Source organism: Bacteroides salyersiae WAL 10018 = DSM 18765 = JCM 12988, assembly GCF_000381365.1.
Taxonomy (GTDB): Bacteria; Bacteroidota; Bacteroidia; order Bacteroidales; family Bacteroidaceae; genus Bacteroides; species Bacteroides salyersiae.
In genome coordinates, this window is the sequence record NZ_KB905467.1 from 1,288,292 (window position 1) to 1,345,962 (window position 57,671).

A 57,671-nucleotide genomic window follows, 5' to 3' on the forward strand; every position below is an offset into this window, starting at 1 on the left:
TACTTGTTTCAAAGTTCCTGCGCTCGCCTTTGCATTGGGTATGTTCATTCCGCTTGAATTGAATGTTCCTTTGGTAGTGGGTGGAGCTGTCAATTGGTATGTGACAAGCCGCAGCAAAGATGCTTCATTAAATACCGAACGCGGAGAAAAGGGTACTTTGCTTGCTTCCGGTTTCATTGCCGGCGGCGCTTTGATGGGTGTGATCAGTGCAGCCATGCGTTTCGGAGGAGTCAATCTCGTAAACGATACCTGGCTAAACAACACTTGGTCGCAGGTATTGGCCCTCGGTGCCTATGCTTTGCTGATTCTTTACTTTATCAAGGCTTCGATGAAAGTAAAATGATAAATAATGCGGCAATGTGCCAATATGCCAATGTGCCGATTGGCTGCGTTATCCTGCCGGATGGCAATCATGTATTGGTGTATTGACACGTTGGAATGTGGATGCATTTACGTATCGATATTGACATATCAACCATTGTTCTAACTTAATAAAACCCGTCTTCATGAAAAACCTATTAACGGTTGCATGTCTTGTAATACTCCCTCTGACTTCTATCGCTCAGGGGGAGCGTTATAAACAGATAACCGATCCCCAACTGACAAGTATACGCAAAGAAGCCCCCTGCAGTAGCTTTACATCGTATACGAACGAGAAAGATGCTGCCGTAAACAACCGGAAAGACGGAACTTTCCGCCTCTCGTTAAACGGCAAATGGAAATTCAACTATGTAGACAGTTTCTCAACCCGCCCGACGGACTTCATGCTTCCGGAAAAGAATGTAAGTGACTGGGCAGACATCCAGGTACCCGGAAACTGGGAGCGGCAAGGCTTCGGAATTCCTATCTATGTGAACACGTCTTATGAATTCTGCTCACCGGGATATGCCCCGTATTGGGATCGGCCCAATCCTCCGTATGTACCCGAGGAATGGAATCCGACAGGAACCTACCGGCGTGATTTTACGCTTCCTGCCGATTGGAATGGAAAAGAGATTTTTCTCAGTGCCGACGGAACTAAAGGAGCTGCATTTTTTTATCTGAACGGACAGTTCGCAGGAATGAGTAAAGATGCCAAGACTCCTGCCCGCTTCAATATCACCCAATTTGTGAAACCGGGTAAAAACGTGATTGCCGTGCAAGTTCATCGTTTCTCGGATGCCAATTATCTGGAATGCCAGGACTTCTGGCGTTTGAGCGGATTCGAAAGGGAGGTTTATCTTTATGCACAACCCAAGCTCCGGATTGCAGATTTCAAAGTAGAGAGCCCACTGGATGCCGATTATAAAGACGGCATACTGAAACTCAAGGTGAAGGTGGCCGATAGCGGCAAGCCGGTATCGACTTCTTACGTCCTTTCTTATAAGCTTCTCGACAAAGACGGAAAGCAGGTAGCGACTTCGGATTATGCAGTGGAAGCAATGCCGGTTTCCGCTCCTTCTCAAAGTACAAATGAATTTATTTTTGATGACAATATCATCAGGAACCCGAAACAATGGACTGCCGAAACTCCTTATCTGTATACTCTCATTATCAGTTTAAGAGAACCGGAAAACGGAGAAGTACTCGAAGCCACCAGTGTAAAAGTAGGATTCCGTACTGTAGAAATGAAGAATCATCAGCTATGCGTCAACGGCAAGCCTATTCTGGTAAAAGGTGTCAACGTACATGAGCACAATGAGTACACCGGACATTATGTTACGGAAGAACTGATGCTGAAAGATTTCGAACTTTGGAAAAAATACAATGTAAATACTGTGCGTACTTGCCATTACCCTCAACAGGAACGCTTCTATGAGCTATGTGATGAATACGGTATGTATGTGATCGATGAAGCCAATATCGAATCTCACGGAATGGGATATAACCGTGAAGTAGGCGGTACACTTGCCAACAATCCGTTATTCATGGATGCACACGTGGCGCGCACTGTCAACATGTACGAGCGCGATAAGAACCATCCCTCCGTCATCGTATGGTCATTAGGGAATGAGGCCGGAAACGGAGTGAACTTCTACAAGACTTACAGCTTGCTGAAAGAGCTGGACAGCCGCCCCGTACAGTACGAACAAGCCCACTTGGAATGGAATACGGATATTTGTTGCCCGATGTACTCCCGCCCTGCCGATATCGAAAAGTACGCAAAGAATCCCAAACATACCCGTCCGCTTATTCTGTGCGAATATGCACACGCAATGGGTAACAGTTTAGGCAATTTCCAGGAATACTGGGATATTATCGAGAAATACCCTCTTCTGCAAGGTGGTTGCATCTGGGATTGGGTGGATCAGGGATTTGCCGAGAAAACGGCAGATGGCCGCAAGTATTGGACGTATGGCGGCGATTACGGTGCAACCGGTACTCCATCCGACGGTGATTTCTGCATCAACGGCGTTGTCTATCCCGACCGTTCGGTAAAACCGCAAACCACGGAAATGGGCAAGGTATATCAGAATATCAAGTTCGTCAATTTCAAGAAAGAAGCCGGAACGGTAGATGTGCGCAATGATTTTAGTTTTACCAATCTGGATAAATACGATTACCACTACATCATCCGCGATCATGGAAAAGAAATCTATACCGACAAGTTCCGTGCAAGCGGTGCTCCGGGCGAAACCGTCACGGTACAACTGAAAGGTATTCCGCAAGAACAGACGAATACCGGAGATGTACGCATTGAGTTCTACGCTACTGTGCGTACGCCCGAACCCTTCCTTCCGGCAGGCACTGTGATAGCCCGCGAACAGAACTACATCTACACTTTCCATAAGGACAATGCTGCTTTGCAAGCAGCTGCCCCCGTGAAGGAAACAGAGACGCAAGCCATTTATTCCGGCAAAAACTTCAAAGCGGTATTCGACAAGAAGAGCGGCATGCTGGTTTCTTACAAATATAACGGAATGGAGTATATACTCAGCGGACAAGGATTGCATCCTAACTTCTGGCGTGCACCGATCGACAATGATTATGGTGCCGGATTACCACATAAATTAGGAGTGTGGAAAGAAGTCAGCTATGGAGAAGTGACGGCTGCTGTCTTTAATGCCCGAAACGGTGAAGTAACCTGTTCTTACAAATTCCCGAAAGCGGATGCAAGTTGGGACATCACCTACAAGATATATGCCGACGGAGTGATCAAAGTAAACAACCGGTTTGTGGCAGCGAATGAAAAGACTCCGATGATACCGCGTATCGGTTTACGTATGCAAATGCCGGAAACATTCACAACATTGACTTACTACGGACGTGGTCCGGAAGAAAACTATCGCGACCGTCGCACTTCTCAGTTCTTCGGAGAATATTCGCTACCGATCAAAGACATGTATGAACCTTACATCCGTCCGCAGGAAAACAATCACCGTACAGACATCTATTGGTGTGCTTTCACCAACAAATCCGGTGCCGGTCTGTTACTCGTTGCCGACCGTACGTTCGAATTGAACGCTTCGAACCATCCGCTCGAAACTCTTGACAGTGGAGATGACCTGCACAACGCAGCACCGCGCACAGCCGAAACAGACCATCGCCACCTCACCGATCCGAAACCGGAAAAGGTGGTAGATGTATTTGTGGACTACCGGATGATGGGTATTGGCGGAGACAATAGCTGGGGTGCCCTGCCACACGAACCTTATCTGATACGTACCGGTAGCGGGAATGCCATAGAATATGGTTTCACGCTGGTTCCATTTGGGCGCAAGGTTGATTTTAGAAACTTAATTTATCAATATTAATAATGAAAACGATCCCAACCTTTTTGCTGGCTGCCTGTTTTATAGGCAGCCAGGCAAAAGCACAACAGGAAGCAAATCCGATGTTGGCTAATGCCCAAACTTTTATAGATGTTCCTTATGTAGCTCATACTCTTGAAACGGATGGTGAAGAAGATTTAGTCATCAATTGTGATGAAGTGGATTGTACTACTTTCGTAGAATATGTCCTTGCCCTGTCTCTTCCTTCGGCATCGGGAAACAAGATGAGCGAAAGTGATTTTGCGGCTAATCTGCAACGTATCCGCTATCGTGAAGGAAAAATAGACGGGTATACTTCCCGTCTGCACTACACTTCCGATTGGATCAACAACGGGGTACGCGGCGGATTCATGGAAGATGTTACGGCAGCCAATAGTCCGTATACCCAGAAATTATCGCTTTCGTACATGTCTTCCCATCCGGAATTATACAAACATCTGAGCAATTCTCCGGAAAATGTGACGAAAATGGCAGAGTATGAGAAGGCATTGTCGGGACAGGAAATACATTGGCTGCCCAAAGATAAACTGCCCGTAAACGGACTCCCCTGGATAAAGAGTGGAGACATCATCGTTCTGACTACAAACATACCGGGATTGGATACAGCGCATATGGGGATTGCCATCTATGTGAAAGACACTTTGTGCCTGCTTCATGCCTCTTCTTCAAGAGGGAAAGTATTAGTAGATAAACTTGCATTAAGCCGCTTGCTCGACCGTAATAAAAAATGGACGGGAATACGGGTAATAAGAATGAAAAGATGAAAGAAAGAATGAATTAAAGAGTGAATGGAAAAATGAAAACGACAAAAAAAATGGAAGCAACAAAAACAATGGAAACGACAAAAGTGATGAGGACTATTTATCTTTTATTTATCAGCCTGTTCTTACTGGCCGGCAATCTGCCTGCGCAGGATTGGGCCAATTTAAAACAATTTCAAAATGACAACGCAGCATTGGGCGCTCCTGCCAAAGGAGAAAAGCGCGTAGTATTTATGGGTAATTCCATCACCATCGGGTGGTTGAACAATTGTCCGGAATTCTTCAAGGATCGTCCCTATATCAACCGGGGCATCAGCGGGCAGACAACTCCACAGATGTTGCTGCGTTTCCGTCAGGATGTGATCGATCTGCAACCCAAAGCAGTAGTGATTCTTGCCGGTACCAATGATATCGCCGGAAATACAGGCCCCTCTACGCTCGAAATGATAGAAGACAATCTGGCATCTATGGCCCAGTTGGCAAAGGCAAACGGTATCAAAGTAATCCTCTGTTCTGTGTTGCCTGCTTTCGATTATCCATGGCGGCCGGGTATGGAACCCAACGTCAAGATTCCGGAACTGAACAAATGGATCAAGGCCTATGCCGAAAAGAACAAGTTCATTTATGTGGATTATTTCTCCGCAATGGCTGACGACAGGAACGGACTTCCCTCCGATCTGTCAAAAGACGGGGTGCATCCCAATAAAAAAGGGTACGAAATCATGCAACCGATGGTTGAGAAAGCGATTGCAAAAGCACTGAAATAGTCAGCTTATTTTCGCGTAAGCAACCTGCTTAATTCAAGTTCAAGGCGTTGCTTCACTTCGGACATCGGGAGTTCTCCTCCCAGTTCCTGACGCAGTGAAGTGACGCCTTTGTCTATAAATCCGCAGGGATGGATGTAACTGAAATAACGTAAGTCGGTATTCACATTCAAGGCAAGGCCATGCATCGTGACATAATGGCTGCTCCTTACTCCGATCGCACAAATCTTGCGTGCCCGGGCAGTATCTCCTTCCAACCACACACCGGTGGCTTTTGCCAGCCTTCCCGTCTTGATCTCATAAGAGGCACACACACGGATAACCGCCTCTTCCAGCAGATGCACGTACTCTTTCAGGCCGAGACCGAACTCTTCAAGATTAAGAATGGGATAACAGACCAATTGTCCCGGACCGTGATAGGTAATATCTCCTCCCCGATCAATATGATAAAGCGTCGCCCCTATTTTTTCCAATTGCGCTTCGCTCAATAACATATTATTCTCCTTTCCGCTACGTCCTAACGTATACACATGCGGATGTTCACAAAAGACAATATGGTTTTCATATACGTCGTTATTCTGCTTGGCTTGAATCAGAGAATCAAACCATTCAGTCTGTCGTTGCCAGGCTTCGGCATACGGAATAAGTCCCCAATCGGAAAAGAACATTTGAATGATGATTTATGAATTATAATTTATGCCCTGCAATTTACAAATTATACTGCAAAAAAGCAGCATGCCGGGAAAATAATTCATAAATCATCATTCATAAGTCATTTCTTTCTTCCTAAGCTAAGTGAGTTCAGAACGACACTCACACTTGAAAATGCCATAGCCGCACTTGCCAGCATTGGATTCAAGAGTAGCCCGTTCAGAGGAAAAAGTATGCCTGCTGCAATGGGAATTCCTATGAGATTATAGATAAACGCCCAAAACAGGTTCTGATGAATGAGCTTTACGGTCTGTTTGGACAGATCGAATGCTTTCGGTAACAATAGAAGATCGGAAGTCATCAGTGTAACCATAGCTACATCCATGGCAATATCGGTACCTTTCCCCATAGCGATGCTGACATCGGCCAGTGCCAATGCCTGCGAATCATTGATGCCATCCCCCACCATTGCCACAGTCTTTCCCTGCAACTGCAATTCGCGGATAAAGTCTTCTTTGTCATCCGGCAACGCATCGGCTACAAAACGGTCGATACCCAATTTCCCTGCCACAGCCAAGGCTGTACGTTGCCCGTCGCCGGTCAGCATGCAAATGTCGATTCCTTGCCGTCTCAGCTCTTTCACAGCTTCGGCAGAGGTGGACTTGACAGGATCGGTGACAGCAATGATAGCTAATAGTTGATTCCGGCGGCCAAAATAAATGATGCCGTTTCCTTCGGATTCATATTGCACCAACATATCGGCCATAACATCCGTTACGACAGCATCGAAATCCTTCAACAGCTTATGACTGCCTACCCAGAACAGATCACCTTCATAGACAACCTTAATTCCTTTTCCGGTGATGCTTTCAAAGCTTTCGAGCGGTGCCGGCACTACCTTCTCTTCGTCTTTCAAAGATGCAACGATTGCTCCGGCAAGAGGATGTTCCGACTTCAGCTCGGCAGCGAGAAGTACATTCTTGAAACACTCTTCCTGAGTTTGCGCCCATAGCCAACCACTGACAGTAGGATGGCCTTCGGTCAATGTTCCGGTTTTATCGAGTACCACGACATTTACTTTCCGCATCTGTTCCAGAGCGACGGCATCTTTTATCAAGATATGCTGGCTGGCCGCTTTGCCGATACCTACCATCAGGGCAGTAGGTGTGGCCAGTCCCAAAGCGCACGGACAAGCAATCACCAATACGGAAACGGCAGACAGCATGGCATATGAGAAATATTCCGTTCCGCCTATTACCATCCAAAGTACGAAAGTCAGTACGGCGATGCCAAGCACCACCGGAACGAAGATACCCGTCACACGGTCGACAATACGCTGTACGGGGGCTTTACTTCCCTGTGCTTCCTGCACCATGCGGATGATGCGGGCAAGAACCGTTTCACTGCCTACCTGTGATGCCTTGATGATAAACGAGCCACGTTGATTGATGGTACCGGCAAGCACTTTATCTCCCTTCTTCTTATCTACCGGAATCGGTTCACCGCTAATCATGCTTTCATCCACAAAAGAATCTCCTTCGGCAAGAACCCCATCTACCGGAATCTGTTCGCCGGGGCGGACAACTACCAGATCGTCAACCTGTAACTGGTCGATTAAGATTTCTTCCTCAATTCCATTGCGTAATACGCGTGCAACTTTCGGCTGCAACCCCATGAGCTTTTTAATCGCAGCAGTTGTGTTGCCTTTTGCACGCTCTTCCATTAATTTGCCGGTCAGCACGAAAGCAATAATAACTACGGAAGCCTCGTAATAGACATGCGGCTCCAAACCGCGACTATACCAGAACTCCGGAAAGAAAGTATTGAATGCACTGAACAGAAATGCGATGGACGTGCTAAGGGCTACTAACGTATCCATGTTACTACGTCCTAACTTCGCCTGCTTCCATGCGCCCGTGTAAAACGAACCGCCGAAAAGAATCATCACCGCAAGGGTCAGTAACAACTGTATCTCGCTTGAATATGGCACATGCATGAAGACCATAGACAAAAGCAACATCGGAACAGCGAATACCCAAGCACCGATGACCTGCATTTTCAGCTTGCGATAGTGCTGGTGTTGTGCTTCCTCGCGTCGTTCCTCTTTCAGGTTTTCTTCTTCTATGATAAGGTCGTACCCTCCGGAAAGCACAGCCGCCCGGATCTCTCCGGGAGCCAGTTTGTCGGCTTCATACGAGACGGAGAGTGTATTGGTGGCAAGGTTTACTGAAGCATCTACAATGCCCGGCAGCTTGCGAACTGTTTTTTCAACATTATTGGCACATCCCGCACAGTGCATGTTCAGTACGGGAAATGCCTTCTTTGTAATAGTACCCATAATTTATTTAGTGATTAGTGGTTAGTGATGAGTGATAAGCATTGGCTGCTATTCACTCATTACTAAATAAACAACATTTACGGGCCGTTTGTTCAAATTACTTCTTTTCCGCCTGCTTTGTTTCTTCTACAAATTCCGCTTCGTAATTGAATTTCTTGAAACCGGCCTTGAGTTTCTCTACATTTGTTTTGTCAGCATCGTAGGTAATGGACACCGTCCTTGTTTTCAAGTCCGTAGAGAACTCCTTTACTCCTTTCTCAAACTTGATATTATTCTTCACTTTCCGTTCACAATTTTCACAATGCATCTGTGATACTTTGAATACTGCTGTACGGATGTCTTTGGCCATAACGGCTGTTACGCTCAATAATGTTATCACCAAGGCTGTCAACATTCTTTTTGTTTTCATATTTTTTCCTCCAATTTATAATTAATAATATTACTTTTTAATTTCATTCACTGTTTCTTGCCAGATTAAATCTGATGCCGATATAGGCTTTTGCACCATGCATCGGCCCCCATATCATAGTAGAATCAAAATTATCTCCCCAAGGATTTGCCGCATCTATGATCGGATTCTTCTGCTTAAAATTAGTAAGGTTCTCTCCTCCTACGTAGATGGACCAACGGCGGAAATAACGGGTCACCTGCGCACTCAATTGTTCAAAGCTGCCATACCGTTTTTCCCATGACAGTCCGCCATCTGTCAGGGTATACGGATTCGGCATTCTTCCGCCGCCGTTCAGTTGGAGTGTTGCATCAAACTGCCATAATCCCAACGGCGTCTGATAAGAAGCTGTCAGAAGCCCTTTATATTTTCCGGTCAAAGGTTTCTCCAGCAATTCTCCGTTATAAGTTGTCTTCGCATCCGTCAGGCGGTAAGCCGCAGTCAGAGTAAAACCTTTGAAGAGCGGATAATTCGCCTCTACCTGCAATACTTGTGAATAAGAACGCCCATTCAGGTTGTAAAACGACACTTCATGAGGATTCGTATCCATATCCACTACCACTTGTTTCTGAAAATCAGTATAATAATATTCTGCGTTGATATTCAGCGTCTTGCCAAAAAGGGGAATGTAAGTTGAAACACTTGCTCCATAATTCCAGGCTTCTTCCTGATCGAGATGACCGGCTATTTTCACTTTACGGCTACTGGCAAGCAGATAATTATTTTCTGCAAGTACATGATTGGTCCGGTAGCCTTTTCCGGCCGAGAGACGCATGTGCAGATACTCATTCGGATTGTACTTGATATGTGCACGGGGAGTGATAAAGAACCCGTGCTCGCTACTGTGGTCGCCGCGTATTCCTCCCATCAGCATCAGTTTATCGTTCAAATTGAAAGTATACTGAATGTATGCCCCCGGAACAGATTCTTTTACGAATGCGTTTGTTAATCCCGACTCCGTATTGTTGGTCAGGCGATAATGCTGGTCGTATCCATCGTAATTGAAACTCAATCCGGTAGAAAGGCTGTGCTGCTTACTGAATTCGGTCTCAAACAATAAAGATGCGTACACATTGCTCTGATCCACATCGTAAAGTTTATGCCCGTATACGGCATCCTGATTATGAATCGTCCCTTGCAGGATAAGGGCGAGATTGGTATTCTTCTCCTTATCAAATATGTAGGCGTTCTTAGTGAAGGCTTCGTAACGGTTGGTTTTGATACCTATCTCATAGAGATCGTGTGCCGGTTGGTCATTATGTCCGGCCTGTCCGCTGTTACGCTGTTCCGACATACCCTTGATACCTGCCTGAAACACATAACGGTCGCCCATATATGCCCAACGATTCCACAAATTATACTGCTCCACACGGGGAATATCGACAAAGCCATCGTCATTGCTGTCATGTGTTTTGGTTTCATTCTCATAATGTGCAAGCAATGAGGTGCTCCATCGTCTGGAAAGTTTTACCGTAGCGTCGGCATTCGCTTCATAACGGGCGGTACTGCTGGCAAAAAGATTGGCTGATACCCAGTCGGCATCCGGAAGTTGAGGTTTTTTGAACTCTACGTTTATCTGCCCTGTGATCGATTCGTACCCGTTCTTAACCGATGAGCTGCCTTTGCTAACCTGAATACTTTGCATCCAGGGTCCTGGTACATATCCGAGACCATACGGTGCCGCAGCTCCTCTGTAATTAGGGATGTTTTCCGTCATCATCTGTACATACGTACCCGAAAGCCCCAATAACTTAATCTGCTTGGCTCCCGTTGCCGCATCGGAATAACTGACGTCTACCGAGGGGTTGGTAACGAAGCTCTCGCCAAGATTACAGCAAGCCGCACGGGTGAGTTCGGCGCTACTGATGATATCTTCGTTCATAACACTGTTCCGCAATTTCATCGTTCCGAGTTTTCTGCTTACGATATTGACTTCATTCAACTCCACCCCCTCGCGGAGCACAATATCAAGTTCCTGATTTTTATCACTGACGTGGATCGTATCATTTTCGAAACCGATAAAGCTGACCACAAGCATATGGCTCTTTGCCGGTTTAGATATCGAGAACCGGCCGTCTTCAGCAGTTGTTACGCCATTCGTGGTATTCATCCAAAACACATTGGCACCGGGGATAGGTTCTCCGGTATTGTCTTTTACAATTCCTTTTACTTGTGCCTGCGCAGTATAGAAAGTAAAGAAAGCAAGAAATAAGAATATATATTTTATATACATAAATTGTTTCATGATGCAAAATTACACGATAACCAGTGCAACAGGGTTGCACAATGGTATATTACTTATCTATGGATTAATATTACTCTTCATATCTCAGATATAAATATCCCGACTCTTCAGAGTATAAGATATAATCAGAAAACATGGGGATGTTCTCATGTACAACATCCGGATGTTCTTGTACACAACATGGGGATGTTCTTAATGAAAACATGGGGATGTTTTGAATCTTAAGATATAAAGAAATAGGTATTAGAAATAATGAAAACAGTATCATTGAATACTATTCTCATGCATTCCTTTCTTAGCACACTTGGAGTCTAAATAAGCAGGACAGAATATAAAGCCAGATAATGTCGCGAACTGACAGGATGTGGAGGAACGTTGTAGGATGTCTCCTGCCACTCTCCCATAAACAATATACTGCGAAATTGAGGTAATAACTCACAGAATAATTGCATGACAGGAACGCTGACGGAAGCTTCACATGAATGCTTCATCAGATCTACCTTATAGATCGTGGCTGTGCATCCCTCTTCTTTACATGATTTATCTGACTGTTGATGAGACTTACGGCATTTGGGACAACCATTACTGCAACAGTTTTGTGCGGTTTCGCATGCAGCGCAGCAATAATCAATAACAGAAACTCCTGCCCCGACATATATGATTGTCAGGGAAAGTATTACAGCAAATATGTAACGGAATCTCTTCATATCGGTTGCAAAGATAGAAATAAAAGATGAAATTCGAATCAAAATGAAGATAAAAGGTTATGCAGCTCTCATGAGGTTAATAAAAATTATATGATTATTATGAAATGTTTTGGCATATCCTATCTGTTTATTTGCAAAAAGAAATGGAAATATATAAAATTCAAAACAGAGGCTAATGGATAGCAATGCTTTTTCTTCTCCGATAAATTCTTCGGTTCAGGAGAACTTAATCAAAGTCATAGGTATCGGAAGCGGCGGTTGTGACATCGTGCGTTTCATACGGCAGGCAAGACTGGGAAATATTTCGTTTGCCACATACGATGCAAATGTTATTGCTTTGGACAAGTATGAGGATATTTCTATAGAGATACAATTTTCAAAAATCTTATTCATCATAGCATATATGGATGAAGTAATTGGAATGGAGACGATTCCGGTTATAGCACGTGTTGCAAAGGACCTTAATGTTACAACAGTCGGAATTTTAATTATTCCTCCTTCGTATGATACCACAGACGGGAAAATCTTAGAACAGAATAAATCCATAAAAAACGTAATGCAGTATACCGATTCTCTACAAATAATTCATGGCAAATCTATCGTATCTTCTTTAGGAGCCGATTTTAATATTCAGAACATAATTAACCAACACGTATTGACAATCATAGGTGATATAGTGAATATCATCACAAGAAACAACATGGTTGCTATGGATTTTGCAGATATAAACTGGGCTTTGAAAGGAGGAGGATTAGGCTTTGTAAGTTCAGGGATAGGTAAAGGGAGAAAACGGATAGAAAATGCTATTCAAGATGCATTAAAATTACCCCTGTGCGATGGCCTTGATATATCGGAAGCAAAGCGTTTATTACTCAACTTTATTTATGGCAAGGAGGAAAATGTTTCCTTGTCAAAAGATATGGATACGATAAAACATTTCATAGAAACGATGCCTCTAGTGGAGACAACTTCCGGATTTGAACGTGGTTCGAACAACATATCAGAGAATGCGGTTAAAGTAACCGTTGTGGCTTCCGGATTTGAAAAAAATGAGAAATAAAATAATAATTTTATAGCTTATGTGATATTTTAGCACATTAAATTATTTCCTTTGCTTTTAAAGGAAAGGAGGAAAAGGAAAATGCTGCATCTTTTTCTTTTATATTAGCAGCCGGAAAGCCTAACCCCGTAAGAATAGGCAAGTTCTAAAATTTTTTCTTTAACTGTTTGCCGATTATTTTTCCGGCAGTAACATTGCTTCTATTTATTAATCTCTATTTTAATTTCAGTATTAAATTTCCTGACATAAATAAAATCGGTAAGGGCAAAGTTTGTATGATCAAAGAGATTATGAAATGCATTGATTAGCTGCAAGTCCTTTGTTAGTTCACGATCAAGTCCTTCATTCCAGTTGGGTGGTGTACAATTCATACCGATGAAAGATTCAAAAGATTCCTCTAAATCAAATGGTAAAACCAAAGCTTGAGTCACTCCGGATTTATATAATGAATTCCATCCGGAATCACAAATAGCTTCCCACAACCTTTGGCGGTCTTCACCCTGCACGGGATGTGATTGGGGATAGTCATCACTCAAATAGCATTCTGCAGTCAATCTAACAAATTCACCGTAATCATTTCTGTCTTTTATGTCATTCCAAATGTGGTGAGCACGTTCGTACATCTCTTGCAAAGCACTTCTTAGGGTATCATTGAACTCAACGATTGTTGGTAACAATTCTGCTTGGCATCGCAAGGCATAATGGTTGAGGATATCCTTGCGCAACTCAAGTAGACATGCTTCATCTGTATAGTTATGATGCTTTTTAAATGGGCTGTTATAACTAAGAAGAATAGCATCTTCGAGCTTCTTTATGGGATATTCGTTGTACTTCATCATATTTTCAATTCTGTTATACCATTAATACTACTACTCTTTTCTTATTTTACAAAACTACCATAACAGTATGAAAAATTGTAGCATAGTCCTGACCTTTTTTACAGTATTCTCTAAATTACTTGATCGGTGAAATACGATAAAGGCAGGTTGGTCATATTCTCTATAATCATATAACACCAACTATGTTTACAGAAACACGGTACATACCCATATAAATTGCATTATTCTCTTTTGGTAATAATATGTTTCATTATTATTTTCTAATATTAATAGTTTTTGTAGCTTTGCAAATAAACGTAGTAAATTTATATTCTCACATTGTCAATCAAGAACTATTAAAATAATACTTATGAAAAAATTACATCTTCTATTTCTTTTTATTGGAATTTTATTTTCATGTCAAAACGAGGACGATCCGGATATTATAATCAATATACCTAAGAAGGAATATACAGTAGAAAGTACAGGCGCGATTGTCGATATCATTCTGCAATCCAGCATGGAACCAAGCATTGATATTGAAAAAAAAGAATGGTTGCATTCTGTAAATACAAGATCGGAACAGTTTAATATAAAAAGTTTTATATGCGACCCAAATCCTCTATCCCAAGAAAGAACTTCCAAAATAATCTTTACCATACCGGGGTCAGAAATTATACAGACTATTTTAATCACCCAAAAGGCATCTGTAAGTAGTGAGCCCTGTATCACGTCATTTGTTTTCGAAGCGGATAAAAATCCTCAGTTATTAATTTCCGATATTGTTGCAACAATTAATAAAGACGGAACTATCTCCGCACATGTTCCATATGTGTTACCTCACAAACAATTAATTCCTACCATAAAATTGGACAATGAAAAGACATGGGTAAAAGTACCGGAAAACATGGAAGGACTTAACTTTTCTTCGCCTTTGAACATCACAATAGAAAACACTGAAGGAAAAACGAAAGAATACAAAGTTTTAGTATACGCTTTCACGGGATTGCCTGTGATGTATATCAATACGGAAAATGATACAGAAATTACTTCCAAAGAAGAATATGTCAACGCACATCTACGAATTGTAGAGGATATCTATACCCGCTCGGGAGAAATATTCGAGAGCGATGTAACAATTAAAGGAAGAGGAAATTCTACCTGGTCGCTGCCTAAGAAACCATATGCGTTGAAATTTGATAAAAAGACTTCGCTGTTGGGTGAACCAAAAGATAAATCATGGGTGTTATTGGCCAATTACACGGATAAAACCAATCTGCGAAATGAAGCAAGTTTCTTTATGGGAAGAATCAGTAATTTGGAATGGACACCAAGGACTCACTTTGTAGAATTATTCATGAATGAAGTATATTGTGGTACTTACCAATTGTGTGAGAAAATAAAAATAGCAGATTCGAGAGTCAACATTACAGACGATGGATACTTAATGGAAATAGATCAACCTGACAGGATCGGCCCGGAAGACATATCATTCAAAACGAAGAATTTGACGTTTTGTGTCAAAGATCCCGATATAGAAAAAAATGGAGAGCGTCATAAATGGATATCTGATTATGTAAATAAAGCGGAAGAAGCATTATTGGGAAGTAATTTTTTAGATGAAACTGAAGGGTATGCCAATTACTTTGATAAAGTGAGCTTTGTCGATTGGTATTTGATTAATGAAATAACGAAGAATAATGATGCATGTTTCTTCAGTAGTTGTTATTTAAACATTACTCCGGGAGGAAAGCTAAAAATGGGACCATTATGGGATTATGATATTGCATTAGGCAATGTTAACTATAATGACAATCAAAGCTACGAAGGGTTTTGGATAAAGAAGAAAGTAACTTGGTTTTCCCGAATGTTCGAAGATCCTTCTTTTGTGGCATTGGTAAAAGAACGGTTTGCATACTTCAAATCCAAAGAAAATGATATGCTGACTAATATTAACGAAAATGCAACTTATTTGAAGTTTTCTGTTATTGAAAACAATGCGAAATGGAATACGCTATACGAACAGACGTGGCCTAACTATGCGGTTTGGGGATCTTATAATAATGAAGTGCAGTATCTGAAGCAATGGTTGAGTAAACGTTTGGCATGGCTCGAAAGTGCTTTCTCGGAATTGTGATAATCGAATCTATATATTCTTTATTCAAACCATTGTTATGAACTTTCCAACGCCCTCCGCAAGTTCCATCATCTCTCTGCTGTGAATGAGAGATTTTACTTTCAGAGGGCGTTATTTTTTTCTTTTTTATTCGTTGTATTCGTTAATATGTTCTATATTTGTCGATAGGGAATAACGATACAAATGTTGAATTTAAAGAAGAAACCCTTATGAAAAAACAATATGTCAGCCTACTTGCAATAATGGTAGCTGTAAGTGGCTTTTTATTTTCTTGTGGTGACAAGATGAACAAGAATACCGGTTCGTTAGAGTTCGATAGCATACAAGTGAATGAAACTGCGCATCTCTTTAGTGATACAGCCAAGCCGGCCTGTAACCTCGTGATCGATTTTACCTATCCGGTCAAAGCATCGGATGAATTGCTGAAAGATACCCTGAATAAATATTTTATATCTGCCTGCTTCGGTGAAAAATACATAGGAGAAAACCCGAAAGAAGTAGTGAAACAGTATACGGAAGCCTATATTCGGGAATATCGTCGTGACTTGGAACCGATGTATCTGGAAGATGAAAAGGATAAAGAAGATGAATCGTCTATAGGTGCATGGTACTCTTATTATAAAGGTATAGAAAGCCATGTACAGTTGTATGAAAAAAATCTGCTTGTATACCGCATAGATTATAATGAATATACCGGAGGGGCACACGGGATCTATATGACCACATTTCTCAACATGGATCTCGGGCTGATGCGTCCCTTACGTTTGGACGATGTTTTTGTGGGAGAATACCAAGAGGCCCTTACCGACCTTATCTGGAACCAGCTTATGGCAGACAATGAAGCCAAGACACGTGCTGAACTGGAGGATATGGGATATGGTTCGACAGGAGAAATCGCGCCGACAGAGAATTTCTATCTCGACAAAGACGGTGTTACATTCTATTATAATGTATATGATATTACTCCGTATGCAATGGGACCGGTTACAGTATCCATACCGTTTCAGATGTTGGAACATATGTTAGGCAGTAACCCGGTTGTCGGAGAATTGAAAAATTAAAATCATAACCTATAACTCATATATTTTTAAGAAGTGGAAATCATACTCAAATATTTTCCCGATCTCACGGAAGAACAGCGCAGGCAATTCGTTGCCCTATACGACTTATACATCGATTGGAATGCCAAGATAAACGTCATTTCCCGCAAAGACATCGAGAATCTGTACGAACATCATGTGTTACATTCACTCGGTATTGCCAAAATAATCAATTTCCGTCCCGGAACCAGTATCATGGATTTGGGTACGGGAGGAGGTTTTCCGGGTATCCCGTTAGCCATACTTTTTCCGGAAGTAAAATTCCATCTTGTAGACAGTATCGGCAAGAAGGTGCGTGTAGCCACTGAAGTAGCCAACGCTATCGGACTAAAAAATGTCACTTTCCGCCATGCGCGCGCCGAAGAAGAAAAGCAGTTATTCGATTTCGTAGTAAGCCGTGCTGTCATGCCATTGGGCGATCTGATTAAAATCATCAAGAAAAACATCTCTCCCCGGCAACAAAATGCATTGCCCAATGGTTTAATCTGTCTCAAAGGTGGAGAGCTCGAGCATGAAGCAATGCCTTTCAAGAATAAGACGACTCTACACAGCTTGAGCGAGGATTTTGAAGAGGAATTCTTCCAAACTAAAAAAGTGGTATATGTAACCGTATAAAAAGATGCGTAATATCAAAAAGCCATGAAAATAAAAAGATTTGAATTTAATATGTTTCCCGTAAACTGCTACGTGCTGTGGGATGAAACAAAAGAAGCGGTAGTGATTGATCCGGGATGTTTTTACGATGAAGAAAAACAGGCATTGAAAAACTTCATCATTGCCAACGGGCTGACTGTAAAACATTTATTAAACACACACCTGCATCTGGATCATATTTTTGGAAATCCGTTTATGCTAAAGGAGTTCGGTCTTTCTGCCGAAGCCAATCAGGCAGATGAGTATTGGATAGAAGAAGCGCCCAAACAGAGCCGCATGTTCGGATTCCAGTTACAGGAACCTCCTGTCCCGTTGGGAAAATACCTCTACGACGGAGACACCATTACGTTTGGCAACACCTCGCTGGAAGCGATTCATGTGCCCGGACATTCACCGGGTAGCCTGGTATATTATTGCAAGGCGGATCATTGCATGTTTTCGGGCGATGTCCTGTTTCAAGGAAGTATCGGCCGGGCCGATTTGACCGGAGGGAATTTCGATGAGCTGATAGAGCATATTTGCAGCCGCCTGTTCACGCTTCCCAATGAAACAGTGGTCTATCCGGGACATGGTGCCCCTACCACTATTGGAATGGAGAAAGCGGAAAATCCTTTCTTCCGCTAAGTGCTTTCTCTGCCTGTCAAGGGAGCGCACCGGATGATTATAAATGCATTTGGACTACTTAAAAACTAATTAATATGAAAACCGATTCATTTGCCAGCCGTCATATAGGCATCAGTGAGGAAGACATACAAGTGATGCTTCGCAAGATTGGTGTAGCCACTCTTGATGAACTGATAGATAAAACAATACCCGCCAATATCCGCCTGAAGGAACCGTTGGCATTACCGCCTGCCATGACGGAATATGAGTTCAGCAACCACATAGCCCAACTGGCAAGCAAAAACAAACTGTTTACATCATACATCGGAATGGGATGGTACAATACCATTACCCCTGCCGTTATTCAAAGAAACGTGTTTGAAAACCCGGTGTGGTATACTTCTTACACTCCTTATCAAACCGAAGTTTCACAAGGGCGTCTTGAAGCCCTTATGAACTTTCAGACAGCCGTTTGTGACCTTACCGCCATGCCATTGGCCAACTGTTCCCTGTTGGACGAAGCTACGGCAGCAGCAGAAGCCGTGACGATGATGTATGCTCTCCGTCCGCGCGATAAACAGAAAGCAGGAGCTAACGTCGTGTTTGTTGATGAAAACATTTTCCCACAGACATTGGCTGTAATGACCACACGTGCCATCCCTCAAGGCATCGAATTGCGTATGGGAAAATACGCTGAATTTACACCTGCTCCGGAAGTATTTGCCTGTATCGTTCAATATCCCAATGCCGACGGAAGTATTGAGGATTATCGGATATTCACGGAGAAAGCACATGAAGCCGGTTGCAAAGTAGCTGTAGCCGCCGATTTGTTAAGCCTTGCAATGATAGTTCCTCCCGGTGAATGGGGAGCGGATATCGTATTCGGCACTACCCAGCGATTTGGAACGCCTTTATTCTATGGCGGGCCTTCGGCTGCTTATTTTGCTACCCGTGACGAGTATAAGCGCAATATGCCGGGACGTATCATAGGATGGTCAAAAGATAAATATGGAAAGTTATGTTATCGCATGGCTCTTCAAACCCGCGAGCAGCATATTAAACGCGAAAAAGCGACTTCAAACATATGTACCGCCCAAGCATTACTGGCTACCATGGCAGGATTCTATGCAGTCTATCACGGACAAGAGGGCATTACCGGAATCGCTTCACGCATCCATAATATTAGTGCTTTTCTGGAAAAAGAGATAAATAAGTTAGGATATAAGCAGGTGAACAAGTATTATTTCGATACTCTCCGTTTTATCCTGCCTGATAATGTTTCTGCTCAGCAGATACGTACCATTGCTCTCAGCAAAGAGGTGAATCTGCGTTATTTCGATAATGGTGACGTTGGCTTCAGCATTGATGAAACCACTGATACGGCTGCTGCCGGCATATTGTTGTCTATTTTTGCCATTGCAGCGGAAAAAGATTATCAGAAGATGACTGTGATACCGGAATCTGCCGCCTTTCCGAAAGAGCTGAAACGGCAAAGCGCATTTCTGACTCATGAGGTATTCAACAAATATCACACCGAAACAGAGATGATGCGTTATATAAAGCGGCTGGATCGCAAGGATATTTCATTGGCACATTCAATGATCCCATTAGGGTCGTGTACAATGAAGCTTAACGCGGCTGCCGAGATGCTACCGCTAAGCCGTCCGGAGTTTATGTGCATGCATCCGTTGGTGCCTGAGGATCAGGCTGAGGGATATCGCATGTTAATAGAAAACCTTAGTGAAGAATTGAAAACCATAACCGGATTTGCCGGTGTCAGCCTCCAGCCGAATTCCGGTGCGGCAGGAGAATATACAGGGCTCCGGGTTATCCGCAGCTATCTCGAAAGTATCGGGCAGGGACACCGCAACAAGATACTGATCCCCGCATCAGCTCACGGCACAAATCCGGCATCGGCTATTCAGGCAGGATTCGTGACCGTCACCTGTGCCTGCGACGGGCAAGGGAATGTAGACATGGAGGATCTTCGCGCCAAAGCTGAAGAAAACAAGGAGGAACTCGCTGCACTGATGATCACCTACCCTTCCACGCACGGTATCTTTGAAACAGAGATCGTAGAAATCTGTAACATCATTCATGCATGTGGCGCACAGGTATATATGGATGGTGCTAATATGAATGCTCAGGTAGGATTGACCAATCCGGGCTTTATCGGTGCCGATGTTTGTCATTTGAATCTGCATAAGACGTTTGCTTCTCCTCATGGCGGTGGAGGTCCGGGTGTAGGCCCGATATGCGTAGCCGAACATCTGGTTCCTTTTTTGCCGGGACATGGATTGTTTGGTAATCCGATGAACGAAGTATCCTCTGCTCCTTACGGAAGTGCGGGAATATTGCCGATTACTTACGGATACATTTGTATGATGAGCACGGAAGGTTTGACGATGGCTACAAAAGCAGCTATTCTTAATGCAAACTATTTAGCAGCTTGTCTGAAAGACACTTATGGTATTGTATACAGAGGAGCTAACGGATTTGTAGGCCATGAAATGATATTGGAATGCCGCAAAATACATGAAGAAACGGGCATCAGTGAGAATGATATAGCCAAGCGTCTCATGGATTACGGTTATCATGCTCCTACCCTCTCTTTCCCTGTTCACGGTACGCTGATGATTGAACCTACCGAGAGTGAAAGCCTGTGGGAACTGGATAATTTCATTACAGTAATGCAAACTATCTGGAAGGAAATACAGGAAGTGAAAAACGGTGAAGCAGACAAAGACGACAATGTATTAGTGAATGCCCCACATCCCGAATACGAAGTGGTAGGCGATAATTGGGAACACTGCTATACCCGTGAAAAAGCGGCTTACCCGATAGAAAGCGTACGGGAAAACAAATTCTGGATAAATGTGGCACGTGTAGACAATACTTTGGGAGACCGGAAGTTATTGCCTACCCGGTATGGCACTTTCGAATAAACTAAAAGTAATAGGTGCAAAATAAAATCTCCCGGATATGAAAATAGTTCTTTCTATCCGGGAGATTTTGTTTTATGACTTCACAAGGATCAGCATAAAAAACAATCGGAGAATAGCACTCCTTTGATCATTCGAGCAGGTAATAGCGGGTATTATTCTACAATTGTCACAGTTCCCTCCTTTACTACCTTTTCTTTCAGCGGCGCTTTAGGATCAGCATAACCCAATGCCACACAGCCATAAACCTGATGATCGGCCGGTACACCGAGAGAAGTTATAAATTCACGAACTTCAGGATCATTGCAGGTTGTTCCCAACTGATTGATCCAACATGACCCGATACCTAACGAATGAGCCGCCAAAAACATATTTTCAATGGCACATGCACAGTCCATGCCCGCCCACCATTGGGTAGGTTTGTTGGAAACGATCACCAATACCGGCGCATGATAATAGCAACAATACGCTTTATTGTGTCCACGTTCCTGTAAGTGCTTGTCATCACTCTTTGCAAACGCGCCTTTAATGCGTGAATTCAGTTCTTCCAACTTTTCAGCGTTTTGGATAGCTGTAAAATGCCAACTTTCCAGATGCATACCGTTAGGAGCATACTTGGCAGCTTCAAGTATAGTCGCCAGGTCATCTGTCTCCGGTGCTTGTGCAGTATAAGCACGCACGCTACGCCGCGTTTTGATAGTCTCTAAAACTTCATTTGTTTTCATGATGAATCTTATTTAAATGCATTGCCAATGTGCCTTGTTCCAATCAAAGATACCGCATGGTAATTGGCACATTGGCACATTGTGTTATATTGGTACATTATTTATCTTTTCACTAATCCGATTTTCACATTCAACTTAAAGTAATAAACCCCGTTCTCACGTTCCAGGAAGCCATACTTATCTTTGTCCAAAGAACCCTTCTCCAAACGGGTATTCAAATACAGAAAATCTTCAAATACTTTTTTCTCCGATTTGTGATAACAAAGCACCTGCCCGCTTCCATCCACCAATAAGATGCCTTCTACGGCCGAATCTGTCCCGTTGTATATTTTTGCCGGACGCATACCCAATGCCAGTGCAAGCAGGAATTGCTTCATTTTAAATTCATAAAACCCATGCTTATTGATCAGTTCATCCTTTATCTTTAGAGGATTGATTGCTTTTATTTCCTCTGTCAGCTCACTGATACGAGTAATACCATCAAGATGCATTATACGTACCATTTCAGCCAATACACGAGGAAAATGCAGATCAATCATCGAAAGGTTACAGCGAAATACACGATCGGCTACATCCGAATATTTCAATATCCCGCCCAGACGTTCTATCATCATCATGCGTTCCGCCACTTCCGTAGGCGACTCGGGCAAAGCATTAATTTTATTCACTGTAGGTACAGCAAATTTCACACCGGTCTGCTCCAATTTAAGATTGGCGCTTCGCCCACCATCCAATAACGGATTCATTGCACTAAGACGTGAACGGACATTCAACCCCGTGAGCGGTGCCTCCGGATGCCAGAATGCGACCGAGAAATCTGTACGGTCATCCGTTTTTGCCTCCAGATCGAAAATTGCAGCTTCGTCCAGAAACTCTTCCACTCCTTCCGGAGAGGTTACATCATCTTCGGACGAGGATTTCATGGCGGTGAGAATTAATCCGGATACTATATCGAAATCTTCACGAGCGATCCGTTTATCTATGTTTTCGCCTACAATATGAATATTTTCTTTTTCTATATAATAGCGGCGCGTTCCGTCATGCTCTTCCCTTTGTATCATAGCGATGGGCCAACACCTCTCTTCATCTGCTTTCACTTGCGGCGTGCCCAATGCGACTTGCCCGTCCGCCAGCAAGCGGAAAAAAGCATAAAGTTCGCTCCATTCTCTTTTTGTTGCTTCAAATGCCATATATTTTTATTTGTTTATTTTACAGATTTACAGATCAATTACTTCCGGAAGTTCTTTCCAAGGAATAAACGGAGGTTTTATCGCTATTGTTTCCTCCACAGGAGGTAATTTACCGATCCGGGCCATGGCCAATGGGATACGGGGAGTTATCACGATATATCTTCCCGTCCAGCATCCATCAAACCAGGCAGGATTACCTCGTTCTTTTTTTTATTGGAAAACACTGATTTTCTCCTTTATTACGCATCGTGGCCGAACGTCCGGGATCATTGATCCACACATGAGTATCATTTATACCACGAAGCACCATCCAATGGCGGTGACTACCCGGTTGCAACAACCCACGGGTAGAGCCACGATGACGAACATTTATCAGAACGGGAATTCCCCGATCGATATAAGACTTCAATATCCGATAATCCTTATTCATAAAATGTTCTGCGCTCACCATATGCTCATAATAACGCGTCAGGGAATCTATTTCAAAAGAGTAATATCCTCCCTGTCCCACTGATGTCCGTCGCTTGAAAGGAGCACGTTTCTTCAAAAAATAGTTTTTCTGATATTCCACCAATTTTGCTTCGGCTTCACTTGCCGAACGGCAACTGTCTGAAGTCATCCCTTTAAAATAGTCATACACCATCAAAGAAGAGGCCAGCGAACAATGCACATAGGGACATCCGCTAATTTTCTGTGAATACCAAGGTAGAGGTATGTCGTTAAGAGCCACTTTCTGTGCTTTAACAGACTGTGCCTTAACAGAAGAGAAAGTGCTTCCCAACAAAAACAAACCGATATATATAAAGAAAACTTTCATTTTCACATTGTACGTCATTCGGTGCAAAGATAAGGAAAACTGATAAAAACAAATGAAGAATAGGAAAAACTATTTCCAATCCGGAATGTTATATATACATACTTAATTACTTAAATGACAAAGTTATGGATAAAATTGAAAATCTGATTAGCATTACAGAAGTACCCGCAGGACCGTATATTATTAAAGGTGAATTTAAAATAATCACCAAAGACGGAAAAGAAAATATTCTAACAGGAACAAATGCCTTATGCCGCTGCGGCCATTCAAAAAACAAGCCGTTCTGTGACGGTACACACCGCAAAATAAACTTCGAAAAGGGAGATGAATAAAAGAGTCTCACATTTTTTATACAGAAATTCAATGTGCGTTCATTCCGGATATCTATTTTGAAAGAACGCGCATTGAGTAAGTAAACCAATAGTATAAAAAACTTGCTTATTTCTCCTTGTCGTCAATAATACGCGCTGTTTCTACCTTTTCCAACCGTGCCATCAAACGGGGCATCATCGATCGACGGATGCGGAGTGTCATGCTACAATCCATGTCATAGGATTGTTGTATTATTTCCGGTTCTTCTTCTTTCACAATACGCATAATGTCATTCATGAACGGATACTCGAATAATACAGTAACCTCGTCATCTACCGTTTTTTCAACAATCGTGGCGGAGGCGATGGCTTCGGCAGCAGCAGCCTTATAGGCAACGATAAGACCACTTGTCCCTAATTTAATTCCACCAAAATAGCGTACTACTATAATTAGTATATCTGTCAATTCGTTAGAATTAATTTGCCCTAAAATCGGTTTGCCGGCTGTACCGGAAGGTTCTCCATTATCATTTGCACGAAAATCTTTACGTTCATGACCCAACATATAGGCATAACAAACGTGACGTGCATCGTAATACTTTTTCTGATAAACTTCAAGATGCGCTTTTATTTCTTCATGAGTGCGCACAGGCAGGGCGATAGCAATGAACTTGCTACGTTTCTCGGTATAGATACCTTCGGATGGTTCGGTAATAGTCTTATATGTATCTTCCATGTGTGCAAAGATACTTATAAAATTAAAAACCGAGAATTAAAAACTAAAAATAGGCAGTACAATCCATGTATCAACATGCTGTACCGCCTAATCTTTTATCATTTACAACGTACGGAATCAGTCTAATTTATGAATCACCAGTCCCGATCGAAGTTTCGGTTCAAACCAAGTAGTCTTTGGAGGCATGATGTTGCCTGTATCAGCAATATCCATAAGCTGTTTCATTGAAACAGGATAAAGAGCAAGGGCTACTTTCATTTCACCGCTATCTACACGTTTGCTTAATTCGCCCAAGCCACGGATACCTCCGACAAAATCAATACGTTTGTCGGAACGTAAATCTTTGATACCTAAGATTTCATCCAATATCAAGTTGGACGAGATAGTGACATCCAATACACCTATCGGGTCATTGTCGTCATATGTTCCGGCTTTTGCTGTAAGGCTATACCATTTGCCCTCCAGATAAAGAGCAAAATTATGCAATGCATTCGGTTTATAAATATCCGCTCCTTTTTCTTCGACGATAAAATTCTTTTCGAGAGCTTCAAGGAACTGTGTGGGAGTCAGTCCGTTAAGGTCTTTCACTACACGGTTATAATCAATGATAGTCAATTGATTGGCAGGGAAACACACAGCCATGAAATAATTATACTCTTCGTCACCATGATGGTTCGGATTCTGTTTTGCCTTCTCAGCACCTACCAATGCAGCAGCGGCAGAACGATGATGACCATCGGCGATATAAAGTGCCGGCATTTTGGCAAATTCTGCTGTGATAGAAGCAATATCTCCTGCTTGGTCCACAATCCAGAAAGTATGTCCGAAACCATCACCGGGAGCTATAAAGTCATATACAGGCTTTTGAGAAGTATATTTCTTGATTATTGCATCCAGAACAGCATTATCAGGATAGGCAAAGAACACCGGTTCTATGTTGGCATTATTTACGCGAACATGCTTCATACGGTCTTCCTCTTTATCACGACGGGTCAACTCATGCTTTTTAATGATGCCATTCATATAATCAGGAACGTAGGCACCTACCACCAAACCATACTGTGTTTTACCATTCATCGTTTGGGCATAGATGTAGTAATTCTCTTTGTCATCTTGTACCAGCCAATCCTTATCCTGAAATAATTTAAAATTCTCGGCAGCCTTTTCGTAAACGCACGCATCGTGTTCGTCAGTACCTACCGGAAAATCAATTTCCGGTTTTATGATATGGTAAAGTGATTTCTCGTTTCCTTTTGCCTCTTCCCGTGCTTCTTCCGAATTTAATACATCATAAGGGCGCGAGGCAACTTGTTCGACCAACTCCTGTGGGGGACGAATCCCTTTAAACGGTTTAATAACAGCCATAATTATTAGATTTATGATTGATGAATTATGATTTATGATTGATGGGGAAACATCTTTGCTTTGAAGTCAATATGCTGGAAACCAATATTTTCTTATCTCTGTGCAATCAGATGACATGGATCCATGTTGTATACCAGATAAATATCCGGTCTTTTCCAATAGAGCTAACCAGTAAATCGTCTCGTTAGCTTCCTTTTGGGCAATTGACAATTTATGGACAAAGTCTGCCGAGGATTCTGCCGAGATCGTTTCACTGATATTAGCTCCAATAGACGTTCCGCTACGCAAGAGTTGTTTACTCATAACATACTCTTTTTTTTCATCCACCAGATACTTATATAAGTTAACTATACGGACAGCATACGATAATGCCTTGTCATACGTTTGGTTTTCCCTCATAATTCATAAATCATAATTCATAAATCTCTTATTATTTATTGACACGGAATTTCTCACAACCGTCTTTTAAGAAACCGACAATTTGCTTGGCAGCAGCAATACCGGCATTAATATTAGCTTCGGCGGTCTGTGCACCCATTTTTTTCGGAGTAGAGAAATAACGTCCGGCAAAAAGTTCTGCAAACTTAGCGTTAGCGGCAGGCATGATATCGGTGATATATTTAAAATCAGGACGGTCCTGCATTAATTGGATGAGTTCGTCTTCGTTGATGACTTCCTTACGGGCCGTATTCACGAGAATGGCACCCTTCGGCATATCTTTCAACAAAGCATAGTTGATGGAGTTCTTTGTTTCAGCAGTAGCAGGAATATGCAAAGATACCACATTACACGTTTTATAAAGTTCTTCGGCAGAATCAACAGCTTTCACACCGTCTTTCTCAATAACTTCTTTCGGGCAGAATGCATCGTAAGCATAAATATCCATTCCGAAGCCTTTAGCTACACGGGCTACATTACGGCCTACATTTCCATAAGCGTGAATACCTAATTTTTTCCCCATCAATTCGGTTCCGGATGTTCCATTATAGAAATTGCGGACAGCATATACCAACAGACCGAAAACAAGTTCGGCTACCGCATTGGAGTTCTGTCCCGGAGTATTCATTACACATACACCGTGTGCAGTGGCAGCAGCCAAATCTACATTGTCATAACCGGCACCGGCGCGTACTACAATCTTCAGTTCTTTAGCAGCATCCAGCACTTCGGCATCGATAATGTCACTACGAATGATGATGGCATTAGCATCTTTCACTGCATCCAGCAATTGTGCTTTTTCTGTATATTTCTCAAGTAGGGCAAGCTCGTATCCGGCTGCCTCGATCTCTTTACGAATACCGTCTACAGCTACTTTGGCAAACGGTTTATCAGTAGCAATAAGTACTTTCATAATTCTTTGTATATTTGTATATATAATATAAAACGTTTTACTTTAAAATGACACAGAGTCTCACGGAGTTCTTTCTGTTTTAACAGTCGCTCTGTGAAACTCTGTGAATATTGGTAATGAGAATATTAATGAAGTTTCTCAAATTCCTGCATACAGTCAATCAAGGCCTGCACACTTTCTTTCGGCATGGCATTATAGCATGATGCACGGAAGCCACCTACTGAACGGTGTCCTTTGATTCCTACCATCCCTCTTTCTGTTGCAAACTTCATAAAGTCAGCTTCCAGATCTTTATATTCGGGAGCCATTACGAAGCAGATGTTCATACGTGAACGATCTTCTTTTGCAGCAGTACCTACGAACATTTTGTTACGATCGATTTCTGCATACAGCATGTCGGCTTTCTCAGTGGCACGGCGCTCCATCTCTTTTACGCCACCTTGAGCTTTCACCCAACGTAATGTCTGTAACGCTGCATAAATAGGAACAACAGGAGGAGTATTGAACATGGAACCGTTATCTACATGTGTCTGATAATTCAGCATCGTAGGAATATAACGGGATACTTTACCTAATGCATCATTCTTAACAATGACAAATGTTACGCCTGCCGGAGCCAGATTCTTTTGAGCACCACCATAAATACAGATATATTTGGATACATCGATAGGACGTGAGAAAATATCGGAAGACATATCGGCAACCATCGGAACCGGGGAATCCAAGTCTGCTTTCAATTCTGTACCGTAAATCGTATTGTTAGTAGTAATGTGGAAATAATCAGCATCAGCCGGAACAGTATAATCTTTCGGAATATAAGTATATGTGGCTTCAGCAGAAGAGGCAACCTCTACAACCTCACCAAAGGCTTTCGCTTCTTTCATTGCTTTCTTGGCCCATACGCCAGTGTTCAGATAAGCAGCCTTTTTCTCGAGGAAGTTGAAAGGCACCATGCAGAACTCCATACTGGCACCACCACCCAGGAACAGTACCGAATATCCCTCGGGGATGTTTAGTAATTCCTTAAATAGTGCTACCGCTTCGTCAACCACAGGTTGGAAGTCTTTAGCACGGTGACTGATTTCCATCAATGAGAGTCCGGAGCCATTGAAATCTAAAATAGCTTTCGCTGTAGCTTCGATCACCTCACGCGGAAGAATAGAAGGTCCTGCATTGAAATTATGCTTTTTCATTTGAAGTTTGTTTTTGATTTAACAATTTCGTTACTTTGTGTCTTTAGACATTGCGAAATTACGGAATTATTTCCGTAAAACAAATCTTTCCTTATAAAAATACAGCCAGTTCACCGATTTATCTATCTTTTTATTGGTTTATGCAGGATATATACACCATTTTGTTATGTATAGATATCAAGAACAGACATTATAAACAAAGTAATAGTATTGGATTATTTTTACTTAAAGATTAAAAGAAAATAGAAGGGAAATCAGATGTTTGTTAGTTTTAAGGGGGGGGCGGCCTCTCCCCAACCCTCTCCGGGGGAGAGGGGGTATAAGATACTCTCGGTTATTAATTAGTTACAAAACTAACTTAGCTCCCTCTCCTCCGGAGAGGGCTGGGGAGAGGCCTGTCAATCTGCTTCTTCTATCACAGTTTTCATTCCTTTTATCTTTTCTCCACGGATTAGAGTCAACAGCTGTTTCACTTTTCCACGACGGACGGCGACAAAGGCATAATGGTCTTTTACATCGATTTGTCCGACATCCTCACGGGATAAGTTTCCTTTTTTATAGAGAAATCCGGCGATATCCATCCGGCTGAGTTTGTCTTTTTTCCCTTTACCTATATATAATGTTACCCAAAGCGGCTTTGGTGGCTTCGGCGCGTTTTCGGGCAATGCCAGCACTTCAAGCTCTTCGGGTATATACTCCGGCAGGTTTTCTTCGGTACTTACTATGAGATAGGAGCTGCCGGTAGCATCCCAACGTGCGGTACGTCCGTTACGGTGTGTGAAAGCTTCTTCATTTACGGGAAAATGGTAATGGATGATATGCTCTATTTCCGGAATATCCAGACCACGGGCGGCAAGGTCGGTCGAAATCAGTACATGACAACTGCCATTACGGAATTTGTACAAAGCCCGCTCCCGGTCCGGCTGTTCCATACCTCCATGAAAGCGTTCGGAATACAGTTTCTTATCCGCCAGTAATTTGTGTACACGGTCTACTGCATCGCGGTGGTTACAGAAAACAATGCAAGAGCTGCTTCCCAATGTACATAACAATTTATACAAAGTATCAATCTTGTCTTTCGAGGGGGAAATGACCTTCATCAGTGTTAACCGGGATTCTTTTCCGGCAGAAGTGTCTTGCAGGAAATCCAATCTCACGGTATGTTCCATTCCGGTGAACCGGGGGATCTCCTCGGCATCCGTGGCCGAAAGCAGAAAGCGCCGTTGCAGATTGGGAAGCTGGCCTATAATGGCAGCCATTTCCTCTTGAAAACCAAGTTCAAGAGATTTGTCAAATTCATCGATTACCAGCATACGAACGGTAGCAGCATCGAAATTCTGCTTTGAGAGATGATCGTTCATACGTCCGGGAGTAGCAATGATGACAGCCGGTTGTACTCCTTTTATCGTACGGTGTTCCTCCATGGCAGGGCGTCCGCCATAACAGCTCACAGATTTGAATCCGGTATTCATGGCTTTGAAAACCTGATCGGTCTGTAAAGCCAGTTCGCGGGATGGAACCAGCACTACGGCCTGTACTCCTTTCTGTTCCGGTTTTAAAGAGCCGATAAGCGGTAACAGGTAGGCCAATGTCTTTCCGGAACCGGTGGGTGAAAGTAATATCTGGTCTTTTCCCTCTTTCCACGCATCAATGGATGCTTCCTGCATGGGATTCAACTGTTCGATAGCTAAAGCAGCCAGTACATCTTTTATATAAGTAGGTGTTATTTCCATTGTTATATGATTTTGTGTAAAGATAAGAATAAATAAACTTACGTGAGATACGGACAATAAAAAAGCAGCCTTTTTTGTGATGAAAAGACTGCTTTCTATGATTTATTAAGATTTATCTGATCTTAGAACCTGTTTGAATCTCTTATCCTCCGAAATTATCGAACATCAGGTTCTTAGCAGGAACACCCAGGCTGTCGAGCATATTTTCGACTGCTTTAGACATCGGACCAGGACCACACATGTAGTATTCGATATCTTCCGGTGCTTCATGGTTCTTCAAATAAGTCTCATAGATTACTTGATGAACGAAACCTGCCGTATAGCTAACGCCTGCTGCATCTGCTGCAGGATCCGGACGGTCGAGTGCCAGATGGAACTTGAAGTTCGGGAAATCTTTTTCTATTTGCAGGAAGTCTTCCAGATAGAACACTTCGTTCAGCGCACGTGCACCGTAGAAGTAGTTCATGGTACGATCTGTGATGTGCAGTGTCTTTGTCAAGTGCATGATTTGTGCACGTAACGGAGCCATACCGGCACCACCACCGATCCACATCATCTCGTTCTTAGAATCGAGAATAGGATGGAAATCTCCATAAGGGCCACTCATCGTTACCTTATCACCCGGTTTCAGCGTAAAGATATAAGAAGAAGCGATACCCGGCATTACATCCATAAATCCAGGGCCCTGATCTTTCGGTTTGAAAGGAGGCGTAGCAATACGTACAGTCAACATGATACGATCTCCCTCAGCCGGATAGTTGGCCATAGAATAAGCACGGATAGTCGGTTCATCGTTACGGCATTTCAAGCCCATCAAGCCGAATTTCTCCCATGCAGGCAGATATTCGTCACCGATAAGGCCCTTGTCGATATCCTTATCGTAATCCATTGAGAATGCAGGAATCTTGATCTGAGCATACGACCCCGGTATAAAGTCCATGTGTTCGCCTTTCGGAAGAGCCACGATGAACTCTTTGATAAACGTTGCAACGTTCTTGTTGGAGATAACCTCGCACTCCCACTCTTTCACACCTAAGATCGATTCGTCGATCTTGATCGACATATCCTGTTTCACTTTCACCTGGCAACCCAGACGCCAGTGATCGGCCTGTTGTTTACGGGAGAAGAAGCCGGTTTCCGTAGGAAGTATTTCACCACCACCTTCAAGAACCTGGCAACGGCACTGTCCGCAAGAACCTTTACCACCACATGCTGATGAGAGGAAAACACCGTTGGCAGACAGCGTGCCCAGCAATGTGCCGCCGGGGTTAGTCTTCAATTCCTGTTCTCCATTCATCGTAATCGTAACCTCGCCCGAAGGGGTCAGATACCCTTTCGCAACGAGCAGTATAATGACAAGCAGGAGGATCACTCCAAGGAATACTCCGATACTCGCTAATATTAAAGACGTCATTGTTTTATTCTTTTTACTTTAATTATATTTTCAATCCAGAGAAACACATAAAGGCCATTGCCATCAGTCCTACCGTAATAAACGTAATACCCAAACCTTTCAACGGAGCGGGAACATCAGAGTAAGCCATCTTTTCACGGATAGCAGCCAGACCGACAATGGCAAGCAGCCAGCCGATACCGGAACCTAAAGCGTAGACCACTGCACCACCTACTCCGGTGATAGCCTGCGGATTGGACGGGTCCATCGTAATTCTCTGTTGCATGAACAGGGAAGCACCCATGATAGCACAGTTAACGGCAATCAACGGCAGGAAGATACCCAGCGATGCATACAGTGACGGCGCAAAGCGTTCTACCACCATTTCTACCAACTGCACGATACCGGCAATAACGGCAATGAAGAGAATAAAACTAAGGAAGCTGAGGTCGACACCCGGAATTATGGCATCGGCAGCCAGCACCTTTGTCTGGAGCAAATAGTTCACGGGAAGCGTAACTACCAAAACGAAAGTTACCGCAACTCCCAGACCTACAGCAGTCTTCACATTCTTCGATACGGCAAGGTAGGAACACATACCCAGGAAGAATGCAAATATCATGTTGTCCACAAAAATGGAGCGGACGAATAAACTTAATAATTGATCCATGTTATATTGATTTATGAGTTCTGATTTATGATTTATTATTTTGAAATAAGGCTACGATCTATGCCTGTGGAACATTGTGATGAAACATTGTGATGAAACATTGTGATGAAACATTGTGATGTGACATTAGGATGTGACAGGGCATAAACCATAAATCTTAAAATCACGACTCTTGTAGTTCTTTATGTTTAGCACGCTGATACCAGATAATGCAGGCACAGATAATCAGTGCCATAGGAGGCATTAACATCAGGCCGTTATTCAGATACCCCATTTTATAGAATGCTTCCGGAAGAATCTTAAAGTTCAGCAACGTACCCGAACCCAACAATTCACGGAAGAAAGCTACGATAATCAATATCTTGGCATATCCCAATCCGTTACCAATACCATCAAGGAAAGATTCCCACGGAGCATTTTGCATGGCAAAGGCTTCCAGACGTCCCATCAGGATACAGTTGGTAATGATCAGACCTACATAAACAGAAAGCTGTACGCTTACATCGTAAGCAAATGCTTTCAGAATCTCACTCACAATCGTAACCAAGGCAGCTACCACCACCAACTGTACGATAATACGGATACGGTTCGGAATGGTCTTGCGCAACAAGGAGATAACGACGTTAGAGAAAGCCGTAATCACTGTTACCGAGAGGCCCATCACGATAGCCGGTTCCAGTTTGGCTGTTACCGCCAGTGCCGAACAGATACCGAGCACCTGTACGGTTACCGGGTTGTTCATTCCCAGCGGAGCAGAGAATACCTCTTTATTCTGTTTAGAAAATAATTGGCTCATATTCTATCGTTCCTCCTTAATTATTAGTTAAAAATTTATCATACTGGCTCAGGCAAGCCTTTAGCATATCGTCCACACCCTTTGAAGTAATAGTACCTCCGGAGATACCGTCTACCTGATAAGCCGGATCGGTTACCTTACCGTTTTTCTCAACAGCCAAGGCGATTTGTCCGTCTTTCAGCACTTTCTTTCCCGAAAACTCGTTTTGGAAAGCTACCGTAGCGATTTCTGCACCCAAGCCCGGAGTTTCACTGGCATGTGAAAAGTATACACCATATACCGTATCTTTATCAGCATTAAGGGCAACATATCCCCAAACAGCTCCCCAAAGTCCGACACCGTAAACCGGAATCACATACTTGGTCTCGCCGTTTATTTCTGCAACAAATACATGCAGACGGTTGTTCTCTTTAGCCTCTTTTTCATAACTGAGAGAAAACTCACCCGTATTTTCTGCGAGACTTCCGTCAGCATTCATCAGCATATCACCTTTTACATATTTATTATATTCGGCTTCCGCATCTTTCACCTCCCGGATGTTCAATGCTGCCAGAATCTGCTTCTTCGTATCCAGTTCCTGGTTCTTATTCTGAATATCTTTCAGAGACGAACTGACGAAAGCGAGCAGGAATGCCACGATAACAACCATTACCGAAGCATAAATGATAGTATAGGAATTACTATTTGTATTCATCTTTTCGTTCGGTTTTAATTGTTAGACTTAATGGCACGTTTTTCACGACGGCCGATATTGCTTTGTACCACACAGTAGTCGATCAACGGTGCGAAGATGTTCATCAGCAAGATGGCAAGCATCATACCCTCGGGATAACCCGGATTGAGCACACGGATCACGATAGCCATGGCACCGATCAGGAATCCGAATATATACTTACCGGTTTCTGTACGGGCAGAAGTTACCGGATCGGTAGCCATAAACACAGCACCGAAGCAGAAACCACCCAGAATAAGGTGCTCGTACCAAGGCATCTGCGCCATAGCGTTGGTTTCCGAACCGAATTGGTTGAAGATAAATGCCATAAAGGCACCTCCTACGAATACGGAGATCATGGTCTTCCAGCTTGCAATGCCCGTCCACAACAGGATAACGGCACCGATCAAGATGGCCACAACGCTTGTTTCACCGATAGACCCGGGAATGAATCCCCAGAACATGTCGCTCAAAGAGGCTTCTACCGGCATTCCAGTAGCAGCCTGTCCCAACGGAGTGGCAGCAGTCAATCCGTCTACTGTATTTCCCAATCCGAAGATGCTGTCTTGCGCTACCCAAACGGCATCACCGGACATCTTGGTAGGATATGCGAAGAAGAGGAACGCACGAGTCACAAGTGCCACGTTGAATACGTTCATACCTGTACCGCCGAATACCTCCTTTGCAAATATTACAGAGAATGCAACGGCAATAGCAAGAATCCACAACGGACAGTCCACAGGAACGATCATCGGGATCAGCATACCCGAAACAAGGAATCCTTCCTGAATTTCTTCCTTCTTCCATTGTGCTACCACGAACTCGATGCCAAGACCGACTACATAAGATACGATTATTTTAGGCAATACAGCCAGGAATCCATAGGCAAACATTTCCCAGAAACCGCCCTCGGTGCCTGTATGGGTGAAATGCTGGTAACCTACGTTGTACATACCGAACAGCAAAGCCGGCATCAACGCGATAACCACAATCGACATAATACGCTTGCTGTCGATTGCGTCATGTATATGCGTTCCCGTTTTCGAAGTGGTGTTGGGCACGAACAAGAATGTTTCGAAACCATCGAACACCGAACGAAACGCGTGGAATTTGCCGCCTTCTTCGAAGTTCGGCTTTATCTTGTCGAGATAATTTCTTAACGCTTTCATTAATGTATTTACTATTTTACTATTTACAATTTACTATTTGATACCTCCGATGCTTACATCATTTCGGCACGAAGCATATCGAGTCCTGCACGGACGATGCGTTGCAGTTCCAATTTTGACGAATCGACAAATTCACACAAAGCGAAATCTTCCGGAGCCACTTCGTAGATACCGAGCGCTTCCATCCGGTCGATGTCTCCGGCAATGATCGCCTTGATAAGGAACTCAGGCAGGATGTCCATCGGGAATACCTTGTCATATTCACCCGACATGATCATGTGACGTTCGCCACCTTTGATACGTGCGTCGATGGTGTATTCCTTCTTGCCCAGCAACCAGCTGAAGTAGGAGTGATTCACACTGAATTGGTTGAAACGCGGCATGATCCATCCCAACATTTCGTGGATGTCGTTGCCTTCGGGGATAACAGATACCTGGCTATGGAAAGCGCCAAGGAAACCATTCGGAGATACCTGCTTACCAGTCAGCACGTTGCCGCTGATGTAGCGTAGTTCTTTGTCTTTTGTTACGTTTCCGGCGAAGACACTGGTGAGCAATGCACCTACACGCAGTTTGGTGTAAGCCGGTTTCAGAACTTCGGAACCTGTCACGGCCACTGTACGGGTCATATCTACGCGGCCCGTATTCATCAGCCGTCCGATGAAGATAACGGCTTGCGGGTCGATCGTCCATACGGTTTCCCCTTTCACGACAGGTGCAACGCGGTTGATCTGCACACCTACGTTTCCGGCGGGATTCGGACCGTCAAAAGCTGTGATGGTAACGTTCTTAGCCTGAGTCAAGGCTGCTGATTTCTGTTTCACGCTGATACCGAGATAGGTCTTTGCGATCTTGGCCAGCGCATCGAGTCCTGTTTGGAAATTGGCCTCTTCTCCCTTCAAAGCAAACTCGAATTCGGGAGCCAGTGGATTGCTGTCGAATGCAGATACGAAGATTGCTCTCGGGGCAACTGCCGGATCGGCAATTACATCGTACGGACGCTGCTTGATGAAAGCAAACATACCGGACTGCAACAACAGTTCTTTCACCCGGTCGGCATTCATCCGGGCGACATCCTGCTTGCCGAACTCTTCATAGTCCTGCTCTGCAGCCGCTTCCACGACGATGTTCATCACCTTACGACGAGCACCGCGCTCCACGCTGGTTACCACGCCGCTAACGGGCGAAACAAATTTCACTTCAGGATGATTCTTGTCGATAAACAAGGGTCCTCCAGCCATCACATACTCCTGTTCTTTCACAACTACTTTCGGAGTTACTCCCGGAAAGTCGTCGGGCACGAGCGCATAGAATCCCGGCTCCTTTACAGTGACGAGTTCTTCGGCAGCTTTACCTTTCAGGTTGATGTCAAGGCCTTTACGTAACTTTATTACATTTGCCATGTGTTATATAAAATAATGGTTTTTATAATTTGCCCGCAAAAGTAATAAATAATAATGTGAAAAAGGAGGAAAAAAGAAAGGAATTACGGAGATTTTTCCGTAATTCCTTTTGTTAACGTACACGGGGGAAATAATGTGCCAATTGGTCAATATGCCAATGTGCCAATGAAAGAGGGAATGATGTGCTAATTGGCTAATGCACCAATGTGCCAATGAAAGAGGGAATGATGTGCTAATTGGCTAATGCACCGATGTGCCGATGAAAGAGGAAATCATGTGCCAATTGACCAATGTGCTGATGTGCCGGTGTACCAATTGGGAGATATTACTTGATAAATGCTTTCCGTGGTCGATCGGTGCACGAAGCCTGATTTTATTCTTCCGGAGCAAACATCGGATCCCATGCCGGGAGACGTATCGGCTTCTGTTTCAAGATTTCCTGTACTTTGGGAGTCGTGAATTTTGTTTCTACGACAAGACGGAACATGTATTCGTCGAACCATTTGTCTGTCATGATGAGATGCCCCTGATAACCACTGGCGGCGCCCCAACTGTTCTCTACCATCCATTTCACGGGTTTTCCGTTCTTATCGAGATCGACTGCCATCAGCGTCATGGCATGGCTCGAGCCGCTTGCAAAAGTCTGGATGCGTTGTTTCTTGTCCATGCCGAACGTGGTGCCCATCAGAGACTCGTAGTCATAGTTATTCACATCGAGCAGGCCGCGCTCCGAATGGAGGAATTTGCCCACATCGCATGAGAAATACATCATCGTGCTGTCTTTCAGGGAGGCGATCGCCATCGCTTTTATCTCCTCTACCGGCAGGTTCACATATGTCCAGTTCTTGCCATCATAGCGGTGACGGTCGAAATCGATCTCGTAGCACTTGTAATATTCGCGGCTCGGATCATTCATCAGCATCACGTAGTTACCGATCAGATTTTCGTCACCATATTTTTTCAGGAAAGTCATCGGGGTATGTTTTTCTGTCTCTACCGGTTTTCCACCCGCATCATAGCGTGTCCATGTGAACTCCGTAGGAGGCACACCCAAATTCAACACCAACATGCGGTAGATGGTACCTAACATCTCAACTTTGCTCTTCTCCAGTGCGGCCGCTTTGGCGCCTTTCGAAAACTGATCACGCAATTGCAGGCCGAACTCGCGCAACTTCAATGAAACCAAGTTCGCCATGCGTGCGGTATTCTCACTGCTGTTGGTTTCCGGCATGATGTCTTTGGGCACCAGGCCGTATTTTCCTACAATATCGGCTACTCCTGTGAAAGTGCCGCCATCACTCAGAGGATTGCGGAAAAGCCACTCCACCATTTTGTCATCCATCGGTTTCTCACGCGTATCGATCACTCCTTGAAGGAAAAGGTTCGCTTTCTCCAACTGATCGTAAAAGAAAGGATATGATTCGGAAAATTCAAACGAACCGAGCCCGTATTTAGCAATTGCCTTGGCACGCATCACGTTCAGTCCGGTGAATAGCCAGCAACGCCCCGATGACTTCTGGTCTGTAATGCCTTTGGAATCTACCCTGATGGAGAAATGGGTATCCATTCCTGTCATGTTCTCCTGATTGAGGGCGAGTTTACGGATATCGTTGTTGCCGATGGCATTGCGCAGCGCTTTATCTGCCGATGTCCCTTGATAGCTTTGTCTGATCTGGTCCAGCATTTCACTGCTGATTCCTCCTTTGTCCTGTTGTGCCTGCACCGAGAAGAAGGCGGCACCCAGAACAAACAATGATAAAATTCGTTTATTCATAATATAATAATTATTTAATGTGTCAATATGCCAATGTGCCAATGAAAGAATGTGCCAATATGTTAATGTAATCAATGAAAGAATGTGCTAATATGTCAATGTGATCAATGTGCCAATTGAATAATTCACCATGTCGTGCAGTATATGTTCTTGAAAAAACAGCGCAGCCAATTGGCACATTGATCACATTGGCATATTGGCACATTATTAATCCAACCACAAAAATAGTATGCTTTTTGGAACTTTTATCCATTCCTTTAGAATTATTATCAATCCAAACGAAAACTATTCCAAATAAAACGGTTTTCTTTGCACCCACATTCAGAGAATATGAAAAGATATATAATAAGTATGTGCATGGCGATTATACCCGCCATAATCATTTTTGGCCAGGAAGAAGGCATCACGATAGTAAAAGACGGCAAGCTGGAAGTAAACACGGTATTTGATCCCGACAGCCTTCGCGACGGTTCCCCTTCCCTATCCAAGCGTGAACTGCGTAAACAACGGGTGGCACAGCGCAATCTCCATTACAACATACTTGGCGGCCCCAGCTATACTCCGGATTTCGGGGTGCTTGTAGGCGGTAGCGCACTCATGACGTTCCGTATGAACCCCAGCGATACGACACAGCAACGTTCTGTTGTCCCTGTCGCTATTGCCTTTATGTTCAAAGGGGGATTGAACCTTTTCTCCAAACCGCAGCTTTTCTTCAAGGGCGACCGTTTCCGTATCTTCGGGCAGTTTAGTTATAAAAACACACAGGAGAACTTCTATGGCATCGGCTATGATACCAATAAAGATTATGTACGGAGCGATACGACCAGCCAATACCGTTATAGCGGCGTACAGGTAAACCCCTGGTTCCTGTTCCGTCTGGGCGAAAGCAATTTCTTTGCCGGCCCGCAGATAGACATCAACTATGACAAAATAACCAAACCGGCGAAATATCTTGTAGACCAGCCCGACTACATGGCCGCAGGAGGAACATCGCACGGATACAGCAATTTCAGCTCCGGACTCGGTTTTCTGCTGACGTATGATACGCGGGACGTTCCCGCCAATGCCTATCGGGGTGTCTATCTTGATTTCCGGGGGGTGATGTATCAGAAATTCTTCGGCAGTGACAATGAATTCTACCGCCTTGAAATAGACTACCGGCAATATAAAACGGTGGGCCGGCGCAAGGTCATCGCCTGGACGGCACAAACGAAAAACGTATTCGGAGACGTGCCTTTGAACAAGTATGCCTTGAGCGGAACTCCGTTCGACCTCCGTGGTTATTACATGGGGCAGTATCGCGATAAGTCGTCTCACGTCGTGATGGCCGAATACCGCCAGATGTTCAATACCGACAAGACGAGCTGGGTAAAAAAGATGGTCAGCCATCTCGGTTTCGTGGCATGGGGCGGATGCGGATTCATGGGGCCTAACCCCGGCAGGATAGAGGGGGTGCTTCCCAACTTCGGCGCCGGAATCCGCATCGAAGTGCAGCCCCGCATGAATGTCCGTCTCGACTTCGGCAGAAACCTGGTTAACAAGCAGAATCTCTTCTACTTCAATATGACGGAGGCCTTTTAGATATATTTTTCCGGTATTTTTGGGCATAAAACAATAAAATGAGGAGGGATGAAGAATCATAAGTGAATAATTTGCTTATATTTGCGACTAACTTATTAAAGTATACAAGCAAATATCAATATATCAATGATGAAGCAATTTTGCTACTTACCTTTTATATGTCTGCTTATTTTGTGCGCAATTCCCTTGACGATATCTGCGCAGGAAGTACACGATGGCTCGGAATTCACAACAACCGATTACAAAAACCTCGTCCTTCCTCCACTCGATTTGCTTTTTGAGAACGCCAAGAAAGGCCCCATTTATGAGGCGGCTTACGTCAAAGAACAGATAGAACGTAAAATACTGGCTAAAGAAAAACGCGCTTTTCTTAGCTTTTTTAGTTTAAGGGGGAGTTACCAATACGGTATGTTCGGCAATGAATCTACTTTTACCGATATTGCCATTGCACCTTATCTTACTTACACGACCCAGGCACAAAAAGGATATACCATCGGCGGAGGTGTAAACATTCCGTTGGACGGGCTTTTCGATCTGGGCTCTCGCATCAAACGGCAGAAGCTGACCTTGCGAAATGCAGAGTTGGAAAAGGAAATAAAGTTTGATGAAGTAAAGCGGGAGATCATAGAATATTATGCCACAGCAAACTCACAACTCAGTGTATTGAAATTGCGGGCGGAAACCCTCGAACTTGCTACTCTACAATATGAAATAGCAGAAAAAGACTTCATAAATGGAACGATAGATTCCGGAGCTCTTTCGGTTGAGAAACAGCGTCAGTCCGTTGCTCTGGAAGCATATGAAAAGAGTAAGTTTGAAGTGACAAAGAGTCTGTTAATATTAGAGGTAATCACCCGTACTCCCATTTTACGAAAATAAGAAATACCATGGACTATATACTTTATATCTTTCGTGCCCTATACCGCAAAATGTGGTGGATCATCCTGGGAACAGCATTGGTCACCGGGCTGGTGATCTACAAAACCAAAGGAATGAGGGGAGGTTATAACGTTGAATCGACTTTGTATACAGGCGTCGTTTCCGGGTATAGCATTGAAGAGAACAATGCCGGTGTCAATTGGGCCATTGCCCAAAATGCCATTGACAACCTGATTCACATCATTGAATCCGAAAGCACCCTGAAACGTGTTTCAATGCGCCTGTTCGCACGCGTACTCGTAAAAGGGAGTCCCGACAGAGACCAGAACGAAATCACTGCCGCCAGCTATAATTACACCTATAACCACATGAAAAACAGTAAGCATGGGAAAGAACTCGTTGCATTGATAGACCGGAGCAGCGAAGACAAAACCATGGAAAATTTCATGAAATACGAAAAGCCGGACGCCGATAACTATATTTACGGTTTATTCTATTATCAGCATCCTTATTATAGCTATGGCACATTAAAGAGAATTTTAGTGACGCGTTTGGGAAACAGCGACTTGCTGAAAATCAGTTATTCGTCGGGCGATCCGGGCATTACTTACAATACTCTTGAGATTCTGATGAAAGAGTTCGTCAATGAATACCGTGTTCTTCGTTATGGCGAGACCGATAAGGTGATTGAATATTTTAAATCGGAACTGAACCGCATCGGCGGTGAACTGACGAGACATGAAGACGATCTCACCAAATATAATGTGGACAACCGTATCATAAACTATTATGACGAAACCAAGGAGATAGCCGCCATCAATAAGGAATTCGAGTTAAGAGAGCAAGATGTGTTGTTCGCTTATAACAGTTCGAAAGCGATGGTTGAAGAGCTGGAACGGCAAATGGATGAAAATACCAGACAAGCTATCACAAACCTGAACCTGGTGGATAAACTGAGGGAAGCTTCAGACCTTACCGGAAAAATCACAGAAATGGAAACGGTTTCCAATACAGATACCGGTTCGGACCAGCGCTTGGAAGAATATCGGGGGGATCTCGTCAAAACCCGGAAGGAATTATCTGATATTTCCAATCAGTACATCAGCGGCAAATACACCAAAAGCGGCATCGCCAAAAACAACATTGTAGAGCAGTGGCTGGACCAGACGCTGCTGTTCGAAAAAGCCAAGGCAGAGCTCAGCATTATCCAGAAAAGCCGTAGCGACCTCAATGGCAAATACGTGTTTTATGCTCCCGTAGGCACCACGATCAAGCGCAAAGAGCGTGTTATCAACTTCTCCGAGCGCAACTACCTGACCACTCTGCAAAGTTATAACGAAGCATTGATGCGAAAGAAGAATCTGGAGATGACGTCGGCAGCCTTAAAAGTTCTGAATCCTCCGGCCTATCCCCTATCTCCGGGTGCCAGCAACCGCAAGAAGATTGTAATAATGACTTGTGTTGCCACTTTTCTGTTACTGTTGGCCTTCTTCTTATTGGTGGAATTCATAGATCGTACTTTGCGTGATTCGATCCGTGCCCGTAAGTTGACCGGATGTCAAATATTGGGCGATTTCCCCTATTCCAGACGTTCTACTCCATATAGCCAAATATATGAGAGAGACTCGACACGTTATCTCAGCAACAGCATCTTCCGATTCTTTACGGACCGGAAGAAAGGTGAGCCATATATTCTGAATCTTCTCAGCGTATGTCCCGGCAGTGGCAAGACCTACATAGGAGAACATTTGGAAGAATATTGGAAAAGTATCGGCATCAACGTGCGGAGGATCTCTGCGGGAACAGACTTCAATGCTGATTCTTCGCAATATCTGTTAGCAACCGGCATCAATGAGATATACACCCCCGGCAATGAGGATGTATTGATCGTAGAACATCCGGAATTGAGACAAATCAATATCCCTACACCGTTGCTCCGCAACGCCCATGTAAATTTGATGGTAGTTTCGGCAACCTATGGCTGGAAATCGATCGACAGGATCTTGTTGCGGAAACTGGAAGCCCAGATTGAAGGTAAACCCTACCTGTGCCTGAACCGTGCACCGAGATACGATTTGGAGAATTTCACAGGCATGCTTCCTCCTTATACCCAATTGCGGAAGTTGATATATCGCTTATCGCAGTTGGCGTTGACGGAGACCTTCATCCAATGGAAAGGCATATGGAAAAGAAAGCGGCAACCTTGTCCGTCCGCCATAGACAAAGAGAACGATGACGACTGATAACGGCGAAGACAACAGCAGATACACCCCATTACAGACCGGTCATTCCGAGTCTGGTTTCTATGTATTGTTTGCCCTCCAGTTCCTGTTGGTTGCCGCCAGCATGTTTATGGATGTCAAGACAGGAGCTTTTACGCTGATCCTTGTTTTGATCATGACATTCGTCATCTTGGTGCGTTGTTCGTCGCAGGGGTTTGATATGTCGAGAGCCAAAAACGGCATGATGTGTCTTTTTGCGGTGACCGGTGTGTTTTATTTTCTGGAGATAGCCAACCCCAACAATGTGCAGGAAGCGTGGAATATCGGTATCACCCATTACTGGCTCTACCCTTTTGCGCTCTCCTTGATTGTTCCGATAGCTATTCGCGACCGTAAAGGCATTGAATGGCTGTTGTTCATCTGGTCGGTCTTCATCCTGATAGCCACCCTGAAGGGATATTGGCAAAAGAATCACGGGTTCAGTGTCCGCGACCGTTATTTCTTATTTGTGCTCGGAGGATACCGCACTCACATCATCTGGTCGGGAATCCGCTATTTCTCTTTCTTCTCCGATGCCGCCAACTACGGTGTGCACTGTGCCATGGCCCTGACCACATTCCTCATTTCGGCTTTCTATGTCCGTCGCGGATGGATGAAAATCTATTTTATCCTCATCGCCCTCGGTGCAGCCTATGGTCTGGGGATTTCGGGCACGCGTGCGGCAATGGCTGTCCCCTTGAGCGGAATGTTAGTATACGCCGTCCTGTCCAAGAGTTGGAAAAGCATTATCATCAGCTTCGTTGCAGTCGGTGCTATCTTTTCCTTTTTCTATTTTACGACGATAGGCAGTAGCAATCAGTATATCCGCAAGATGCGGACAGCTTTCCGCCCTACCGAAGACGCTTCTTATCTGGTGCGGGTAGAAAACCGGAAAAGAATGAAAACGCTTATGGACGACCGCCCTTTCGGCTACGGCATCGGGCTGGCCAAGGGCGACCGTTTCTCCTCCAAAGAGCGGATGCCTTATCCGCCCGATTCCTGGTTGGTAAGTGTATGGGTAGAAACCGGAATCGTGGGATTGGTTCTATATCTTGCCGTGCATGGTGTGCTTTTTGCATGGTGTGCCTGGATATTGCTGTTTAAGATCATGAGCAAGCGGCTGCGCGGACTCTTGGGCGCGTGGCTATGCATGAACGCCGGTTTCTTTGTGGCTGCCTATGCCAATGATGTGATGCAGTATCCCAATTCAATCGTTGTATATACCGGATTCGCCCTCTGTTTCGCAGGCCCTTATCTTGACAAAGAGATGCGGAAAGAGGAAGAAGACGAAGAGAAAGCCAAGGAGAAAAAGAAAGAAGAAAAAGCGACTTTATGGACATAAAAGAAACACCGGTCATCTCTTTTATCACAATTTGCTACAACGGGTTGGCAGATACATGTGCACTGATCGATTCACTGCAAGCTGCGGTACATTCGGTCAGTTATGAAATCATTGTCGTGGACAATGCTTCGCGCCAGAACGAGGCGGCTGTCATCAGCCGGCGTTATCCCTTTGTCAAGACGATACGCAGCAAGCGGAATTTGGGTTTCTCCGGCGGCAACAACTTAGGAATCAGAGAAGCCGGAGGAAAATATATTTTCCTCATCAACAACGATGCCTATATCACTGATGACGGGCTCCCGGCCCTCATCGAACGACTTGAGAGCCGTCCGGAGATCGGCGCCGTGTCACCGAAGATTCGTTTTGCATTTCCTCCGCAACATATTCAGTTTGCCGGATTCACCGCATTGTCTCCTGTCACGCTGCGCAATACGGGCATCGGCTGCGGTTGCCCGGACAACGGAGCATACGACACGGCCAGCCCCAGCCCCTACCTCCACGGCGCCGCCATGCTGGTCAAGCGCGAAGTGATAGAACGGGTGGGGCTTATGCCCGAAGTGTATTTCCTTTATTATGAAGAGTTGGACTGGTGCACGGCCATGACCCGCGCCGGATACACGCTATGGTATGAGCCGCGTTGCACTGTATTCCATAAAGAGAGCCAGAGTACCGGGCAACTCAGCGTTTTGCGCACATACTACCTGACGCGAAACAGACTGCTGTATGCCTGGCGCAACCTGAGTGGTGCGGACCGCCTGCTTTCATTGGTTTACCAGATGACGTTTGCCGCCACAAAGAACAGCCTGCAGAATCTTTTGCAACGCCGTGTCCGGCAGGCCGGTGCGGTATGGAGAGGAGTTTTCGGATTCATCATTTTGCCCGGAAAGCAAAGTTGAAGTCCTATAAATGACCGTTATGAATATGAACAGCTATGACTAACAAGAATACAATGCCGTGACGAACATGAATGCCGTAATTTATATAATCGATTGGATATTATTTGTGCCATTGGCATTCTGCGTGTCCTACCTGTTGTTTTATGCCGTCGCTTCGCGCTTTTACCGCTCGCCTCAATATCCTGCAGCACGGAAACAACACCGCTTCGCGGTACTCTTTCCGGCTTACAGGGAAGACCGGGTAATCGTGAATGCCGTGCAGAGTTTTCTCGGGCAGGAGTATCCCGCGGAGTTGTATGACGTCATTGTCATCTCCGACCAGATGCAGCCGGCCACCAACGATGCGCTGCGGCAGCTCCCCATACACTTGCTGGAAGCCGATTATACCGACAGCTCGAAAGCCAAAGCTCTCGTGCTGGCAATGGAGCATATAGCCGGCGACGCTTATGACATCGTGGTGGTGATGGATGCCGATAACATCACGACAAGCAATTTCCTGTCGGAGATGAACCGTGCCTACGACTTCGGCTTACCGGCCATCCAGGCGCGCCGTACAGGCAAGAACCTGAATACGGATGTCGCCATGCTCGATGCCGTCAGTGAAGAGATCAATAACGGCATATTTCGTAGCGGGCACAATGCCGTAGGGCTTTCGGCCAGCCTGTCCGGTTCGGGAATGGCATTCGATGCCGGCTGGTTCCGTCGGAATGTGAGGCAACTCCAAACGGCAGGTGAAGATAAGGAACTGGAGACGATGCTTTTAAGGCAGAATATCCATATCGGATACCTGCAATACCTGCCCGTTTATGATGAAAAGACCCAGAAGACGACTAATATCAAGAACCAGCGCAAACGTTGGATAGCAGCCCAGTTCGGTGCCCTGGCAACGGTGTTGCCGGATTTGCCCAAAGCGTTCATGCAGGGCAATATGGATTATTGCGATAAGATATTCCAATGGATGCTTCCTCCCCGGTTGCTGCAATTGGCGGCCGTTTTCGGGCTGGCTTTGGTGGCTTTTATCGTCTGCCCGCCGGAGGCGAGTATCAAATGGGGGATACTCGTCTTAGCCCAGATAATGGCCATGCTACTGCCTATCCCTCGAAAGCTGCTGAACAGACAACTGCTCAAAGCAGTGTTGAAAGTTCCGCAATTGGCATTCGTCATGGCAGGAAACCTCTTTAAGCTAAAAGGAGCTAATAAGAAATTCATACATACAGAGCATGGAGAAGGGGAAAGAAAGAGAGAGAGAAAGAGAAGGGAGAGTGGAGAGTGGAGATGGGAGAAAGAAGATGGGAGAAGTGCCATGCAGCGTAAGGATGGTGCGGATCACTAATTATTGCCATTAATCATTTGTCACTAATCATTTGTCACTAATCACTAATCATTTTTATCACAAATCAAACATGAAGATTGCCATTGAAGCCCAGCGTATATTCCGTCCCAACAAGCATGGGATGGATTTTGTGGCTCTGGAAACGATCCGGGAGCTGCAAAAGATAGATCATGAGAATGAATATTTCATTTTTGTCAGTCCGGGGCCGGACCACTGCCTGAACGAATCGGACAATATGCATATCGTTGAACTGCGTTGCCCTTCGTATCCTCTATGGGAGCAGGTAGCGTTGCCCCGCGCTGTGGCGCGCGTGCGTCCCGACTTGTTGCACTGCACGAGCAATACGGCGCCGGTCAAGTGTCCGGTACCGCTTGTGCTGACGTTGCATGACATTATTTTTCTGGAAAAGCGGCAATCGTCCAGTCGTTCGTTGTATCAGGAGATGGGCTGGCATTATCGCCGTCTGGTAGTGCCCCGCATCCTGTCGGAGTGCAGGAAGATCATCACTGTTTCCAATTTCGAATGCAACCGGATCCGTGAAGCGCTCAATCTTCCCAAAGACCGGCTGACGGCTGTCTACAACGGATACAGCCCGCACTTCAGGCAGATGCCGCCGGCACCGGAAATCGTACATAAGTATATCCCGTCAGACGACTACCTGTTCTTTTTAGGAAATACAGACCCCAAAAAGAATACGCCGCGTGTGCTTAAGGCATATGGCTTGTATCTGCGACAGTCGAAACATAAACGTCCGCTATTGATAGCCGATCTGAAAGAGGAAGCAATAGACGGAATACTTTCAGCAGAAGGAATAAAGGAGGTAAAGCCTTATCTCAGTTTTCCGGGATATATTCCTAATGCCGACCTGGCAGCCCTTTACAACGGCGCATTCGCTTTTCTGTATCCTTCGCTTCGCGAAAGCTTCGGCATTCCGATGCTCGAATCGATGGCATGCGGTACTCCTGTCATTGCCGGAAACACATCGGCCATGCCCGAAATAGCCGGAGAGGGGGCACTGCTTGCCGATCCTCTGGATGAAAATGACATAGCCCGCAAAATACTGCTGCTGGAAGAGGATGATACTTTCTATCAGCAACAAGTAGATTACGGGCTGGAGCGCGTCAAGCTGTTCTCATGGAGAAAAAGCGCGGAGGCGCTGCTGAAAATTTACAAAGAAATCATAATTCACAAACCTCAAAGCAGGGGCATTCTTTGATCCACTCTTCGGGTTCTATCTCCCCGTTTCCGTTCAGATCGGGGCTCAGGTCGCGATGACCGCAGACGCGGCTGCCGGGATAGTCTTTTAAGAGTTTACCGACCAATGCTTTGAGCGATTGTTTCTGGGCTTCCGTGCGGGTATCTTTGGCTTTTCCTTGGCAGTCCAGCCCTCCTTCATAGCAGATGCCGAGGGAGTTTAGATTGAAGCCGCGCACGTGGGCGCCTATCTTCTCGATGGGGCGCGTGGCTTTGACATCACCGTTTTTTCGGATGTAAAAATGGTAGCCGGTGTCGTTGAATCCCCGGCGGCGGTGGCACACTTCCAAGTCTTGCTCCGTAAACGTACGGTCTTCGCGGGTGGCCGAGCAATGAATGACGATCAGATCGATTTTTCTCATCGGTGTCTCTCCTCCTCTCCTTTTTATTTGCGTAATTCACACTCCGTATTCCGGCAACGCTGTTCGCGCAACGAGAAGATTTCCGCATGCATCTCTTTTACTTTGGCGCTTAAGTCAAAATAATCTTTCAACGCTTTTTCCAGTTGCACCATCAAGAAACCGTATTGATCGGTTATCAATTCACTGAATTCTTTCGCCGTTCCTTTCTTCCGAAAGAACGGCAGGATTGCCACGAGGCATTCCACTACTTTCTCTATTATCTTTTTCATTTTGAATAATTAAATAATTTGCCAATGTGCTAATGTGCCAATTGGCTGCGCCATGGGTTGGATAATTTACCAATATGCCTGCTGCGTATATTCTAAAAAACACAGCGCAGCAATTGGCACATTGGCACATTGGCATATTGACACATTATTTACGCTGCCGGATCTTCCCCTTCTCCGTCTCCGCCGCCATTGCCGTTGTCGTTGCTTTTTGCGTCGGGCGATACGATTTCGAAACTGATGTTATTGTTTCCGCCACGCGTGTCGGCTGTGGAGTCATTCACGAGACGCAGCGTATTGTCTACCTTGAAGCGGAGATTGACACGTTTGATATTCTTCACTGTGCAATCCTTTTCCACCTCCACACCGGGACAGGTCAATGAGGTATAAAAAATGCCCAGACCGTCTACTTTCACTTTATCGCCGGATACGAGTACCTTCCGCATGGCGCGTACGAAAGATTTCATCACATGGATCACGTCTTCTACAGACAGCGAGCCGATGGCTTCTATTTCGCTGGCCAACAGGTCGATGGTATATATCTTCGCATCTCCGGGTTTGGGTCTCAGCAGATAAATCAGAGGTGAATTCTTGTCACCGATCTTTTTGTTGCGCGAGTAGCGCACTACAGGAACTGTTATCATATGTGTGGATACCGGAAGGGATAAGAGCATGGAGAAGACGTTTCCTCCACTCTGACTTCCGATATGACAAAGATAGGGGATGCGAAAAGGATGAAAACAAGCAACATCGGACAACTGCGCACAACTGCATGATAAATCGGATAACGTCATAATAAAGTGAGAAAACACTTGCTGATTACCGTATAAATCGTTATCTTTACATGGTAATCATACTGTACGATATTCAATGAAAGAGGAAGATAAGTCACAAAAAAAAGAGCCGGAGGATGCCCTTTTCCGGTATCGGAGTTATGGAAAGAGCGAGTTAGCTTCGCTCTATCTGCCGGATATCCTGCCGGGCAGTGCCATGAGGGAATTCAACGAATGGATAGCCGCCTTTCCGGGATTGATGGAGGCTTTGTATGCCACCGGACTGGCACGGAAGTCAAAACGTTACACTCCGGCACAAGTCAGGCTGATAGCGGGGGCGCTGGGAAACATAAAGAAATGGGAGATCTCCCATCTCCCATTTCTTTATGTTTCCCAGCATTTCCATCCCCGGTTGGCACAGATGTAAACCACATATGTGCGCACCTTGTAGTTGGGGAAATGCCGCAGTGTGTCTTCGGCATAACGGTGCACCTGCTCCACGTGTTCGGGCAGAGGTGCATCCAGTTCTAACATCTTTTCCGCCTCTTTGGCTTTGTAATATTTGAATTCCACCAGGCGGTCGTCCGTGTAGTAATCCGTGCCCGGTATGCCGGTCATTTCGAAGTCTGCGCGTCCTTCCGAATTGTTCTGTTCGATGGCGAAGGTATAGCAACTGCTCAGGTAGCGGGATACCAACTCGAAGAAAGAGCAACGGATGAAATTTTCATTGATCTTGTCGAACACCTGCGCGGGGAACTGGCCGAGGTATTGCTCGAAATAGTTCCGGACAAGCGATTCGAAATCACGCTCGTCGACGAAGCGTTCGTAAGTGGGGACATACCGGTTGGCGCCGCCGTCTATACGGTTCAACACGTTGTAGTAGTCCATGTAGATGCTGCGCATGGTCAGGTTGGGGAGCGTCATGCGGAAACCGTTCTGCAGGGTTGTCATACCGAGATAGAAAAGGCTGACGGGATAGAAATTCTTGTCGAAGAACTTCTGCTTGTTGAATTTGCTGGAGAGGTCGGCTACGTTGTAAGCCAGTCCGTTGTCTATCACTAATGCATCCAGCATGGCCTTCGAGTTTTCCAGCGAGAGGGTGAGCCGTCGCAGCCAGCCGATGTCGGTGCGCAGGTTCTCGTCTATCATCTCTTCGGGAACTTCACCGTGACGGGTAGCAAAATTTTTCAGAAAATAGGTCAGTATCGTTGCATTGAACAGTTTTTCTCCTTTGGGGCTGAAACGGTAGCCATCGTAGTTGTTGACGATGAGCTGCCATATTTCATCGTAGCGTTCCTGGCTTCCGGTATACTTGTCGAGCACGTAGCGCAGATAGGTTTCCGTTTCGGCATGGGTAAAGCCTAACATGTTGATGAAATCGGGATGTAGTGTCAGTATCTCGGCGATGTTGTATCCACTGGTCAGATCGTCCATCGTCACAGGCAGCACACCGGTACAGAAACAGGTGCGGATGCTGCCCTCACCGATACCTGCCTTGATTACTTTAAAAAAGGTGCGCAGGAAACTGTCAGCGGTGGTTACCTTCTCGTAGAGCGGATCGTTGTAAGAGGTCAGCAACTGGTTGGTGAAGTTGTCGTATTCGTCTATCAGAATGTAAACCGGAGGCAGTCCGTGTTCACGGGCATAAGTCAACGCTTCTTCCAGCATCTGCGCGGCATTTTCGCGGGTGGAAAACTGAAAGTCTCCGAAGAGGTCACGGTTGTGTGTCACCATGATTTCCACGGGGCCGCGATTCAGAATATTGAAGTTCTTCTCCAGCTTTTCCATGCTATCCGCCATCACCATTTTCGAGAAGTCGTAGCGGGCGATCATGTACCGGTTGTGCTCCGGTGTGGGATGGCTGCCGATGTATGTTCCTCCAAAGAGATCCTCAAACCGGTGGGTCAAGGTACGGTCGTAATAATGCGCCAAGGTAGATACCAACAAGCTCTTCCCGAAACGGCGGGGACGCAGGAACACGGGGGCTTTATAGGCCTCGAGACGCGGGATGTAATCCGTCTTATCCACATAATAAAAGCCACGGTCACGCATTTCGGCATAGTTGGCCACGGCATAGGGAATCGTTATACTTGCTTGAATTTTCATATCAGTCACAATTTATAAAAAGCCTCTCCCCAGCCCTCTCCGCAGGAGAGGGAGCAGGGAGATACTCCTGCCTATATTAACTACTAAACTAACTCAGCTCCCTCTCCCACGGAGAGGGTTGGGGAGAGGCTTCCAACAATTACAAAGTTACAAAACTTTTTCGTATTTACCCCGGGGCCGGTATAAACTTTTATCCCTCATGTTTTCCCTTTTCCTCCTCTCCCCTCTCCATTCTCCCATCTCTTATCTCCCTCTCTTATAGTTTTTTTATCTCGTCAATAGGCAGACCCGAAATTTGGGCAATGGTTTCGTCAGGAAGATTTAGTACGTTTTTCATATTACGGGCGATGGTAATTTTACTTTCTTCACGTCCTTCTTCACGTCCTTCCTGAAGTCCTTCTTCGCGCCCTTCTTCGCGTCCTTCCTGAAGCCCCTCCTCACGGGCTGTTCCCAACACATCGTTTTGTATCATGATTGCATCTATGTGCCGGTCATAGGCCTGCCGCTCTGCAGGTTCCAGATTATAGTAGATCAGCTTTCTTCTCGCTTCCTCCAGTCCCGGTGCTTTGGTATCGGGGCGTATGATGCCGGTTTTGAGATACTCGATCCACTCTTCCAACGGGGTGACTGCCGATTTATTGAACTCATTGACGCGAATGAGAAAATATTCGGGAAAGATCTCGGCCGGCAGCTTCCTGACGATGACTCCTTTCTCCTTGGTGGTCACTTGGAGGAAATCTCCGGTATGCACTCCCACGAAAGTGTTCTGACCGTGATACAGGTAGTCGTTGCCCTGCCCTATGTCAAAGTAAAGGATACTGATGGAATATACCTTTTTGACATCCGAGTAAATGCGTCCCAGTCCGATATGCTCGGTGATGGTTTTGGCCACTCCGTAGAGGATACGTTCCAGATAATAAATCTCGCGGGTATTCTGTATTTCTACAATGATGATTTCATCCTTACTGTTGCGGGCTTTGATGTCTACCCGGTTGAACTTGTCTTCCGGACTCAGCTGGTTGCTTTCGCTCTCAAGAATCTCCAATATACGGATATTCTCTCCCAACAATACGGTAAGGAATCCCTCGAGCACCCCAAAATTAGCCTTATTCCTCAACAGGCGCTTCGCCGCCCAATCAAAGCGTATGTATCTGTCTTTCTGTTCCATATTCATATCCTCCGTTTTCTGCAAATATACGCAATAAAAATGAATGATGATTTATGAATGATGATTTATGAATGATGATTTATGAGTTATGATTTATGAGGTGCGGGGTGTGAATTACGTCCACAAAAATAAGTCATAATTCATAAATCATAATTCAAGAACCCCTTCTTCCGTGTTTTCCGGCAGCCAGCAGGCATTGTCGAACCGGGTTTCCCGCACCCTCCGTTCGGGTGGGGTCTGGGGAGACTTGTCCTCCTCGCAGGGCAGATAGCGGCCGGATACGGGATCGTAGACGAATTGCGCTTCTCCCGGATGCCCCAAGTGCTTGAACTTCACTTTCTCCACATGGATGCGCACGACGCCCGTCGCATCATCCCGCTCCACCACCACTCCGAAATCGGCCTTGTTGTAAAAATCGGCCGAACCGTTTATGTCATACATTTCCGGTCGGGGCGTCTGCCCTGTTATCGCATTGCGGTTCATCTTGCGCGGATGGGCCACGAGCACTACCAGGCAGTGGTTTCGGGTGGCAAAGCCGGAGAGCCGGTTGAGCAGGGTCGAGAGATATTGCGTTTCGGTCTGTCCGGGCCGCATGTCGTGTTCGATCCGGTTCAAGGGGTCGATGACAAAGATGCGAATCCCCCGCCTTGCCACCAGTTCCCTACCCTTCGACAGGATGGCATCCACCGTGAAGTCCTCTTTGGGCAGGATATGGCATACGTGCTTTGCCAAGTAACGGGTGATACGCTCGTAAAGCCCCTCCGTCATTCCGAGACCGGGCTGGAAACGCCGGGCGGTGAGCTTCTCCGCCAACTTGCGGAGGTGGTAGACGATCGGGATGTTCTCCGGACTGAAAAAGCCGGCCGGCCAGTCGTGGCGCAGGCAAAGGCGGAGGACGAGCTCGTCCACCCATTCGGACTTTCCGGAGCCGGGAGTTCCGGTCACGATCAGCAGGCGCTGCAGTTCGAGGGTGCATAGACTGTCGAAATTCTCCCATCCGGTCTCGGCGCCCGGACCGAAGCCGTTTTCGTAAAGGGCACGCAGCTCCACGGCAAGATCGTCGGCCGTGAAAGCACCCTCGAGCGGCACCTCTTCGGCTTGCGACAGGGCGATGCGGAGACTCTCTACGCCATACTTCACCAGATGCTCGTTGGCATCCTTGCACTCCGGCCCGTAGGTGACGATGCGGCAGCGTTCGGGGCCGAAACGGCGGAGAAGTTCGGCACGCAGCTTCAAGCCTGCGGCATCGGTATCCACGGCGATGTAGATGAGCCGTTTGTTCTCGAAATGGCTCTCCACGAAACGGTCGAGCCAGGTGAGGTTTCCATTGGCGCCGGAGGGCACGGATATCGCATCCGCACGGCCGGTGGCGAGAAAGGAAGCGGCATCGAGCTCGCCCTCGGTGACGATGCATTCGGGGGTATCCGCGATGGCGTCGATGTTGTACGGGATAAGCTCGGCACCGGCGACCATCTTGAAATGCTTGGCGCCGCTACGATACTTGACATTGACCAGTACACCCTCTTCGAAGTAGTTGAAACAAAGGCAGTTCTCCTGCTGTCCGGTCTGCGGCATCGTTTCCGTCTGTTCCGTGAACCGCAGCGCGGCGATGACGGACTGGGGGATGCAACGCTCTTCCACCAGCCAGCGCTCCATCCGTTCGGAGAGCAGCAGCGCGGCGGGATTGAACGTCGGGCGGCGGAAATGTGCCGGCACGGAAGAGGAGGAAAAAGCGGTTTTCCGCTTGCGGGCCTGCCGTTCTTCGCGTTCGCGCAGCTCGGTTTCGTCGGGCACATGGGCGCTCCATCCGCAATGATGGCAGTGGCACAATCCGGTGTCGAGGTTCACGGAAAGGGATTTGTCGCGTTTGTTGCGCCGCAGGTCGTGGCACTGCGGACAGTGAGTCTTTATTTTGCCGCCGGTACGTCCGGAGGTTTCGATGTTGAAAGAATGAAAATTTCTCATATTTGGAAAAAGGCCTCTCCCCGGCCCTCTCCGTGGGAGAGGGAGCAGGGAGATACTCCTGTTTATTAATTAATTAAATAATTGTTTGCTAAACTAACTTAGCCCCCTCTCCCACGGAGAGGGCTGGGGAGAGGCCTCCCACGGTTCTTACCGCCCCTAATCACCGTTTCCGGCACTTGCAAGGACGGTGCTCAGCGTGTCCATGCCTCCGTCTGGTCGTCCCACACCGCCCATGAGTTGGGGCGTGGCGGTGCATCGGCCGGTATGGGGCGTCCCATGTAAGTGCGCTGCTCTCCGGTCAGCGTCTCGTAGCGGTAGGCGTCGTTTTCTTCTCCGGCATCGGCCGGAATGTGCAGTTGCTCCGACGCCTGCCGCCCTTCATCGGATTTCATCCAGTACATGAACCGCCGTTTGGCATCGCTCAGTCCGGTCACCGTGTGCTCTTCGCCCCGCAGACGGAGAAAGGCGGTAAACGACGGGAGCAGTTGCGGCAGATCGGCGGCGAACTCCACTCCCCGCCCCGACAGGCGTGCCATGTCTTCGCACCACACCTGCTCGGAGGGCAAAAGGGCGATGGCTTCATCCATCGAAAGAACTCCCCTCACACGCTCTCTTGTGAGAGAGTTATTTTCTTGTTCTTCTCTTCTCTGCTCTTCTTTACGCGCGTTATGCAGGAAACGGGAGTTGATTATCAGCGCATTATCCTCCAAGCTCCCCCCGAGTTCCTTCGACATCTCGTCACGTTTGCTCAAGAAATTCTCCATTCTTTTAATCAATCCGACAGAAAAAAACATGCCGTTTTCTTCCGAAAAAAGATCATAGTTTTCGATAACGCGAACCACCACCGTTTTTTGCGTGTACCCCAATCTTGACACCAAGCCTGCGGTCTCGGTGACAGGCAGGCTAAAATCTGTCTGCAGCCGCAACAGTTCAATCAAAAGCCAATAGACGCCATATCCTCTCGCCCCTTCTTTTTGGAGAAGTTTTGCTAATTTCGGGTTGGTAGCCGAAGGGGCGTCGTGCTTGAAATAAAAATTCTGCTTCATAAATATATTTTTTAATGACGGACACAAATATCCGGCAGCAAAGCTCGGAAGTTGTTTTCATATATCTGTTACGGTTTTTAGTAACAAATATTTCCTTTTTATTTTGTCACTTTGCACGGTTATTTAAAAAGTGAAATCATTATGAAGAAAAAAAAACTTAAAAAAAGAATCATTTACCAGAGTGATACCGACATGATACGTCGGACAGTTCAGGAAATCAGCCGGATAGCTGGAAGAAACCTTTTGCTCTACCGGTGTCACTGCCATCTCACCCAACGGGAAGTCTACTATCAGACCGGAATCAATTACCCTTTGATCTCCAATTATGAAAAAGAGATAAAAAACATGTGCGTCTACTCGTTCCTGATCACTTTTTATCGGGATACGTGCAGGTATCTCGAGATAGGCGATCCGGAAGGGATCGTACAAATTTCGAACAAGTTGCTGGAGATACTGTTTTAAAGCCTCTCCCCAGCCCTCTCCGTGGGAGAGGGAGCTGAGTTAGTTTAGTGACCGATTAATTTAATATTAGTGACCGATTAATTGATAAACAGGAGCCTCTCCCCAGCCCTCTCCTACGGAGAGGGCTGGGGAGAGGCTTTTATTATTTACCGATAATCCGTACCGGTTTCTTTGAATTTATCGATTATTATGCTTAAATTTGCCTTTATTATAAAAGGCTGTTTTGCTTCTTAATTCCGGAATGAGGGAGGTTATGGATTAAGAAAAAAGACAAACTCCGATTTTTTATTCCATTAAAAACGAATTTCAAGAGAAACCCATCTATATGAAAGTGTTAATTGTATTCAGAGAAGACGACACAGACAATCTCTTCGTCCCTGTACTCTGCGAAGCCATCCGCAAGCAGGGCATCGACGTGCATTGTTCCGACCGGGATTTCTGGGAAAAGGATGAACCTTATGACATCATCCATTTTCAATGGCCCGAAGAGGCGGTGGGATGGAACTGTACGGACATCTCCGTGATAGACCGTCTGCGGCAGCGCATACGCCACTTCAAAGACGGCGGGAGCAAGATCGTCTATACAAGGCACAACGCCTGTCCGCACTACAATGCCAATCCGGTCATCCGGCAGGCATACGGGCTCATCGAATCGTGCAGCGACGTAGTGGTGCATATGGGGCGATACAGCAAGGAGGAATTTGGAAAGGCGCATCCCGGCAGCCGGAATGTCATCATCCCCCACCATATCTACGAAAACACCTACAACGAAAACATCTCACGCGAAGAAGCCTGCAGGCACTTAGGGCTTCCGGCCGATAAAATGATCATCACCGCCTTCGGAAAATTCCGCAACCGCGAAGAGATCCGCATGGTGCTGGACGCCTTCTCCGCCTTGCGGAATAAAAGAAAGTTCCTGCTGGCCCCCCGGATGTTCCCGTTTGCCAAACATCCCGGGCAGCGCAATCCGCTGAAAAGGCTCCTTTCGCTGGCCGGCTACTACCTTGTACCGGCTCTGCTCCGCCTGAGAAACATCCGGGCAGGCGCCAACGGCGAACTGATCGACAACGACGAGCTCCCCTACTACATCACCGCATCGGACGTGATATTCGTGCAGAGGAAACGGATACTGAACTCGGGCAACGTCCCTTTAGCTTTCCTGTTCCGGAAAGTGGTGGCAGGCCCGGACAACGGGAATGTGGGCGAACTGCTGCGCGAGACCGGAAACCCGGTTTTCTCTCCCGACGACAACGCCGGCATCGTACGTGCGCTGGAACAGGCCGGACGGCTGGCGGAACAGGGCAAGGGGGAAGAGAATTACCGCTACGCCCGGCAGCATATGAATCTCGAGGTGGTGGCAAACGCATATATCGACGCTTATGGCAAGTAATCTCAAGCAACAGCTCTTTTCCGGTGTCTTCTACACCGCGCTCGCCAAGTATAGCGGCATCGTCATCTCCCTCGTCGTGGCCGGAGTACTGGCCCGCCTGCTCACGCCCGACGACTTCGGCATCGTAGCCATCGCCACGGTCATCATCGCCTTTTTCAGCATCTTCACCGACATGGGCATCTCGCCCGCCATCGTGCAGAACAAGGCATTGACGGAGAAAGACCTGTCGGACATCTTCTCCTTCACCCTCTGGATGGGCGCCGGCCTTT

Annotated in this window: 49 protein-coding genes and 2 pseudogenes (2 of these 51 running past the window's edge); 22 read left to right on the forward strand and 29 right to left on the reverse strand. The window is 45.5% G+C overall.

Annotation, left to right across the window (positions count from 1 at the left end):
- The 4 genes from HMPREF1532_RS16695 to HMPREF1532_RS16710 all read left to right on the forward strand — a co-directional run.
- On the forward strand, positions 1 to 343 hold the 3' end of the coding sequence (locus HMPREF1532_RS16695; protein WP_005932105.1) for an OPT family oligopeptide transporter. The gene continues 1,646 nt to the left of window position 1, outside the view; the window shows 343 of its 1,989 coding nt (coding positions 1,647–1,989); its start codon lies off the left edge, out of view; the stop codon is at positions 341 to 343.
- A 163-nt stretch (positions 344 to 506) separates the two neighbouring features.
- Complete coding sequence (locus tag HMPREF1532_RS16700; RefSeq protein ID WP_005932108.1) at positions 507 to 3,734, forward strand: glycoside hydrolase family 2 TIM barrel-domain containing protein; 3,228 nt, start codon at positions 507 to 509, stop codon at positions 3,732 to 3,734.
- A gap of 2 nt (positions 3,735 to 3,736) precedes the next feature.
- A complete protein-coding gene (locus HMPREF1532_RS16705; RefSeq protein WP_025819034.1) occupies positions 3,737 to 4,516 on the forward strand; it encodes an N-acetylmuramoyl-L-alanine amidase-like domain-containing protein in 780 nt (259 codons plus the stop codon).
- A 68-nt stretch (positions 4,517 to 4,584) separates the two neighbouring features.
- On the forward strand, positions 4,585 to 5,280 hold the full coding sequence (locus tag HMPREF1532_RS16710) for an SGNH/GDSL hydrolase family protein (RefSeq protein ID WP_025819033.1): 696 nt from the start codon (positions 4,585 to 4,587) through the stop codon (positions 5,278 to 5,280).
- Between the two features lie 5 nt (positions 5,281 to 5,285).
- Here the strand turns inward: HMPREF1532_RS16710 and lipB are convergent, their stop codons facing one another.
- The 5 genes from lipB to HMPREF1532_RS21035 all read right to left on the reverse strand — a co-directional run bounded on the left by lipB (position 5,286) and on the right by HMPREF1532_RS21035 (position 11,666).
- Complete coding sequence (gene lipB / locus HMPREF1532_RS16715) at positions 5,286 to 5,945, reverse strand: lipoyl(octanoyl) transferase LipB (protein WP_005932116.1); 660 nt, start codon at positions 5,943 to 5,945, stop codon at positions 5,286 to 5,288.
- Positions 5,946 to 6,049: 104 nt separating this feature from the next.
- Positions 6,050 to 8,266, reverse strand: a complete 2,217-nt coding sequence (locus tag HMPREF1532_RS16720; RefSeq protein ID WP_005932118.1) for a heavy metal translocating P-type ATPase — start codon at positions 8,264 to 8,266, stop codon at positions 6,050 to 6,052.
- Positions 8,267 to 8,363: 97 nt separating this feature from the next.
- Positions 8,364 to 8,675: a heavy-metal-associated domain-containing protein gene (locus tag HMPREF1532_RS16725; protein WP_005932120.1), complete on the reverse strand. Its 312-nt coding sequence runs from the start codon at positions 8,673 to 8,675 to the stop codon at positions 8,364 to 8,366.
- A gap of 43 nt (positions 8,676 to 8,718) precedes the next feature.
- Positions 8,719 to 10,947, reverse strand: a complete 2,229-nt coding sequence (locus HMPREF1532_RS16730) for a TonB-dependent receptor (RefSeq protein ID WP_187373834.1) — start codon at positions 10,945 to 10,947, stop codon at positions 8,719 to 8,721.
- 323 nt (positions 10,948 to 11,270) lie between these two features.
- Entirely contained in the window at positions 11,271 to 11,666 is a 396-nt protein-coding gene (locus tag HMPREF1532_RS21035) for a hypothetical protein (protein ID WP_081504163.1), read from the reverse strand.
- 175 nt (positions 11,667 to 11,841) lie between these two features.
- Between HMPREF1532_RS21035 and HMPREF1532_RS16735 the strand changes: the two genes are divergently transcribed.
- Entirely contained in the window at positions 11,842 to 12,726 is an 885-nt protein-coding gene (locus HMPREF1532_RS16735) for an FtsZ/tubulin family protein (RefSeq protein WP_005932124.1), read from the forward strand.
- A gap of 200 nt (positions 12,727 to 12,926) precedes the next feature.
- Here the strand turns inward: HMPREF1532_RS16735 and HMPREF1532_RS16740 are convergent, their stop codons facing one another.
- Positions 12,927 to 13,565: a hypothetical protein gene (locus HMPREF1532_RS16740; protein ID WP_005932126.1), complete on the reverse strand. Its 639-nt coding sequence runs from the start codon at positions 13,563 to 13,565 to the stop codon at positions 12,927 to 12,929.
- A gap of 349 nt (positions 13,566 to 13,914) precedes the next feature.
- Here HMPREF1532_RS16740 and HMPREF1532_RS16745 point away from each other — a divergent pair, with 349 nt between their 5' ends.
- The 5 genes from HMPREF1532_RS16745 to gcvP all read left to right on the forward strand — a co-directional run bounded on the left by HMPREF1532_RS16745 (position 13,915) and on the right by gcvP (position 20,983).
- A complete protein-coding gene (locus HMPREF1532_RS16745) occupies positions 13,915 to 15,681 on the forward strand; it encodes a CotH kinase family protein (RefSeq protein WP_005932128.1) in 1,767 nt (588 codons plus the stop codon).
- Between the two features lie 209 nt (positions 15,682 to 15,890).
- Positions 15,891 to 16,742 (forward strand): DUF3298 and DUF4163 domain-containing protein, encoded by an 852-nt coding sequence (locus HMPREF1532_RS16750; protein ID WP_005932130.1) that lies wholly within the window; start codon positions 15,891 to 15,893, stop codon positions 16,740 to 16,742.
- Between the two features lie 33 nt (positions 16,743 to 16,775).
- Positions 16,776 to 17,396, forward strand: a complete 621-nt coding sequence (rsmG, locus tag HMPREF1532_RS16755; protein ID WP_005932132.1) for a 16S rRNA (guanine(527)-N(7))-methyltransferase RsmG — start codon at positions 16,776 to 16,778, stop codon at positions 17,394 to 17,396.
- 24 nt (positions 17,397 to 17,420) lie between these two features.
- Entirely contained in the window at positions 17,421 to 18,059 is a 639-nt protein-coding gene (locus HMPREF1532_RS16760) for an MBL fold metallo-hydrolase (protein ID WP_025819030.1), read from the forward strand.
- Between the two features lie 74 nt (positions 18,060 to 18,133).
- Positions 18,134 to 20,983, forward strand: a complete 2,850-nt coding sequence (gene gcvP, locus HMPREF1532_RS16765) for an aminomethyl-transferring glycine dehydrogenase (RefSeq protein WP_005932138.1) — start codon at positions 18,134 to 18,136, stop codon at positions 20,981 to 20,983.
- Between the two features lie 152 nt (positions 20,984 to 21,135).
- On the opposite strand, the gene HMPREF1532_RS16770 is transcribed toward gcvP, so the two are convergent.
- From HMPREF1532_RS16770 to HMPREF1532_RS16780, 3 genes and pseudogenes are all read right to left on the reverse strand, one after another.
- Positions 21,136 to 21,705, reverse strand: a complete 570-nt coding sequence (locus tag HMPREF1532_RS16770; RefSeq protein ID WP_005932142.1) for a nitroreductase family protein — start codon at positions 21,703 to 21,705, stop codon at positions 21,136 to 21,138.
- A gap of 101 nt (positions 21,706 to 21,806) precedes the next feature.
- Entirely contained in the window at positions 21,807 to 22,895 is a 1,089-nt protein-coding gene (locus HMPREF1532_RS16775) for an HpaII family restriction endonuclease (RefSeq protein WP_005932144.1), read from the reverse strand.
- 27 nt (positions 22,896 to 22,922) lie between these two features.
- A pseudogene (locus HMPREF1532_RS16780) lies at positions 22,923 to 23,712 on the reverse strand (C39 family peptidase).
- A gap of 125 nt (positions 23,713 to 23,837) precedes the next feature.
- Here HMPREF1532_RS16780 and HMPREF1532_RS16785 point away from each other — a divergent pair.
- Complete coding sequence (locus HMPREF1532_RS16785; RefSeq protein WP_005932150.1) at positions 23,838 to 24,044, forward strand: CDGSH iron-sulfur domain-containing protein; 207 nt, start codon at positions 23,838 to 23,840, stop codon at positions 24,042 to 24,044.
- Positions 24,045 to 24,150: 106 nt separating this feature from the next.
- On the opposite strand, the gene HMPREF1532_RS16790 is transcribed toward HMPREF1532_RS16785, so the two are convergent.
- The 13 genes from HMPREF1532_RS16790 to HMPREF1532_RS16850 form a co-directional block, all read right to left on the reverse strand.
- Positions 24,151 to 24,759: an IMPACT family protein gene (locus HMPREF1532_RS16790; protein ID WP_005932153.1), complete on the reverse strand. Its 609-nt coding sequence runs from the start codon at positions 24,757 to 24,759 to the stop codon at positions 24,151 to 24,153.
- A 117-nt stretch (positions 24,760 to 24,876) separates the two neighbouring features.
- The gene (locus HMPREF1532_RS16795; RefSeq protein ID WP_005932156.1) at positions 24,877 to 26,124 is read right to left on the reverse strand and encodes a DUF1015 domain-containing protein; all 1,248 of its coding nucleotides are present in this window, start codon (positions 26,122 to 26,124) and stop codon (positions 24,877 to 24,879) included.
- A 66-nt stretch (positions 26,125 to 26,190) separates the two neighbouring features.
- Complete coding sequence (locus HMPREF1532_RS16800) at positions 26,191 to 26,523, reverse strand: four helix bundle protein (protein WP_005932158.1); 333 nt, start codon at positions 26,521 to 26,523, stop codon at positions 26,191 to 26,193.
- Between the two features lie 31 nt (positions 26,524 to 26,554).
- Positions 26,555 to 27,475 (reverse strand): NAD(P)-dependent oxidoreductase, encoded by a 921-nt coding sequence (locus HMPREF1532_RS16805; RefSeq protein ID WP_005932161.1) that lies wholly within the window; start codon positions 27,473 to 27,475, stop codon positions 26,555 to 26,557.
- 125 nt (positions 27,476 to 27,600) lie between these two features.
- A complete protein-coding gene (serC, locus tag HMPREF1532_RS16810) occupies positions 27,601 to 28,668 on the reverse strand; it encodes a 3-phosphoserine/phosphohydroxythreonine transaminase (protein WP_005932163.1) in 1,068 nt (355 codons plus the stop codon).
- Positions 28,669 to 29,066: 398 nt separating this feature from the next.
- Entirely contained in the window at positions 29,067 to 30,401 is a 1,335-nt protein-coding gene (locus HMPREF1532_RS16815) for a DEAD/DEAH box helicase (RefSeq protein ID WP_025819029.1), read from the reverse strand.
- Positions 30,402 to 30,543: 142 nt separating this feature from the next.
- Positions 30,544 to 31,815 (reverse strand): NADH:ubiquinone reductase (Na(+)-transporting) subunit F, encoded by a 1,272-nt coding sequence (gene nqrF, locus HMPREF1532_RS16820; RefSeq protein WP_005932169.1) that lies wholly within the window; start codon positions 31,813 to 31,815, stop codon positions 30,544 to 30,546.
- 22 nt (positions 31,816 to 31,837) lie between these two features.
- The gene (nqrE, locus tag HMPREF1532_RS16825; RefSeq protein ID WP_005932172.1) at positions 31,838 to 32,464 is read right to left on the reverse strand and encodes an NADH:ubiquinone reductase (Na(+)-transporting) subunit E; all 627 of its coding nucleotides are present in this window, start codon (positions 32,462 to 32,464) and stop codon (positions 31,838 to 31,840) included.
- Positions 32,465 to 32,627: 163 nt separating this feature from the next.
- A complete protein-coding gene (locus tag HMPREF1532_RS16830) occupies positions 32,628 to 33,260 on the reverse strand; it encodes an NADH:ubiquinone reductase (Na(+)-transporting) subunit D (RefSeq protein ID WP_005932175.1) in 633 nt (210 codons plus the stop codon).
- Between the two features lie 16 nt (positions 33,261 to 33,276).
- Positions 33,277 to 33,954, reverse strand: a complete 678-nt coding sequence (locus HMPREF1532_RS16835; protein ID WP_005932178.1) for a Na(+)-translocating NADH-quinone reductase subunit C — start codon at positions 33,952 to 33,954, stop codon at positions 33,277 to 33,279.
- Between the two features lie 14 nt (positions 33,955 to 33,968).
- Positions 33,969 to 35,141 carry an NADH:ubiquinone reductase (Na(+)-transporting) subunit B gene (locus HMPREF1532_RS16840; protein ID WP_005932181.1) on the reverse strand — a complete coding sequence of 391 codons (1,173 nt, stop codon included), beginning with the start codon at positions 35,139 to 35,141 and terminating at the stop codon, positions 33,969 to 33,971.
- Positions 35,142 to 35,194: 53 nt separating this feature from the next.
- Complete coding sequence (locus HMPREF1532_RS16845; protein ID WP_005932185.1) at positions 35,195 to 36,544, reverse strand: Na(+)-translocating NADH-quinone reductase subunit A; 1,350 nt, start codon at positions 36,542 to 36,544, stop codon at positions 35,195 to 35,197.
- A gap of 373 nt (positions 36,545 to 36,917) precedes the next feature.
- Positions 36,918 to 38,318, reverse strand: coding sequence for a C1 family peptidase (locus HMPREF1532_RS16850; RefSeq protein WP_025819028.1), 1,401 nt, complete (start codon positions 38,316 to 38,318; stop codon positions 36,918 to 36,920).
- A 330-nt stretch (positions 38,319 to 38,648) separates the two neighbouring features.
- Here HMPREF1532_RS16850 and HMPREF1532_RS16855 point away from each other — a divergent pair, with 330 nt between their 5' ends.
- From HMPREF1532_RS16855 to HMPREF1532_RS16885, 7 genes are all read left to right on the forward strand, one after another.
- Positions 38,649 to 39,899 carry a BamA/TamA family outer membrane protein gene (locus HMPREF1532_RS16855; RefSeq protein ID WP_085930793.1) on the forward strand — a complete coding sequence of 417 codons (1,251 nt, stop codon included), beginning with the start codon at positions 38,649 to 38,651 and terminating at the stop codon, positions 39,897 to 39,899.
- A gap of 129 nt (positions 39,900 to 40,028) precedes the next feature.
- Positions 40,029 to 40,778 carry a TolC family protein gene (locus HMPREF1532_RS16860; protein ID WP_025819026.1) on the forward strand — a complete coding sequence of 250 codons (750 nt, stop codon included), beginning with the start codon at positions 40,029 to 40,031 and terminating at the stop codon, positions 40,776 to 40,778.
- 8 nt (positions 40,779 to 40,786) lie between these two features.
- Positions 40,787 to 43,021, forward strand: coding sequence for a GumC family protein (locus HMPREF1532_RS16865; RefSeq protein ID WP_005932194.1), 2,235 nt, complete (start codon positions 40,787 to 40,789; stop codon positions 43,019 to 43,021).
- Positions 43,011 to 44,381 (forward strand): O-antigen ligase family protein, encoded by a 1,371-nt coding sequence (locus tag HMPREF1532_RS16870; protein WP_005932196.1) that lies wholly within the window; start codon positions 43,011 to 43,013, stop codon positions 44,379 to 44,381. The genes HMPREF1532_RS16865 and HMPREF1532_RS16870 overlap by 11 nt, the downstream gene beginning before the upstream one ends.
- Entirely contained in the window at positions 44,372 to 45,277 is a 906-nt protein-coding gene (locus tag HMPREF1532_RS16875) for a glycosyltransferase family 2 protein (RefSeq protein WP_005932198.1), read from the forward strand. Before HMPREF1532_RS16870 ends, HMPREF1532_RS16875 begins: the two co-directional genes overlap by 10 nt.
- Before the next feature lie 67 nt (positions 45,278 to 45,344).
- Positions 45,345 to 46,610 carry a glycosyltransferase family 2 protein gene (locus tag HMPREF1532_RS16880; protein ID WP_005932201.1) on the forward strand — a complete coding sequence of 422 codons (1,266 nt, stop codon included), beginning with the start codon at positions 45,345 to 45,347 and terminating at the stop codon, positions 46,608 to 46,610.
- Positions 46,611 to 46,680: 70 nt separating this feature from the next.
- Positions 46,681 to 47,826 (forward strand): glycosyltransferase family 4 protein, encoded by a 1,146-nt coding sequence (locus HMPREF1532_RS16885; RefSeq protein ID WP_005932204.1) that lies wholly within the window; start codon positions 46,681 to 46,683, stop codon positions 47,824 to 47,826.
- Here the strand turns inward: HMPREF1532_RS16885 and HMPREF1532_RS16890 are convergent.
- The 3 genes from HMPREF1532_RS16890 to HMPREF1532_RS16900 all read right to left on the reverse strand — a co-directional run bounded on the left by HMPREF1532_RS16890 (position 47,789) and on the right by HMPREF1532_RS16900 (position 49,136).
- Complete coding sequence (locus HMPREF1532_RS16890) at positions 47,789 to 48,226, reverse strand: N-acetylmuramoyl-L-alanine amidase (RefSeq protein WP_005932207.1); 438 nt, start codon at positions 48,224 to 48,226, stop codon at positions 47,789 to 47,791. The genes HMPREF1532_RS16885 and HMPREF1532_RS16890 overlap by 38 nt on opposite strands.
- Before the next feature lie 23 nt (positions 48,227 to 48,249).
- Positions 48,250 to 48,495, reverse strand: a complete 246-nt coding sequence (locus HMPREF1532_RS16895; protein WP_005932210.1) for a hypothetical protein — start codon at positions 48,493 to 48,495, stop codon at positions 48,250 to 48,252.
- Positions 48,496 to 48,644: 149 nt separating this feature from the next.
- A complete protein-coding gene (locus HMPREF1532_RS16900) occupies positions 48,645 to 49,136 on the reverse strand; it encodes an HU family DNA-binding protein (protein ID WP_007480825.1) in 492 nt (163 codons plus the stop codon).
- A gap of 226 nt (positions 49,137 to 49,362) precedes the next feature.
- Here HMPREF1532_RS16900 and HMPREF1532_RS16905 point away from each other — a divergent pair.
- Positions 49,363 to 49,608: pseudogene (locus tag HMPREF1532_RS16905) on the forward strand (DUF4248 domain-containing protein); the annotation flags it as partial.
- A gap of 41 nt (positions 49,609 to 49,649) precedes the next feature.
- On the opposite strand, the gene HMPREF1532_RS16910 reads toward HMPREF1532_RS16905, so the two are convergent.
- From HMPREF1532_RS16910 to HMPREF1532_RS16925, 4 genes are all read right to left on the reverse strand, one after another.
- Positions 49,650 to 51,371 carry an ATP-binding protein gene (locus HMPREF1532_RS16910; protein WP_005932218.1) on the reverse strand — a complete coding sequence of 574 codons (1,722 nt, stop codon included), beginning with the start codon at positions 51,369 to 51,371 and terminating at the stop codon, positions 49,650 to 49,652.
- Between the two features lie 256 nt (positions 51,372 to 51,627).
- Entirely contained in the window at positions 51,628 to 52,539 is a 912-nt protein-coding gene (locus HMPREF1532_RS16915; protein ID WP_025819022.1) for an Rpn family recombination-promoting nuclease/putative transposase, read from the reverse strand.
- A gap of 147 nt (positions 52,540 to 52,686) precedes the next feature.
- Positions 52,687 to 54,504 (reverse strand): DnaB-like helicase C-terminal domain-containing protein, encoded by a 1,818-nt coding sequence (locus tag HMPREF1532_RS16920; protein WP_005932224.1) that lies wholly within the window; start codon positions 54,502 to 54,504, stop codon positions 52,687 to 52,689.
- A 191-nt stretch (positions 54,505 to 54,695) separates the two neighbouring features.
- On the reverse strand, positions 54,696 to 55,550 hold the full coding sequence (locus HMPREF1532_RS16925; protein WP_005932227.1) for a DUF7833 domain-containing protein: 855 nt from the start codon (positions 55,548 to 55,550) through the stop codon (positions 54,696 to 54,698).
- A gap of 141 nt (positions 55,551 to 55,691) precedes the next feature.
- Here HMPREF1532_RS16925 and HMPREF1532_RS21050 point away from each other — a divergent pair, with 141 nt between their 5' ends.
- The 3 genes from HMPREF1532_RS21050 to HMPREF1532_RS16940 form a co-directional block, all read left to right on the forward strand.
- Positions 55,692 to 56,012 (forward strand): hypothetical protein, encoded by a 321-nt coding sequence (locus HMPREF1532_RS21050; protein WP_005932229.1) that lies wholly within the window; start codon positions 55,692 to 55,694, stop codon positions 56,010 to 56,012.
- Positions 56,013 to 56,337: 325 nt separating this feature from the next.
- On the forward strand, positions 56,338 to 57,402 hold the full coding sequence (locus HMPREF1532_RS16935) for a glycosyltransferase family protein (RefSeq protein WP_005932232.1): 1,065 nt from the start codon (positions 56,338 to 56,340) through the stop codon (positions 57,400 to 57,402).
- Positions 57,392 to 57,671 carry the 5' portion of a lipopolysaccharide biosynthesis protein gene (locus tag HMPREF1532_RS16940; RefSeq protein ID WP_005932234.1) on the forward strand. The gene runs 1,178 nt beyond the window's last position, so 280 of the gene's 1,458 nt are visible here — the first part of the coding sequence; it begins with the start codon at positions 57,392 to 57,394; its stop codon lies beyond the right edge, outside the window. The genes HMPREF1532_RS16935 and HMPREF1532_RS16940 overlap by 11 nt, the downstream gene beginning before the upstream one ends.

Bases quoted from the DNA above. Each gene is read 5' to 3' on its own strand.
- HMPREF1532_RS16875 (WP_005932198.1), top strand. From the start codon at position 44,372: ATGGACATAAAAGAAACACCGGTCATCTCTTTTATCACAATTTGCTAC.
- HMPREF1532_RS16850 (WP_025819028.1), bottom strand. From the start codon at position 38,318: ATGAATAAACGAATTTTATCATTGTTTGTTCTGGGTGCCGCCTTCTTC.
- HMPREF1532_RS16890 (WP_005932207.1), bottom strand. From the start codon at position 48,226: ATGAGAAAAATCGATCTGATCGTCATTCATTGCTCGGCCACCCGCGAA.
- HMPREF1532_RS16805 (WP_005932161.1), bottom strand. From the start codon at position 27,475: ATGAAAGTACTTATTGCTACTGATAAACCGTTTGCCAAAGTAGCTGTA.
- HMPREF1532_RS16835 (WP_005932178.1), bottom strand. From the start codon at position 33,954: ATGAATACAAATAGTAATTCCTATACTATCATTTATGCTTCGGTAATG.
- HMPREF1532_RS16860 (WP_025819026.1), top strand. From the start codon at position 40,029: ATGAAGCAATTTTGCTACTTACCTTTTATATGTCTGCTTATTTTGTGC.
- HMPREF1532_RS16830 (WP_005932175.1), bottom strand. From the start codon at position 33,260: ATGAGCCAATTATTTTCTAAACAGAATAAAGAGGTATTCTCTGCTCCG.
- HMPREF1532_RS16760 (WP_025819030.1), top strand. From the start codon at position 17,421: ATGAAAATAAAAAGATTTGAATTTAATATGTTTCCCGTAAACTGCTAC.
- HMPREF1532_RS16700 (WP_005932108.1), top strand. From the start codon at position 507: ATGAAAAACCTATTAACGGTTGCATGTCTTGTAATACTCCCTCTGACT.
- HMPREF1532_RS16745 (WP_005932128.1), top strand. From the start codon at position 13,915: ATGAAAAAATTACATCTTCTATTTCTTTTTATTGGAATTTTATTTTCA.
- HMPREF1532_RS16815 (WP_025819029.1), bottom strand. From the start codon at position 30,401: ATGGAAATAACACCTACTTATATAAAAGATGTACTGGCTGCTTTAGCT.
- nqrF (WP_005932169.1), bottom strand. From the start codon at position 31,815: ATGACGTCTTTAATATTAGCGAGTATCGGAGTATTCCTTGGAGTGATC.
- HMPREF1532_RS16925 (WP_005932227.1), bottom strand. From the start codon at position 55,550: ATGAAGCAGAATTTTTATTTCAAGCACGACGCCCCTTCGGCTACCAAC.
- HMPREF1532_RS16735 (WP_005932124.1), top strand. From the start codon at position 11,842: ATGGATAGCAATGCTTTTTCTTCTCCGATAAATTCTTCGGTTCAGGAG.
- HMPREF1532_RS16915 (WP_025819022.1), bottom strand. From the start codon at position 52,539: ATGGAACAGAAAGACAGATACATACGCTTTGATTGGGCGGCGAAGCGC.
- HMPREF1532_RS16795 (WP_005932156.1), bottom strand. From the start codon at position 26,124: ATGGCTGTTATTAAACCGTTTAAAGGGATTCGTCCCCCACAGGAGTTG.
- HMPREF1532_RS16870 (WP_005932196.1), top strand. From the start codon at position 43,011: ATGACGACTGATAACGGCGAAGACAACAGCAGATACACCCCATTACAG.
- HMPREF1532_RS16740 (WP_005932126.1), bottom strand. From the start codon at position 13,565: ATGATGAAGTACAACGAATATCCCATAAAGAAGCTCGAAGATGCTATT.
- HMPREF1532_RS16750 (WP_005932130.1), top strand. From the start codon at position 15,891: ATGAAAAAACAATATGTCAGCCTACTTGCAATAATGGTAGCTGTAAGT.
- HMPREF1532_RS21050 (WP_005932229.1), top strand. From the start codon at position 55,692: ATGAAGAAAAAAAAACTTAAAAAAAGAATCATTTACCAGAGTGATACC.
- HMPREF1532_RS16855 (WP_085930793.1), top strand. From the start codon at position 38,649: ATGAAAAGATATATAATAAGTATGTGCATGGCGATTATACCCGCCATA.
- HMPREF1532_RS16895 (WP_005932210.1), bottom strand. From the start codon at position 48,495: ATGAAAAAGATAATAGAGAAAGTAGTGGAATGCCTCGTGGCAATCCTG.
- HMPREF1532_RS16920 (WP_005932224.1), bottom strand. From the start codon at position 54,504: ATGAGAAATTTTCATTCTTTCAACATCGAAACCTCCGGACGTACCGGC.
- HMPREF1532_RS16885 (WP_005932204.1), top strand. From the start codon at position 46,681: ATGAAGATTGCCATTGAAGCCCAGCGTATATTCCGTCCCAACAAGCAT.
- HMPREF1532_RS16785 (WP_005932150.1), top strand. From the start codon at position 23,838: ATGGATAAAATTGAAAATCTGATTAGCATTACAGAAGTACCCGCAGGA.
- serC (WP_005932163.1), bottom strand. From the start codon at position 28,668: ATGAAAAAGCATAATTTCAATGCAGGACCTTCTATTCTTCCGCGTGAG.
- gcvP (WP_005932138.1), top strand. From the start codon at position 18,134: ATGAAAACCGATTCATTTGCCAGCCGTCATATAGGCATCAGTGAGGAA.
- HMPREF1532_RS21035 (WP_081504163.1), bottom strand. From the start codon at position 11,666: ATGAAGAGATTCCGTTACATATTTGCTGTAATACTTTCCCTGACAATC.
- HMPREF1532_RS16705 (WP_025819034.1), top strand. From the start codon at position 3,737: ATGAAAACGATCCCAACCTTTTTGCTGGCTGCCTGTTTTATAGGCAGC.
- HMPREF1532_RS16840 (WP_005932181.1), bottom strand. From the start codon at position 35,141: ATGAAAGCGTTAAGAAATTATCTCGACAAGATAAAGCCGAACTTCGAA.
- HMPREF1532_RS16880 (WP_005932201.1), top strand. From the start codon at position 45,345: ATGAATGCCGTAATTTATATAATCGATTGGATATTATTTGTGCCATTG.
- HMPREF1532_RS16900 (WP_007480825.1), bottom strand. From the start codon at position 49,136: ATGATAACAGTTCCTGTAGTGCGCTACTCGCGCAACAAAAAGATCGGT.
- nqrE (WP_005932172.1), bottom strand. From the start codon at position 32,464: ATGGATCAATTATTAAGTTTATTCGTCCGCTCCATTTTTGTGGACAAC.
- HMPREF1532_RS16910 (WP_005932218.1), bottom strand. From the start codon at position 51,371: ATGAAAATTCAAGCAAGTATAACGATTCCCTATGCCGTGGCCAACTAT.
- HMPREF1532_RS16775 (WP_005932144.1), bottom strand. From the start codon at position 22,895: ATGGCATTTGAAGCAACAAAAAGAGAATGGAGCGAACTTTATGCTTTT.
- HMPREF1532_RS16800 (WP_005932158.1), bottom strand. From the start codon at position 26,523: ATGAGGGAAAACCAAACGTATGACAAGGCATTATCGTATGCTGTCCGT.
- HMPREF1532_RS16725 (WP_005932120.1), bottom strand. From the start codon at position 8,675: ATGAAAACAAAAAGAATGTTGACAGCCTTGGTGATAACATTATTGAGC.
- lipB (WP_005932116.1), bottom strand. From the start codon at position 5,945: ATGTTCTTTTCCGATTGGGGACTTATTCCGTATGCCGAAGCCTGGCAA.
- HMPREF1532_RS16935 (WP_005932232.1), top strand. From the start codon at position 56,338: ATGAAAGTGTTAATTGTATTCAGAGAAGACGACACAGACAATCTCTTC.
- HMPREF1532_RS16710 (WP_025819033.1), top strand. From the start codon at position 4,585: ATGGAAACGACAAAAGTGATGAGGACTATTTATCTTTTATTTATCAGC.
- HMPREF1532_RS16720 (WP_005932118.1), bottom strand. From the start codon at position 8,266: ATGGGTACTATTACAAAGAAGGCATTTCCCGTACTGAACATGCACTGT.
- HMPREF1532_RS16730 (WP_187373834.1), bottom strand. From the start codon at position 10,947: ATGTATATAAAATATATATTCTTATTTCTTGCTTTCTTTACTTTCTAT.
- HMPREF1532_RS16845 (WP_005932185.1), bottom strand. From the start codon at position 36,544: ATGGCAAATGTAATAAAGTTACGTAAAGGCCTTGACATCAACCTGAAA.
- HMPREF1532_RS16790 (WP_005932153.1), bottom strand. From the start codon at position 24,759: ATGGAAGATACATATAAGACTATTACCGAACCATCCGAAGGTATCTAT.
- HMPREF1532_RS16865 (WP_005932194.1), top strand. From the start codon at position 40,787: ATGGACTATATACTTTATATCTTTCGTGCCCTATACCGCAAAATGTGG.
- HMPREF1532_RS16770 (WP_005932142.1), bottom strand. From the start codon at position 21,705: ATGAAAACAAATGAAGTTTTAGAGACTATCAAAACGCGGCGTAGCGTG.